The following is a 43,728-nucleotide window of genomic DNA, read 5'->3' on the forward strand; positions in this document are numbered from 1 at the left end:
CCGCAGGCTTGTGAGCTACAAAAAAGAGTAAGCTTTGATATACCGAATATACCGATAACTTAAATTAAGCAACATAACCCCGTCAGGGATAAACAAATAAGCCCTGACGGGGTTATGTTGTATAGAAATATCATTGTACTCCCATGATAGACGATGTTCCTTATCGACAGCATTGTTAATGTGATTGATAGTTTGCAATCGCAAGTGATGGAAGGAGTCAGGGAAGTTACCTTGACTGTTGCAAAGACGGTTTTAACGGCCAATGGCATAGGAATCATGGGCGGCGGCGGTACGCCCGGACCTTTGGGCTTGCCAATATGAGCGCCGCTAAAAAAATCACGCAGAGCGTCACGAAGTAATCTCCGTAACGGATGTAGAGCGTTTTTGTCTCTTTTAAGGTGAACTCCCCTGTCAGCACTGCCGGCTCGAAGATCGGGGTCTTCTTTCGGATGCGGCCCTGGGGGTCTATGATGGCGCTGATCCCGGTATTTGCCGCCCTTAGCACAAACCTGTCGGATTCCACAGCCCTGAACACATAAAACGCAAGGTGCTGATATGGGGCAGACGTGCGGTCATACCAGGCGTCGTTCGTGATATTTACAAGGACCTGGGCGCCCCTTTGCACAGTCTCTCTTGTTATGTAAGGGAATACGCCCTCATAGCAGATGAGCATGCCGATCCTGCCTTTATCTGTGCACACCGGCTCATGGTTTTCTCCTGGAAAAAACTCACCGACCTGCATGCTTAATTTTTCGCTTAGTTTTTCAAGGAAGGAAAGCCAGGACCTGAGCGGCGTGTACTCCCCGAAGGGGACGAGGTGGCCCTTGCTGTACCGTCCCTCTTCTCTGTTGTCGGGGCCGAGCACATAAGCGGAGTTATAAAGTCTGTTGTCTGCGGTCCTCGATACGGTACCGAAGAGGAGGAGGGCCCCGGTAATGGAGGGTAAACTCCCTATATATGTTTTTACATTAGGCTCCTGATCGAAGATAACAGGTATCGCGGTTTCTGGCCACACCACAATGTTGACGTCTTTATCTGTATTCACCGTGGCCTGGTAGTACGTGTTGACGGTCTTTACCTTGAACGCTTCGTCCCACTTGACGTCTTGGGCGATATTTCCCTGTATTATAGCGGCTTTCAATCCACCAGAATCTTGGGAATGGAGTTTTGCGATTCCATATGTGATTGATGAAAGCAACAAGACAAATATGACGGCAGAATATACGAGGGAAATCTTTCTTCTGCGGAGCAGAGTGAAGGCAATGGCATTCACCGCCACAATGAGGAAGGAGATGAAATAGGTACCCGTAATGGAGGCCACCTGAATAAAAGGGAGGAAGTTATATTGCGAGTGGGCCAGGAAACTCCAAGGGAATCCTGTGAGAAGAGCGCCTCTCAGGTATTCAAGCATTATCCAGATTGGAGGTGCGGTGAGATAGAAAGGGATGGAGAACTTGTTCTGAAGAAACATGATCCCGAGAGCGAAGCATGCCGTATAGGTGGCCATATAAAATACGAACAGCATTAGGATGAGAAAACTGAGATAGATATTGATGCCGCCATACTTGTGCATGGCGACGATAACCCAGTAAATCAATCCCAGGTAGCAGGCGACCCCGGTGATATAGCCCGATATCAGGCTTCGCCGAAAACTTCCTTCGTCCAGCGAATAGAACAGGGGAATGAGGGCAAAAAAGGCGAGATATGAGAGAGAAACAGGCGGCTGGATGAGGACGAGCAGGGCACCTGAGAGGAGAGGAAGGCTAAAGGGTGATCTCTTTATAGATTTCAAGCGACGTAACATACGTGAGAAGCTTTTTTTCCCTGTATCTCATTCTCCTGCTCTCGTTGCCTCCCTTTTCGTGGTCAAAACCGACTATATGAAGTAACCCATGAATAATAAGGGCGGCAACCCTTTCGTAGAAAGGGATGTGAGCCCCATCTGCCTCTTCCTGCGCCTTCTCAAGAGAGATTATAATATCGCCGATTATTTCACAAGGTAATTCCGGCATTTCCGGTTTACGTGCCTCCCCGGGACCGACTGCGGCGCCGGAGGAGCTTCCGTGACAGACCCCTCCAAGATAAGAAAAAGATATCACATTCGTTGGCCTGTCTTTTCCGAAAAATTCCCTGTTCAGTTTTTGTATTTGCCTGTTATTAATAAACAGGATGCTCACATCCTTATCCGGTAGCTTTAAATACTTGAGTAGGTTTTCCGTTATCTTTTGTATGCGCCTTTTGTCCGTTTTGAACGATCTTTGGGAATCTCTTATCAGCGCCGTCATTGGTTGTCCTTTCCGGGTATTGTATTCGATGGTGGAATATGCCTATCAGGATCGTGATGAAGCTTTTTTGAATTGCATAGAGGTCCTTCAACGTAAGTTCACACTCGTCAAGTTGCCCGTCAAGGAATATATTCTCTATGATATTTTGAATATGCGTCTCAATCCGCTTCGGCGTCGGCTCTTCAAGAGTCCTTGATGACGCCTCTACTGCATCGGCGAGCATGAGAATGCCTGCATCCCTTGTCTGGGGTTTAGGCCCCAAGTATCTGAAATCATTTTCGTTTACGAGATGAAACTTCGGGTCCTCCAATTCCTTCGCCCTGCTGAAAAAATAACTGACCACGCTGGTTCCATGGTGCTGACGTATCATTTCCGTTATTTTTCGTCCGAGTTTGTATTTGTCGGCAAGATCAACGCCTTCTTTTACGTGGGAAAGAATGATGAGGGCGCTCATGTTAGGGCTTAGCCCCTTGTGAGCGTCATCAAAACTGATCCTGTTTTCAATGAAATAATGAGGCAGTTTAAGTTTTCCTATGTCGTGGTAATACGCTGATACGCGGGTCAGGAGAGGGTGGGCTCCGATACTCTCGGCAGCGGCTTTCGCAAGGTTGCCCACAAGAATGCTGTGATGATACGTGCCCGGGGCTTCAACCATCATGGCTTCAAGGAGTGGGTGTTCAAGGTTTGCCAACTCCAGGAGTTTTATGTCCGTGGTGTAGGCGAAGAGATGTTCTATGATGGGAAGGAGACCGAGGGCGATAAAACTGCTCCCTATACCGCTCAAAAGGATAAAGACTATTTTTATGGGAATGTCGGACAGAGATTCTCCGAAAAACACGTGAAAAAGAATCATGGCGAAGCTCATGATAAAGGCAGTGTAGATCCCTGCCTTCAGGATCGTGTTCCTGTTCTCACATCTTCCAGAGAAATGGGAGGCAAGGATGTTTGCGAGCAGAGTATAGAGAAATACGGCAAAGCTTTCCTGAAAAGCAAATCCCATGGCTATACTTAAGATAAGAGAAAAAATGATGGTGGCTTCCGAAAAGAGGACGATCCTCATTATGATCCCGAACAGAAATATGGGTACAATGTAGAATATGTAAGTCGCATTGTCTTGGACGAAATATCCGAAAATGAGGACCAGCGCTTTTACGAAGGAAATAGTAAATACAGTGAGAAGGGAGCCAAAGATAAGGTCTTTTTGTGACAGTGCAAATTTCTTGATGTTTGTCCGGGCATATTCATAAATGACGGCAATGGACAGAAAGAGCAAAGCAAAGATGGACAGGAACTTCCCAATTACCACCTCCTTTTTTTCAAGCTCGTTTAGTCGTGAAAGGATACTGAGATGTAAATCGTTGACCCGTTCCCCTTCTCTGACGATGATTTCGCCTTTTTTTACCGTTATCCCGGTCCCGGGGATACGCAACTCTGAGGGAGATTTGATGTTCTCCCTCGAAATATCACCAAGATTGTACCTGGCGATCTGGAATGGATACCTGATATGTATGATTAGAGTGAGAGCTAAAGCAAAGAAGAAAAGAACAGAAATTTTTTTCCAGTCGGGATGTGAGGTAGGTTTATCTTTCTTATCCTTAAGAATTTGCATTGTTCCTACCCCTAGATTCCGACTCTCTTGTTGAATAAGCCTTGATGATTTTCTGAAGCAGAGGGTGCCTAACCACGTCTCTGCCGGTGAAATACACAAACTGAATACCCTTTATTCCCTTGAGAATACCCTGAATTTCCACAAGGCCGCTCGATTTCTTGTCCGGGAGGTCAATCTGTGTCACATCACCGGCAATCACGGTCTTTGAGGAGAATCCGAGCCTCGTAAGAAACATTTTCATCTGTTCTGACACCGTGTTCTGGGCCTCGTCAAGAATGATAAAGGCATCGTTCAGAGTTCTTCCTCTCATGAAAGCCAGGGGCGCGATCTCTATTATCCCCTTTTCGAGCAGCCTGGTGGCCCTTTCCATGTCTACCATGTCGTAGAGCGCGTCATAGAGAGGTCTAAGGTAAGGATTTACTTTATCGTGCAAAGTCCCGGGAAGGAAGCCGAGCTTTTCCCCCGCTTCAATGGCCGGTCTGGTCAGAATGATCCTGGACACCTCTTTTCTGTAATACGAGGAGAGGGCCATGGCCATGGCGAGATATGTCTTGCCGGTGCCCGCCGGGCCTATGCCGATAACCATGTCGTGCTTTTTTACAGCCTCTATATAAATCTTCTGATTGCGCGTCTTCGGGGTTATCAGCTTCTTTGAGGGGAAAATATAGATCTGGTCTTTGTATAACTCGTCAAGCATATTATTGGTATGGACGATGTGGCGTACCGCATGATCTATATCGGCCTGGTTCACGATAAAGCCTTTCTTGATGATCCCATGAAGCTGTCCGATTACCTTATTGGTGTTTTCAATTTCTTTTTTTTCGCCTATGATCGTGAGATGGTTGCCTCTGATGCTGGTCTTTACATTGAAGTATTTCTTCAGGTATTTTATATTTTCATCCTGCGGACCAAATAGATTTCGCGCAACATTTGTGTCATCAAAGGAAAGCTTTAAGAGCCCTTCCTCGTGTCTTCTGTCTTCCAAAAAAGCCGATTGACCTCCTCATCAGGGACTAATTTTCTAGAGAACATTATATCATAATAATGGCATTTGCAATAGGCTTGTCCATAAATATCTTGCTCACCGACCAGAGGCAGAGCATTGTATCTGGTCCTGGATGTATGCCCATCTTTATCAACATTTCTGAATGTTGTTCTCCAGGTAATGCATCTTTTTCTGAGAGGGTAACGAAATAGGAAGGTACGTCGATAAATCATTGCGTTGTTTCTTTTCCCTTCGTGATGGTGTCGGTATATGAGGTTGGATGAGGTGTTCCGCCCAAGACATGCTCTGTAGCATCGCGGGTCTTAAGAATGATCCTGCGAATCCGAAGAACAAGGGCGAATGGCTATCACTGCCGTTGAAACCGATGAACATGGCATGGCCCTGTTTGGGGTAAATGAGGAGATCAGCAGAAGATCCGGGTTTGACCCAAGCGCACCCCGTGTGTTGGTAACCCAAGTCATTGTGGGTAACCTCGAACCTGCAAGTCATCATGGAGGGGTTGCAACCGTGAGCAATCGGGCCATGGTCTCGGGTTTTAGCGTTTCTGTCGTGAAGAGACGGGAGGTCCAAGCCAGCATGTCATATGCAATCGATATGCCTGCCCCCGAAGCGTATTGCCCGGAGAAACTCCATGAGTTCCATAATTGATGGTTGAGTCTGGCCGTCCTGCCAAGCATTCCCGGCGTACTGAGTCTAGGAAATTTGCCCGTTAGCGTAATCGCACCTAGGCCATATTTCCAGGCGTTAATGAAGTGGTTTTTACACTTTTCCACTGTGCAGTGCGCTGCAGCTTCGGCGACGAAGAATAGGTAGTGTAGCTATTGGCGACGGAATAGATGTAGCCTATCTTGGAACCAACGCCAAAGGCGCCGTTTAGTCTATGATCCGGCTTATCGTACCCATTTCCCGTTCTGTTCCTTTCTGGGAAGGTAGATAAACTTCAAGCCAAGACCCACCGCTATCATGGCCAGGCTCAATATCTGTCCCATGGACAGAATGCCCAGAAAATAACCTAATTGCAGGTCAGGCTCCCTGAATAGCTCACAGAATATTCTGAAAACGCCGTAAAGCACAAGAAAAAGGGCGAGTACATCCCCGTCCCTTTTCTTCTTGTCTTTATATATCCAAAGGACAATGAACATTACGAGACCTTCCAAGAATGCCTCGTAGAGTTGCGAAGGGTGCCTTGGCTGTGCGCCCCCCTGGGGGAATATCATAGCCCATGGGAACTGTGAAGGTTTCCCAAAGAGCTCACCGTTGATGAAATTGCCTATCCTTCCGAACATGAGACCAACAGGGCAGGTAGGAATGATAAGGTCTCCAATGCCGAAAAAGTTGAGGCGTTTTCGCTTTATTGTAATATAGCCTGCAATGGTTGCCCCTATGAGTCCTCCGTGAAAGGACATGCCGCCATGCCAAAGTGCCAGAGCCTCAGCGGGATGCTCCAAATAAAATCCAAGATTGTAAAAAAGAACGTACCCGAGCCTCGCCCCCACGATAAGCCCGAGGATGAGACAAAAAAAGAGGTCGTCAATTGTGGTTTGAGCGATACTGATTTTTTTCTTTCTTAATTGGTAACACAATAAGAGATACGAAGAGATAAAACCGAAAGCGTACATGAGGCCGTACCACCGGAGAGCTAGCGGTCCTATCTTGACGATCACCGGATCTATGTCGGGATAGCTGATCATGGTTGTCTTCCCTCCTCATCAGTTCTTTGCCCGTACATTTGCCTTACGCCCATTAACCTTCCCATCCGCCCAACCTCCGTGCCTATTCTCAGATCTCATTTTTCCTGATCACTTCCCACAATTCAGACGCCTCTTTGAAGACCATTCCCTGACACCAGCACGCCCTTGCGGCATCCACATTTTCCGCAATATCATCAACATAGAATACGCTCCCCGAAGAAATGTCCATTTTTTCGAAAATCACGTCAAATATCCGTTTCTTTGGTTTTTTGGCGCCAACCTCGAACGATAGTATCCATTCGTCGAAGGCATGCACGATGGGGTAGGTCTTTATGATATATGAAAAATGGAGCTCATTCGTATTGCTCAGCAAGAAAAGAGGCAGCCTTTTAAATTTGAGATATTGTATTGCCTCATCCATGTCGGGATTACTCTGAAAAATTGGGTTCCAGATATTCTTAAACTCGTCAAAGCTGATTTGCAGTTCATAACGGTCCCTGATGATCACGAAGAATTCCATAGAGGAAATGAGACCTTCTTCATAGGGATTGACGAGTCCATTCTCCATATCGAACATAAAAGAGAAAAATTCTTGAGGGGAGGGAACAATCTTCCTCCGGGTTTTTTTGAGCAGCCTTATCGCGATCTGTCTGTGCTCAAAAGGGAGGATCACATTTCCCAGATCAAACACAAAGAGTTTTATCATAAATAAATACCTTTACAGGTTTCAAGGGACCGTACAGATCGAATGGATCTTCAAGATGCCGCCACCCCGTGATATGGAGGAATTTTTTCCCTTTATGATATTTCCTTAGGACGGCGATTTTGTTGCTCATGTATTGGTCTCTCATGGACATCTCTTCTGTGTATGTCCCTGTTTTTACCCCTTTATCAAAGAAGAGTCGGGCCAGCACCTTCTCTTGATCGGCCCTTCCTTCGCTCTTTTGTGTCAGAAACCTTTCCAGATTGTCGGTACTCAGGAATTTCTCCATTTCTTTGAGCTTGATATAAGAAAAAAAATCCATATCAACCAGGTGGAGCGGTACGCCGTGCTCTTGTGCATACCGGGACGCTCTGTCGAATTCGTAAGGCATCGCGACATATGTGAGTACCATAGATAACGTATTGTCATAACACGGCAGGTTATTCTTTTTCAATCTGTTATACGCCTCTTCGATTTGTCTTTTCAACGCAGGTCCCATTTCCTTTCTGAATCTCATGCTGTAATGGGAGAATTCTAGTGTAATTACCCGTGGTTCGACGGCCTCAAGCCAACGGTCGAGTAATCCGGAACCGTTCTCGTCTTTATGAATTGCGCCGAGCATAATAAGTCCGTCTGCGGGCCGGAGAACCGCCTCAGAAACAGTGTCTTTCGGGAGCAAGCAGTTGTCCTTGCTGCTACCAGGACCTTTGGTATCAAATGATCCCATAAGTCTTTTAGATATCATATCTTTTGTGGAAAATGTCAAGAAGCCGCAGGATCAGAGTTTCCTTAATCCCGGCACGATTACATACTGAACTAGAATTCCCATCCTTCACGTGGCAAGAGATTGACTTGCACTATTATGGCACGCCAGATACAGGCTCTCTGGGGCAAGCTCATGAGTCTAGGAATTTAAACCGCATCTCTTAGCTTGAAATTTTCCTCTTGATCGCGACAGAAAGGTCAGCCCTTGAAAGATATTTCTTTGGTGCCGATGCCGTAGAGTTTCATGAGACGGAACATTTCTTTCGTGGATACAGAGCGACGTTTCTGTATTTCCCTTCTCTTCGCCAATATGCGGGGAAGGCCTCTCAGACTGTCTCGCCACGCCCTGAAAAGGATTAGCATGAGCATTCCTCTGGAGTAGGTCTTCGAAAATGCGCCCGACGCTCCTCTGCCCGTGAATGCGCCGTACGTCTGAAGTATGTATCTGTAAAACGTAAAAAACTCACCATAGAGAATCAAAGGGAAGGGAAAATTCTTGACCTGAAGCCATATCCGGTTTCTTTCTACCAGATAAGCCTTGAGAGAGGAATAAGTTCCTGAAGAAGCGGAGTGAAGATGCCATGCGAGAGCGGAAGGAGCATATATACACCGCCATCCCCTGAGGCGTGCCCGCCACCCTACATCCGTATCATCCGCATAGGCGAAGAAATCCTCGTCGTAATATTCATCGCCCACCTTTATATCTTCAAGCATTTCTCTTCTGTAAAGGGCACAGCATCCGCTTGCAAAGAACACCTCCTCTTCTTTTTGGTGGAGAGAACCAGGCTCGAGTCTCCCCCGGCCTATGGAGAGCCCGTCAGGAAATACCGTGATACCGGCCGCATCAAGTGTGTCGGGAGGATCTGCAATGTAGATCTTTGAGGCGCAGGCACCGAACCCAGGATCTTTCTCAAGTGATTTTTTCATCTCGCTGATACAGGCCGGATGAAGGGTCGCATCGTTATTGAGGACCAGGATACAGGTTCCTTTCGTCTGGGTGATTCCGATGTTATTACCTGCTCCGAAACCCAGATTTTGCCCGGTCTCAAGGAGAATCACGCTTTTGTAATTTTTGCGTATCATGTCCGGAGAACCGTCGTCCGAGCCGTTGTCTACCACGATAGTCTCAAGGTTAGGGTAATCTTGGGAAAGAATACTGTCGAGGCATTTCGCGATAAATGCTCCTCCGTTCCAGTTCAGTATGAGCACGGAAACTAGCTCATCCATATTATCGGTCGATGATAGAGAATTTTACGCATGGGCAGATCAATTAGGTAAATGTAGTGCAAACGATAGCTCGAAGTCAAGACAGATATATGCCCCGTGCCTGTCCAGACGTAACACGTTCGGATACCATTGCCTTCTTATATAGAATATGTAAAAGTCGAACAGGGCTTTATTCACAAAGAAATTGGCCCGTGCGATCCATATATCAGGTAAGGTCGAATTTATGATACGCTTAAGACGGTTGGCACAGGTATAGCTATTTTCCAATACATAATGGGCTAGGTCTTCAAACGCTATACCGGGAACAACTCTCCGTCAACCATGTTAAAACGCCGCCTGCCTAGCGCCCCGATTTCTGGGTCGTGGGTTACTAGGATGAGCGTGGACGAGAGCTTCTTGTTTACGGAGAGAATGTAGTCCAGTACTTCTCGCCCTGTCTTTCGGTCGAGGTTACCGGTCGGTTCGTCGGCGAGAATGAGCTCTGGTTCGCTCACAAGGGCACGCGCGGTAGCTACCCTTTGTTGTTCGCCGCCGGATAGTTCTCCCGGTTTGTGGTGTCTTCTCGTGCTCAAACCCATGATCTCCATGAAGGTTTCGGCCTTTGCCGCGATGTCGGTCATGTTCATGCGTCTGATCATGAGAGGCATCTTGATGTTTTCGATCACGTCGAAATCCTGGAGCAGATGATAGAACTGGAAGATGAATCCGACTCTTTCGTTTCTGAACCTGCTTGCTTCGTCTTCACTGAATTGCCGGACATTGTGGCCTTTGAAGAATATCTCTCCCTCTGTTGGCTGATCAAGGGTTCCGAGGATATGGAGGAACGTGCTTTTGCCAGCGCCAGATGGACCCATAATGGTAATGAAGTCACCTTTCTCCACATCAAGGTCGACTCCTTTGATCACCTGCAACTGGACCCCGTTCTTCTTGTACGTCTTTTTCAGTCCTTTTACGCTTAGAATTGTATCACTCATAACGCAGCGTCTCCACAGGATCTATCTTTGCGGCCCTGTAAGAAGGATAGAGTGTTGCGAGGATACAAATGCATGTGGTCACGAGGGCAAGAAGAACGACGTCGAAGAGACTGATTTTCATGGGCAGTGTACTTATATAATAAATATCTTTAGGCAGTGTGATGATCTTGTAGTGCTGCTGGATTTGACAAAGAAGGTATCCGCTCATGGATCCTATGAAGGCTCCGAGGGCGCCGATGCTGATTCCTTCTACTACGAAAATCTTCATGATGCTCCTCTTCTTTGCCCCTATAGCCTTGAGGATGGCGATATCCTTTTGTTTTTCCATGACCGTCATAATGAGGGAGCTTACGATATTGAAACTGGCCACGAATATGATCAATGCAAGGATAATGAACATGGCGATTTTTTCCAGTTTCAAAGCAGAGAAAAGATTTTTGTTCATCTGGATCCAAGTTCTGGTGAAATATTCTGGACCCAAGCGCTTCATGATCTCTTTTTGCTGCTCATCTGCCTTATAGATGTCTGTAAGTTTAATCTCCACCCCCGTAGCTCCGAGACTGGCCATTTTCTCTACGTCTTGAAGGGACATTATGGCGAGAGTGTTATCAATCTCGTACATGCCGGTTTCAAATATACCGCCCACACGCGCCCTCAATGTCTCGGGTACTGCCCCCATGGGGGAGACGCCGCCAAAAGGTATCATGAGGGTGAAGCTGTCACCGTAGAACAACCCCATGTGAGCTGCAAGCTCTTTACCGATAAGTATGTTGCCGCTCCTGTCCAGGGCATCCAATCCGCCTTCTTTTATCAGGTTCTTCATAAATTTCATGTCATCGGCATTTATCCCTTTGACTGCGACGCCGGAAAGTTGCCTTCCACTCTGCACCATCGCCTGAAAGGTGGCAAAAGGAAAGGCATGCGTCACCCCAGGGGTGTTTCTGGCGGTATCCACTACTTGGTTTACGTCACGTATTTCTCCACGTGGGTCAAGGACAAGGATGTGAGGGTTGACCCCAAGGATCCGTTCTCTTATCTCATCCTGAAAACCCGTCATTACCGCGATAACGACGATGAGGGCCATTACCCCAATGGCAATGCCTGCTACGGAAATCCAAGTCGTGAAGGAAATGAACGCCTCCTTCCTCTTTGATCGCAGATATCTTAATCCAATACTCGTCTCGTATTTCATGGCCTCAAAAGCGGGAAGAGAATGACTTCCCGTATGGATTGGCTGTCCGTGAGAAGCATGGTCAGTCTGTCGATGCCTATACCTTCTCCTGAGGTGGGGGGGAGACCATGCTCAAGAGCCATGATGTAATCTTCATCCATCATGGCGCCTTCCTCTTTGTCTCTAATCTGTTCAAGAAATCTGGCCTTCTGATCTTCCGGGTCGTTCAGCTCGTTGAATCCGTTCGCAATCTCCATACCAGAGATGTAGAGTTCGAACCTCTCAGTGACCTCCGGTCTTTCCTTGCTCCTCTTCGCTAGAGGAGAGACCTCGACGGGATAATGGGTAATAAACGTGGGCTGGATCAACTGTTTCTCGCAAAGTTCCTCAAAGATTTTGGTAATAAGTTTGCCCTTCGTGTCCTTGTCTACATCTTCAAGCTCCAGGGTCTTGGCAAAAGCGATGAGGGTTTGCATATCGTCTGCCTTCCCAAGATCGAATCCTCCGATCTCTCTTACTGCATCTTCCATGGTCATTTTTCGCCACGGGGGTGAGAAATTGATCTCCTGTCCGTTGAATTCAATCTTGTGGGTTCCGAAAAGATCAAAGACGAGAGATGAGACCATGTCCTCGGTGAGGGCCATATTGTCTTCGTAGGTAGCGTATGCCTGGTAGAATTCGAGCATGGTGAATTCGGGGTTATGACGGACAGATATTCCTTCGTTCCGAAAGTTCCTGTTTACCTCGAAAACGCGCTCTAATCCCCCGACAACGAGGCGCTTGAGGTAGAGCTCCGGGGCGATTCTGAGGTAGAGGTCCATATTGAGGGCGTTATGGTGGGTGGTAAAAGGTTTTGCGGTGGCCCCGCCCAGAATAGTATGCATCATAGGGGTCTCGACTTCCACAAAGTCCCTTCCGACGAAATACTTCCTGATGAATTCGATGATCTTTGCCCTTTTTATAAAAACCTCTTTTACCTTCTCGTTTACAATGAGGTCAAGGTATCTTCTTCTATACCGTTCCTCCACGTCTTTGAGGCCGTGCCATTTTTCAGGCAGAGGGCGAAGCGATTTGGTGAGGAGTTTCACCTGGTCAGCAAGGATCGTAAGTTCATTCGTTTTTGTTTTGAACACCTTACCTGTGACACCGATGATGTCCGCTATGTCGAATTTTTTGAAAATATCGAATGATGGGTTCTTCAGGATGTCCTTTCTCACATATACTTGTATCCTGCCTTTGCGGTCCTGGATATGGAGAAAGGCGCTTTTGCCGAAATCTCTGAATGCCATAATCCTACCGGCGACGGAAACCTGCTCTTCCGTTTTTTCAAACTCTTCGTGGCTGAGTGTACCGAACCGGCTCTCCACATCTGCGGTGTTTGCATACGGACCCCGGTCCTGAGGGTAAGTCTCGATGCCAAGACCCTTCAGTTGTTTTTCTTTCTCTTTTCTGACTGCTACCAGTTCATTTATTGGTTCCATTTTTCTTTCCCTCCTGCAACTCCACTATAACATCATAAGCTAGGGTTTTCACTATTTTGCCTTCTCTTATCTCGCCAATCTTGCCGCCACCCTTTATAAAGGCCATGCCGTCAATGTCGGGAGCTTGGACTAAGAGCCTCCCTACCATATGATCTTGTTCTTCTCCTTCGATAATTACCTTCATGGTCCTGCCTGTGAGCCTGGAGAGTCGTCTTTTCGATATCTCCTGCTGAATCTCCATAATAGTTTCGTATCTTTCTTTCTTGACGGCCTTCTTTATCTGCCCCTTCATCCTGCATGCCGGAGTGCCTTCCTCTCTGGAATACATGAAAGCGCCCAGCATATCGAATTCCCATTTTTTTACGAACTCCGAGAGGCGGGCAAAATCTTGTTCGGTCTCTCCCGGAAAGCCCAGTATGAGGGTGGTTCGAAGTGTCATGTCCGGCGCTTTAGCCGTGATATACCCGAGCAGTCGTTCCATATCCGCCCTGGTGTATCCTCTTTTCATGGACATGAGGATTGAGTCCTCCGAATGCTGGATGGGCATGTCCATATAAGGGATGATCCTCTGCTCGTGTGTCATCATGTCAATGAGTTCTTCATCAATGCGCCGGGGATGCATGTAGAGGAGTCTTAAGTAATAATCACCTTTGACAGCAAGAAGTGATTTGAGGAGCGATTTCAGGTTTGTGCCGGAGTTTTTCCCGAAAGACGTAATATCCTGTCCCACGATGTTGATCTCCTTATAGCCTTCGGAAAGAAGCCAGAGGAACTCCTCTTTTACGTTTTCCACATCTCTACTCGTGAGGGGGCCGCGAATATCAGGGACGGTGCAGTAGGTGCACCTGTTGTCGCAACCTTCCTGGATCTTGAGGTATGCGGAGGGTCCGCTCGTAAGGATTTTTCTCGGGAAAGTACCGGAAAAGCCGCCCTCATTGAAGACAAGACCGGATGACCCGATGAGGTTCCCTATTTCACTATAAGAATTCCTGCCCACAAAGAGGTCAACCTCGGGAAGCAGTTCTTTCAGACTGTTTTTATACCTCTCCACAAGACAGCCCGTGACGATCAATCTTCGACCTGTTGACTCCTTTGCCACCGCCTCTTCGAGGACGGTCTCTATCGACTCCTTTGCCGCATCGCTGATAAAAGCGCAGGTATTCACCACCACAGCATCGCAGTCGTCAGACAGACTGTGGCCGTCCTTTTCAAGTCGATGAGTGATATATTCGGATTCTACAAGATTCTTGGGACATCCAAGGCTGATGATCTTGAATTTCAACTACCAGACCTCCTTTAAATAATTAAAAGGCACTTCCGTGCGCAATCCTCTGTCCGCGCTCCCCCGCATCTCGCGCCTATACCAACTCTGTGGCACAGGAAAAAGTCGTATTTAAGGGGATCTTCAGGACTCAAATCTTTAAGCGCCTTTGTAATATCCTGTGCCGCATTCCACGAGGGACTTTTTCGTTTCGTCCATTGGAGACAGCGGCCTATCTTGAAAAGGTGGGTGTCGAGGGGCACCACGAGATCTCTCTTGTTGATAAAAGTCCAGAGGCCTTGATCAATAGCGTCCTTTCTTACCATCCATCTGAGATAGAGGCTCCATCGTTTGAGAGGGCTCGCCGGGAGCCGTTTCGGAAAGAAAAAGATAAGTTCGTTGCCTTTTATGTGAAGGCGTTCCCTCAATCCCCAGAGGGTCTCCCTGATATCTCCCTCGTATCCTGCCCTCAAAAACTGGCCCATACTTCCGTACCCGTCTAATATTTTCCGCAATACGACAAGAAGCTGTGTTATTTCACCGCTATCCTGAAATCTATAATAGAGGCCGTCAAGTACCGCCAAATTACCCTTCCTTGTGAACTTCTCAGGATTCGGACCCATTATCTCAAAGAGGGTTCCCAGAAACCTCTTCATTACATCAATCCTGCCATAGGCGAACTGAGAGGCGAGAAAGCCGACGATCTCTTTATCTTCGGCCAGATCATAACGGTGGACGAACTCCACCGGGTCGGTACCGATAATCTGTGCAAGACCCTTTTTCTCTTTGTTGTATATCTCTTCGAGTTTAATTATGCTGTTCCTTGAAGATGTACTCTTGGAAAAATTATGTAAGACGGAATAGGATCAGTCTTTATCCAATGTTTTGACCAGCCTCTCTTTCCACTCATCCACCTGCTTTCTGAAAATAAGTCCCGTCTTGGCCCGTGCATCGTCCCATTCTTCCCAAGCTTCCACGTTAATGTCCAAACCGTTGCCTGCAATGCCCATGCCTTCAAGGCGGCTCTCAATTTTGCTGCGTACCACACTTTTCTTCTTTTCCATTTCAAGGACAAATTCATCCCTGATTTCATCAAGCCTGGCCACAATGCGGCCTGACAGACCATTGCCCACGAGGTGTAACAGATCTAGTGCTCGGCCATTCTCCTTGGTAATGTCGAGGTCTTCGATAAGCAGGTTCACAAGGAACTTCTGCTTGAATCTAGGTTCGGCCTCAATTTCATCCATCTCAGTCATCGCCCTGTCCATTTCCGTAATGCCTTCCAGATACCTTCGCAATAAAGCCCGAACCCTGTTCTCCAGATCTTTTTTCTGAAATTCCCTCTTTTCATGGTCGTCCATGATAAGGTTCCTGGTCCTCTCCATCGCCAGTTCAATCGCACTCTTTATCTCCGCCATACTCTTCCTTAATTATGTCGTCAAATCGAATTCGACTCGGTATGCATCTTTTATCATAGGCCTGAGGACTATATTCCACAACAAGGGCATCTTCCATTCCATAGAAGATGTGAGCGCACCGTGGGTGAATGTGCATCTTGTCACCCTTACGTACGGTGTATTCAGCCCTCTCGCCGGAGTCTATATCAATGCAAATGCCACGCATAACGCCGTCGATCACGTAGAAGGTCTCGTCTTTCAGCGCGTGGTAATGGCTGCCTCGTGTGTGTTCTTTCTTCAGCTCGAAAAAAGCGAGGTGTCTCGCCACTTCCCCGTGGATTATCTGGGCGAATTCCCCCTTACCCTCCCCATCGTTTCGCCCCATCAATCTCTCTGGCCTCGGGCAGTGTCTCAATCTGTACCTTGTCCATGTGAAGCACCTTTCTTTGAAGCTGAAATCTATACTTAATATATAATATTAGCAGATTTGGGCGGTTGTAGCAAATACGCGATGGGTTTATGAGGCGTGGGTTGTGCGGGTGTAATCCCGTTACTAAAAAAGGACGCTAGGGAATATTCCTCATCCGACCGCCATGTAAACCCTTAAATGCGGTTCAGCCAATGGTTTTATTCTTGGGGCCATAAGGTATGACACTTCAGCGTGACTTAAACGATTTTCATTTATGCTTGTTTTCGTTGACAACCAACGATCGTTCCTGAGCGCTGTGCAGGTAAGCCTTGAAAAGCCTTTGTAAAAGCAATATAATAAACTATAATAATGCTTTTCGGAGGCTTTACATGAACCAGACAAAAACATTCTTTTTGATGGTTGTCCTTACAATAATACTCGTGGCGCTGGGCAGTATTATTGGGGGTAGATCGGGGGCCCAAATCGCTTTCCTGATCGCTCTTGGCATGAACTTCGTAAGCTACTGGTTTTGCGATAAGATAGTGCTCACCATGTATAGGGCTCAACAGGTCACAGAGACTGAAGCTCCTCAGCTATTCAGAATTGTAGCCTCTCTTGCCCAGAAGGCTTCAGTTCCCATGCCGAAAGTCTATATAATTGAGAGCAACAGCCCCAACGCTTTCGCCACAGGCAGGAATCCCGAACACGGCGTGGTAGCTGTAACCAGCGGTATCATGAGGATCCTGAGCCTAAACGAACTGGAAGGTGTTCTGGCGCATGAAATGGCGCACATAAAACACAGGGACATACTTATTCAGTCCGTGGCGGCGGCTATTGCAGGCGCCATCACCATGATCGGCAACTGGGCAAGATTTGCCTCCATCTTCAGCGGCCGTGGGAGTGATGACGAGAGAGGCAATATTTTCAGCATCATCGTATTTTCTATGCTCGCCGCTTTCGCTGCCATGCTCATTCAACTTGCCATATCAAGGTCGCGGGAATATCTTGCGGATGAGGGCGGGGCTGCACTTTCCGGTAACCCGATTCACCTTGCAGATGCGCTGAGGAAGCTAAACAGCGGTGTCGCCCGGAACCCCATGAATGACGCCAATCCCTCCACCGCGCCACTCTTCATTGTTAATCCTTTCAGCGCGAAAGGCGTGCGCACGCTTTTCAGCACCCATCCCCCCATAGAAGAGAGGGTCAAGAGGCTGGAGGATATGGCCTATCGACGATAAGTTCGGCGCTGCCTTAAGAGCCATTTCCCTGCAAATCATAAAGGATGTGGATGAGGGCGCATTCTTGGACGAGGCTGTGAATACCTGTTTTTCGGCCCGCAAGGTGCCCGAAGCCATTAAGGGGCTCGTCTATCAGATTGCATCAGGTGTTGTCAGGCAAAAGATCTATCTTGACTGGGTCCTTGAGAAGCTGATCGACAGGGAGGCAAAAGGGGATACCAGACATCTTCTCTTGATCAGTCTCTACCAGATTGCATTTATGAAAAAAGCGCACTACCACGTGGTCAAAGAAGCGGTGGAGTTCGCGAAGAAGCAAAAAGGCGCGAAGGTTGCCAACTTTGTTAATGCCGTATTGAGGCGGTTCGTCAGGGAAAGAGAGCAGATGACCTATCCTGAAGACCCTGTTTGCAGACTTTCCATCTCCCATTCTTTTCCTGAATGGATAGTTGAAAGGTGGAGAAACAGGTTTGGAGGGAAGGAGACTGAAAGACTTCTGACTCTCCTTAATGAGCCGCCCTCGTTCGCGGTGAGGATCAATTTGGAAAGGATATCGAAAGAGGATGTCATTAGGGAACTCAAAGCGCAAGGAATCAAGCCATCGCCGGGGAAGTTGCTTGATTCGGCCCTTCGCGTGGACAAACTCGGCCCTGTTCTGGTGTCCCGTCTTTTTGAGGAGAAACTTGTAAGTATTCAGGATGAGACGTCCCAACTCGTGACTTCCGCGGCTGAACCGGGGAAAGACGATCTTGTACTTGATGCGTGTGCTGGTCTTGGAACGAAGACAGGGCAGCTCATGGAATCAAGTGCCGGACCGGTAATAGTGGCTATGGATAACGATATAAGGAGACTCAGGCTCATTCCGAAAAAGGCGAATGTCGTTGCGGGGGACGCCCTCAGGGTTCCATTCAGAAAAGGATTGTTCGACATCATAGTTGCCGACGCCCCATGCTCGTCTCTCGGCATCATAAGGAAGCATCCAGAGATCAAATGTCGCAGGAAAAAGGAGGATGTGATACGTTTCGGCAATTATCAGCTAGATTTATTGAAGAGTCTGTGGGATAACCTCAGGCAAGGGGGGCGTATGGTGTATAGCGTATGCTCGTTCGAACCAGAAGAGACAGTGGAAGTCTTGACGCGGTTTGGAAAAGAGAGAGAAATTATTCTCGAAAGACCTTTCTCTTTTGGTGCCAACGAAGGATATTATTTGTCCCTGCCTCAGGAAACGGGTATGGATGGATTTTTTATTGCAAGGTTTAGAAAAGCATGAAGTGGACGAGAGGTATCATTTATCTGATAACGCCTGTGGCAGTCTTCTTTCTCTCGTCATATATTACGGTAAATGTCCTTTTAAAGTCAGGAGTTACTGTGGTATGTCCAGACGTGAGAGGGCAGAAGATTGAAGAGGCAAAACATATTGTGGAAGGCAAGGGCCTTTCCCTGAGTGTCGCCAGATATGAGCCTAGAAGTGACGTTCCTTACGGATATATTACGGTTCAGAAGCCAGAGGCAAATATTACCATAAGAAAAGGCCGCGTGGTTAATGTGCTCGTGTCCGAAGGACCTCAACTTGTGGAGCTTCCTGGTATAATAAACGAGTCGCTTGAAGAGGCTGAAAAGGCGTTGAAAGAGAAGCAGCTCGAAGTGGAAAAGACTGTTTATGTGCCAAACAGGAAGGTGGGTCAGGTGATTGCCCAGGTTCCCGGTGCCGGCACGAAAATCCTGGAAGGAGCCACGGTTACTTTGTTTGTAGGGCGGGAACCTGAGACATATTATCTGATGCCGGAAATCAGGGAACCGGAGGTGGGGGCGCTCATTGAAGAGCTGGACAGTAAAAAGATCAAATACAGGTTGCTTTACGGAAAAGAGGAGCCCGCTCTTCTGGTTATAGCTCCAAAGGTGGTTGCCACGCCGCCGAAATCTATCTTTAGCGGCGACGACAATATAATCATAAACTCAAGCGGAGGATAAAATGGGCAGAATCCTTATTGCGCCTTCCATCCTCTCCTGCAAATTCTCGACACTTGGTCAGGAGATCAGAGAAGTCGAAAAAGCAGGGGCGGATCTCATTCACGTGGATGTGATGGATGGCCATTTCGTGCCGAACATCACAATTGGACCTCTTATCGTGGAGGCGGCGAAAGAAGTATCGTCGGTCCCGCTGGATGTGCATCTTATGATAGAAAATCCTGCAATGCATGTGGATAATTTCGCGGAAGCTGGGGCCGATATTATTACGATTCATGCCGAGGCGGACAACCACGTTTTCCGAACCATCGACCGTATAAAGTCTCTTGGCAAAAAGGCCGGTATATCCCTTAACCCTTCCACGCCCGAGAGTACCCTGGAGTATGTCATACATATTGTTGACATGGTCCTTATCATGACCGTCAACCCCGGCTTTGGGGGTCAGGCATATATCGCCTCAATGGAAGCCAAGATAGAAGAGACCAGGAAGATAATAGAAGCCTCCGGAAGGGATATCGACATTGAAGTGGACGGGGGTATCAAAGCCGCAAACGCCGCCAGGGTGGTTGCGGCTGGCGCCAATATACTTGTTATGGGCGTCGAGATATTTCATAGTGGAGACTACAGGAAGAAATTCCTTGAAATCAGGAATTCCATAGCCGCAGCGCAGATTTCAGCAAACGTAGCCGGGACATAGTGGAACTCAGGAAGCAGAAGATATACAAAAAGGTTTTTGATATGGCTTGCGCCGATCTCGTGCGTCTTGATATAAGAGAAAAAACTGGCGATGCCGGTGTCTGTTTTAGCGGGAAAGATCACGGGGTGGCGATTGAAGTGCCGTTTTTCGATGAGATTATTACCGTGGAAATGCCGGGTTTCTCGTTCAGAAGTTCCAAAAGCGCAACCGTGAGTCTTGTCATGAAGATTGTAATATTGCACTATCTTGTCAGGGCTTCCGGCATTCCGCTTGCGGACGATCGGATTTCCTACGAGGATATTCCGGGCACGCGGTCCTATCTCCCCGTTTTCGAGGCAAGAGTGACGAAGCCGCTCGTGTCAGCCTTCGGATACAACAAGGACGCCTTTCTTGAATCAGGGCTTGCTATGGGAGGGAAAAGGGAGGAGTTCGGCAATGCCTCGTTTACTTTTTATGCGTTCCCACGGGTACCAATTACTTTTATTCTATGGGAAGGGGACGAAGAATTTCGCCCGTCGGTGAAGACTCTCTTCAACCCGTCCATATCAGGCTATCTCTTTCTCGAAGATATCTCGGTAATATCAAGGCTTGCCGCCGCCAGGGTCATCAAGGCGGCACGAATGAAATATGCATACGAGATGACGGAATAACATTCCAGTAGTTTACGGCAGACAGTTGGCAATCGTTAACGGCACCCTTCCTTCAAGCGCTTCGGCAAAGAAAAGTTACTTAAGAAGCACATAGAAAGAGCGCGGATCGGAGAGAAAGGCAACTCAATACCAGCTATGAGGAGGCTTCAATCCTGATTCCCGAGAACACGGAAATGACGGCAATTATGGCCATAGACCGATCGCGGTGAATTTGGCCTTATTTTGTCTCAAATTTAGGCGACAAGATTGAGGCCCCGCAGCCAGAAGCAGACGCCTCCGTGTGGCAACCATTAAGATGTAGAAAAAGACGACTGAATTCACTGCGATTTACGGTTTCTGGACGAGGGGATGCGAAGCTCTTCTCTGTACTTGGCCGCAGTTCTCCGGGCAATCTTTATGTTGTGGGATTTCTTCAGGACGGAGACAATCTCATCATCGGTGAAAGGCTTTGCCTTGTTCTCGTCTTTTATGACCTCGGCGATGATATCCATGACGACGTTGGTGGAAAGCTCATTTCCTTCTTCCTTTCCGATACCCGTGGGAAAGAAAAATTTCATCTCATAGATGCCGTGGGGAGTACTAATATACTTATTTGTAGTGATTCTGCTTACCGTCGACTCGTGCATGCCTATGTCTTGTGCCACGTCTTTGAGAATTAACGGCTTGAGTGCCTTCAGGCCTTTTTCGAAGAATCCGGTCTGGAAAGAGACTATGCTTTTTGCCACAAGGTAGAGCGTCCGCTGACGCTGCTGGAGGCTTTTGATGAACCATTCCGCCTGTTTGACTTTCTGCTTTATGTACTTCCTGTCCTCGCCATTCGTACTTTTATTCGCGTAGAGCTCTATGTAATGGCTGTTCACATGGAGTTCGGGTATGTCTTCCTCATTTAAGAAAACATCAAATTCACCCTCTTGTTTTGCCACGTAAACGTCGGGTATCATATAAAAGACATGGTCATCCCCGAAGTTTCTTCCGGGCTTCGGATCATAGTTCTTGATTTTTTCTATGAGCGACTTTACGAGATCCACGGGGAACCCTGTCTTTTTGACAATATCTTTGATATTGCCTTTTTCGACCAAATCAAAGTAATTGATGAGAAAATTTTCAAGAAGCGGATCTTTTTCTGATTCCATTCTGCACTGAATCAATAGACATTCTCTGAGATTCTGTGCTCCGACACCTGGTGGATCGAGTTTCTGGATTTTAAGTAGGATTTTCTCCAACCCCTCGACTGAAAATCCAGAGGCGCTTGCTATCTCGGAGATGGGATATGCAAGATATCCATTGTCATCTATGTTCTCTAGTATCCATTCAGCAACGATCCGTTCTTCTTGGGTGACATCGGAGAGGCCTATCTGCCACCTCAGGTAATCCCTGAGGTTGGATGTCTTGCTTACCATGTTTTCGTAATCAGGATAATTTCTTTCCTCAAAGTTTGCATATTCGGAGGATATCTCTTCGGAAGCCGTATATAGTTCAAGCCACTCGGTCATGTCCTCTTTTTCTTCAATCGGTTCTTCTTCAGTCTGCTCCTGGATTGATTCCTCCGGTTCTTCTTCTTTTATTTCGAGGACAGGGTTTTCATTTATCTCAAGTTCTATCGCTTCCATTAACTCCAACTGAGATAACTGCAGGAGCTTTATGGCCTGCTGAAGCTGCTGCGTGAGTATAGGTGAAAGCCTCTGAGTCTGTCTAAGCCCCAACATTAATGTTGAATTCCTCTCCTAAATAGATTTCCCTTACTATTTTGTCTTTTGCTACTCTCTCCGGGGTTCCTTCGAGAAGCACCTTTCCATTATTCACCACGTAGGCTCTGTCACATATCGGTAAAGAATCTCTTACATTATGATCTGACAGTAATATGCCGATCTTCTTGCTGCGCAGGCCGTTGATTAATTTCTTCAGGTCTGAAACCGAGATGGGGTCGATTCCCGAGAAGGGCTCGTCGAGTAGCACGAAATGTGGGTTGGTCATGAGAGCCCGTGCTATCTCCAACCTCCTTCTTTCTCCGCCGGACAATGAGTCGGCATTATTCCTGGCCAGATGGTCCAGTTTGAATGTTTCGAGAAAGTCCTGCACTTTATGGTCCATCAACTCGCGATCTTCTTCTTGGAACTCAAGTATGGCCTTGAGATTGTCCGCGACGGTCATTTTTTTGAATATCGAAGGCTCCTGGGGCAAGTAGGTAATTCCTTTCCTGGCCCTCATAAACATGGGCAGGGAGGTGATATCTTCGCCGTCTAGGAGAATCTTTCCGCCATTTGGTTTTATGAAGCCTATCACCATGTAGAAAGTTGTTGTTTTCCCCGCGCCGTTCGGCCCGAAAAGACCCACTGTCTCCCCTGTATTTATCTGTAAATCAATGCCGTCCACTACTTTCCTTGAACCATAAGTTTTGAACAGACCTTCTGCTGAAAGCGTCGCGACCCCGTTCATCGTCTATCTATCCTCATTTTCGGTTTGTTCACTGAAAATTTTTCTGCATTCACGTTATAGATTATTGATTCTCCACCCATATCAATTTTATCTTTCGTAACCTGTGGAGCGCCTGTCATCACGACTTTTTCGTCTTTAAAATGATACACTGCCTTGTCGCTTTTCGCAATAGCGCCCTTTGATGCCAATCGTACATTCCCCACTGCGTCAACCTTTTCCACCTCATCATTTTTGTTGATGAGATGGAGTTTATCACATACAAGATCCATGTCCTTGCCTTTCATGGTAACCTCGTTTTCCAGGATATAGACGCTATCCTTCACGGAATAGAAGAACCTGTCGGAACTGAAGTTGTAACGTCCTTTGGCGCTCTCAATAAAGCCGGCCACATTCTTATGGATTCTTATTGTCTGAGCGTTCGTGTCCGCATACAATCCTATCCCTTTCAGATCCAGTTTTGTCCCTTCTATGGCCACTGGGGCTTCTGTACGGGTAAAACCTCTCTTAAAGTCAAAATCCATATACTTCGTTACGAGCTTATACTCATTTTTATAAAGGATAACCACATCTTCCATAGCCCCGTTTTCCTGATCTGTATCCATTCTCCCTTTTGAGCCGTTGAAGAATACGGTTGTATCAGGCTTGGGTTTATATTGCCCTTCTATGACCTCCATTTCGACCACGGGTTTGTCGATATATTTTCGGGCGATTTTCGCCTTGATCTCCCAATCTACAGTCCCCTTGCTTTCTCCTGAATAATGGACATCCTTGAAGACTATGGCCTTTGCCGCCTCCTCTACCTTGGGTGGAGCCACCCTGTGAGGTTTGTTGAAGAAGAAGTAAAGGGCAAGCGCCAATCCGGCGAGGATAACCGAGCAGGCAATATATACTGTCAGGTCTCTGTTCTTCATAACATTCGAGCAATTTCCGTGATACGTACCCATTGCTGTCGGCTTACGGCGAGGTACGTCTGGCATTTTAAGCCATCCGGCGGTCTATACTATTTTTACCCTCAGGAGGTCATGGATATGGATGATCCCGATGGGTTTTCTCTCCCGGTCTTTTTCGACAACGAAGAGAGATGTGATAGAAAATTCCTCCATCTTTTTCAGTGCATATGCAGCCAGGGCATCCTCTTTTATCCCTTTTGGTTTGCCGGTCATCACATCATTCGCCTTTTTAGAGAGCAGGTTGTCATATCTCTCGATTGCTCTTCTCAGGTCGCCATCCGTAATGACGCCCACGAGATCGCCGTTTCCGTTTACTACGCCGGCAACCCCGAGCCGCTTTGAGGTAATCTCAAGAATCACGTCCTTCATGAGGCTGTCCTGATGTACTCTAGGAACAGCTTCCCCAGTATGCATAAGATCTCCCACCTTAAGAAGCAATTTTTTCCCTAATGACCCGCCGGGGTGGAGAGAGGCGAAATCTTCAAGCTTGAATTCATTCTTTTGCATCAATGCTACTGCGACTGCGTCTCCTAGGGCCAGTGCTGCGGTGGTGCTAGATGTCGGCACAACATTGTACGGGCATGCCTCGTCAACCTTTACGTTCAGAATTATATTGGCACAGTTCGCGATTGTTGAATTGGCGTTTCCAGTCACCACTATCGTTTCAAGATCCATTCTCTTTATCCAAGGGAGGATCTTTACCACTTCCTCCGTCTCGCCGCTATTGCTCACGATGAGAAGCACATCTTCCCTCTGGAGCATACCCAGGTCACCGTGGAGGGAATCGCCGGGGTGTAAAAAGACCGCGGGCGTACCCACGCTCGAAAGGGTGGAAGCAATTTTTTTGCATATGAGTCCCGATTTTCCCACACCGAGGACCACAACTCGGCCTCTACACGCATGGATTGCATCTACGGCTCTGTCGAACGTCTCATCGAGAGCCTCCATTACCTGGAGTATCGCTTTCGCCTCTTTCCTTAAAACTTCCTTTCCTGTATCCAGAGGAGTGGTCATAATGCCTCCTCAATGTTCTTAAGTGTTCTTAGAATATGGGGAAGATCCGTGAGGGCAATGGAATTTTCTCCATCACAACGGGCAATTGATGGGTCCTCGTGGACCTCCATGAATATGCCGTCAACCCCGACCGCAACGGCTGCCTTCGCCAAGGGAAATATAAACTGTCTTTCTCCGCCCGAGCAACCGTCCATTGCCTGTGGTTTCTGGACGCTGTGGGTCGCATCGAAAATTACCGGATAACCAAGTCCTTTCATGATGGGAATGGCCCTGAAATCATTCACAAGCGTGTTATATCCGAAAGATGTGCCTCTCTCTGTAAGGAGAATACGTGTATTTCCAGTGGATTCCACCTTTCCTATCGTATACTTCATGTCCGAAGGAGAAATGAATTGCCCCTTCTTTATGTTGACAGGTTTACCGGTCTTGCCGCATGCGACGATAAGGTCCGTCTGTCTTGAAAGGAGAGCCGGCACTTGAAGCACATCCACCACTTCGCTCGCAGCGCTGACCTCTTCTACCGAGTGGACATCCGTGAGGACCGGAATGCCTACTTGCTCTTTCACCTCTCTAAGGATCGTAAGCCCTTCTTCAAGGCCAGGCCCTCTGAAGCTCTGAACCGAGGTTCTGTTCGCCTTATCATATGACGATTTAAAAATAAAAGGCAGATGGAGATTTTGGGTGAGTTTTGCGAGTTTCTCTGCGTGGCGCAAGGTGATATCTCTCCCCTCAATTACGCAGGGACCACCAATAAATATGAAGGGTCTTGACCCGACACGTATGTCTCCTATTCTGACTTCTTTTTCCATTTCTGTTTGTCTTGTCTCCTTTTCAGGGAGGCTTTGATAAAATCCCTGAAAAGAGGATGGGGGCTCAAGGGTTTTGACTTGAATTCAGGGTGGAATTGACACGCTAAAAACCATGGATGGCCTTTAAATTCAATGATCTCTACGAATACCCTGTCAGGCGACAGACCTGTCACGTTCATGCCACACTTTTCCAATTCCTCAAGGTAGGTCATATTGAACTCGTACCGGTGCCTGTGTCGCTCGTGAATCAAATTCTGGTTGTAAGCCTTGAAAGCGAGACTTCCCGGTTTCAGCTCGCATGGGTAAGCCCCTAGTCTCATGGTGCCCCCCATATCCGAGAACTTGTCCCTTTTCTGGGTTTTGTTTTTCCGGTCGACCCACTCCTCAATGAGGTATATGAGCGGGCATGTGGTTTCCTCGTCAAACTCCGTACTGTGGGCGTGCTTCATGCCAGCAAGGTTTCTTCCGATCTCAATCACGGCAAGTTGCATTCCGAGACAGAGGCCGAAATAAGGGATCTTGTTTACCCGAGCGTAATGGATTGCATTGATCTTGCCCTCTATCCCTCTGTCGCCGAATCCTCCTGGAACCAATATGCCGTCCACATCGTCAAAATGTGTTGTCGGTCCGTGCTCAAGCTCCTCGGAATCAATATAATGGACATTTACCTTGCAGCTATTCGCAATACCCCCATGGACCAGGGCTTCATTGAGGCTTTTGTATGAATCGATAAGCTTCACATATTTGCCCACAACGGCGATATCAACCTGCTTCTTGGGATTCTTTATGGTCTCGACTATGTTTACCCACTGGGACAGATCAGGTTTCTTAGCCCAGATATTAAGCATATTCGTGATCTTCTCGTCCAAGCCCTGCTGGTTGTATACCAGTGGCACTTCGTATACGACATCAACGTCTTTGGCGGTGATGACCGCGTCAGTATCCACATTGCAGAAAAGGGATATTTTGTCCTTAAGGCCCTGGGAGAGGAACTTCTCTGTCCTGCAAAGGAGGATGTCTGGTTGGATACCTATCGCTCTCAGTTCTTTCACGCTGTGTTGGGTCGGTTTTGTCTTCATCTCGTCCGCTGTTTTAATAAAAGGGACCAGGGTGAGATGAACGAACAGGGAGTTCTCTTTTCCCAGATCGTTCCGTAGCTGCCTTATCGCCTCGAGAAATGGGAGGCTCTCAATATCTCCCACCGTGCCACCGATCTCCACAAGGGCCACATCTATTCCCTCGTCAACATCCAGGATCCTTCTCTTTATCTCGTCCGTAATATGGGGAATAACCTGGACTGTCCCGCCAAGGTATTCGCCCTTTCTTTCCTTTACGATTACCGTTTCGTAGACCTGCCCTGTGGTGAAATTGTTCCTTTTTGAGGAGACGGAATTGGTGAACCTCTCGTAATGACCCAGATCAAGGTCTGTTTCCGTCCCGTCGTCCGTGACGAAGACCTCTCCGTGCTGAAAAGGATTCATTGTCCCTGGATCGACATTGATGTATGGATCAAGTTTGATAAGGGTTACTGTGAGCCCTTTCGCTTCCAGAAGCGCTCCGATGGATGCCGACGCGATCCCTTTGCCAAGGGAAGAAACAACACCGCCCGTGATGAATATGAATTTCTGTCTCATAGATCTCGCCCTTTCAGGAAAAAAGCAATCAATTCTTCCCCGTTTAGTACCTTATCTCCTGTCCTTTCATCGTATCCGAACCGACAGCCCGGTTGCTTGCTCTTCTTGTTGAAAATCGCAAAAGGCACTGGACATGCGTGGTGTGTCTTCAGCGAAATGGGTGTAGCATGGTCTGTCACGATGAGGAACTTCACTCCGTCGCCTGTCTCTTCAAAAATCCTGCCCACTATCTCCTGATCTATCAACTCGACAGCCTTTATTTTCTCTTTAATGTTTCCGTTATGAGAAGCCTCATCAGGCGCTTCCACATGGATATACACGATATCGTGATTCTTGAGTAGTTCAAGCGCCTTTCTCGCTTTTGCCCCATAATCGGTGTCCAGATACCCTGTGGCGCCATTTACAAGTGGCGCTTCAAACCCCACGAGTCCACTGATACCTTTTATCAGGTCTACCGCCGCCACGGTGGCTCCAGTGAGGCCATATTTCTCCTTGAACGAGGGGAGGTGGGATTTTTTCCCCTGACCCCACAGCCATATACTGTTGGCGGAGACCTTCCCCGATTTCTCTCTTGCCTTGTTCACCGGGCTTGCGGATAATATTTTTCTGGACCTTTCCATCATGTTCGTTAAAATCTCTGATCCCTCGCCTTTAGGCATATAGGCAACGATCTCCTGGGCTGTAATATCGTGTGGAGGCGTAGTATCCATATTATAGGACCCCTTCCGCCACAACATGATATGCCGATAACTCACGCCCGGGAAGAAGTTGAATTTATCCGAGCCGATCTCTTTGTTTAGCAAATCGACAAGAAGGTGTGCCTCTTCGGTGCTGATGTGGCCACTGCCGTAATCTCCCATCAGAACCTTACCCGACCTTTCTTCAAGGTGTACAAGGTTGCAGCGAAACGCCACATCCTCGTCCTCCATGGCGATACCCATGCCCACGGCCTCTATTGGCGCACGACCCGTGTAGTACAGGGATGGGTTGTATCCGAAAATGGACATGCCCGCCACATCGCTTCCGGGAAGCATGCCGTCCGGGATGGTAACCACTTTCCCACACACCCCGCCTTTGGCCATCATATCCATATAAGGTTTTCTGGCGACCATGAGTGGTGTTTTCCCTTGGAGTTCTGTGATGGGGAAATCGGCCATGCCGTCTCCGATGATTACTACATACTTCATCGGACAAACACCGGATGTTCTTTCTCGACAGCAGGGCATACAACCATACGATAACGGCCGGTGAGGACTCTCATGAGTTCCCTTCCTCAATCCCTATATGTATGCTCTCCCCTTTTATAAAAGGAAGCATGTCAATCTCAGCTCTGGCTTTCTTCAGATTTTTCTCGACCGCCTCATGGGTGAGAATAACGAGAGACACATGGCCGGATTCCTTCTTCCCTTCTTTCTGAATAACGGAGGAAATGCTGATATCGGACTCTGCCAATATACCGGAAATCCGGGAAAGCACCCCTGGCCTGTCTTCCACGGTAAATCTCATATAGCATGGAAAGGACGATTCTTCGCTTGTCCTCATGCGTCTGTCGCCGGCGCAAAGGGGCATTACCAGTCTCGGGGTCCCAGCTTTGAGCCTCTGGGCCATATCTACTATGTCGCTTACCACAGCGCTGCCGGTGGGATCACTGCCTGCTCCCCGTCCATAATAGAGGGTAGGGCCGACTTTATCGCCGATCACATAGGCCGCATTAAAAACGCCCCCTACGTTGCTCATGGGATGAGCCAAGGGGATCATTGCTGGCCCCACCCGCGCCTCAATTAATCCGTTTTCTTCTCTTCCGGTTCCCAGGAGCTTTATTCTGTAGCCGAATTCCCTCGCAAATTGTATGTCTATGGGCTCTATTTTCGAGATCCCAGCTGTCGTGATGTCCTCCATGGCCACGGGGTAATGAAACGCCAGGCGGATCAGGATACATAATTTGTGGGCCGCGTCAATGCCCTCAATATCAAGGGTTGGGTCTTTCTCCGCAAAGCCGCTGTCCTGTGCCTGTTTCAGAGCTTCTCCGAAGGATATTCCCTCATCGGTCATTTGGGTGAGGATATAATTGCAGGTGCCGTTCAGTATTCCTAGAATACGACTCAGTCTGTTCCCCACAAGACTGTTTCGGATGGCCCCTATAACCGGTATACCACCACAGACCGAAGCTTCGAAGCCGACTTCGCAACCCTCTTTTTTCGCGATGCTGAAAATCTCGGCGCCTCTCTCCGCGAGAAGAGCTTTATTGGCTGTAACTACCCATTTCTTTCTGTTCAGCGCCTCGGTAATGTAATTATGAGCAGGATCAAGCCCGCCCATAAGTTCAACGACCATGTCCACACGGTCATCTTGGATTACTTCCCTGGCGTCACGGGTGAGAAGGTCTTTCTCTAAAGGGATGCCCCTGTCTCTCCCGATGTCGATATCAGCAATCCTCACCACCTCAATATCAATTCCGGTCCTTTGTTTTATGAGGGATTTGTGCTCTCTCAGTATCTTATATGTACCAATACCTACGGTACCTAAGCCTATAATTCCGACCCCGATCATTTTTTCTCTGCTGAGTATGGAAGATTCCGTATACTTTTTACAGCTTGTTTTGGTCTGTGTTCATTCTCCATCAGGGCGAAACGGACATATCCTTTACCATACTCTCCGAAGCCCATACCTGGAGACGAGGCAACTCTTGTATTCTGAAGCAGAAGCTTCGAGAATTCTATCAACCCCATGGATTCTAATACCTCAGGTATTTTTGCCCATACAAAAAACATGGCTGCCTTCTGTTTTTCCCTTTCACTGGCCATATCAAGGTCTATAACGTCCTCGCCACATTTTTTTGCTTCTATAAGGAGACCCTTTACCATGGCTAACGTATAGGGCGGAAGACTTGATATTCTGTAAAAATCGTTCATACGAGTTGAAAAATACCATATAACCGGTCCTACAATCAATACTAAAAGAAGCTATGGAAATCATTACTGTTTCATCAATTTACGATTCCGTGATGTCTATCACAGCTTATATCTAAATTTGCGCAGGAGTTCCTTCCTTGCCTTCTTATCTTCCTCTTTTTCCACGCCTTTCGGCCGTGCTCCGTCAATCACTCCTAGGATGCCGCCTCCCTCGTCCCCTACGGCGACGATCACTTCAAGGGGATTCGCAGTGGCGCAGAATACGTGACAGACCTCATGGCATGCCTTAATGGCATTCAATACGTTTATGGGGAAGCCGTCTTTCAGAAAGATGACGAAGGTGTGGCCGCAGGATAGGGCCAGCGAAGTCTCGCAGGCGCGCTTTATAAGGGCCTCATCGTTCCCTTCGTATCTTACCAGACAGGGACCGCTTGCTTCCGAGAATGCAATTCCGAACTTCAATTGTGGCGAAGATCCCACAAGGATCTCGTACATATCTTCGGCGGTCTTTACGAAATGTGACTGCCCTATCACGACGTTCAGGTCTTCAGGGATGTCGATCTTTATCGTTTTTATCTCCATTGCAGTTAAACCTCCTCATTCAATTTAGTAATGTTCAAAAGGGTTAATCACCTTACCTCAGCTGGTTTGATTCTTTGCTAAAATGCTATTAGCGTTGTGGCGACTCGCCTCGCGCCTTGCCCCGTGCCTTCAGTCTGGAAAGGCTCTTCCTTCAGGAAATCGGGCACGTAGAGAGGCGCACTCTCCAGTTCCTGTACAAAAACATTCTCGAAGCCGTGTTCACTCAAGAGTTCGAGAATGGGATTATACTCATCCTTCGTTATAATCCGGCCAAGCATGGGGTAGATAGAGGCTTCGTGGAGTGGAAGGAACTGCGCCATGAGACTGAGATATGTATCCGGGCCGAGTTTGTCTTTTATCCACGCTACTACCTCCCTGGAACCGGAGAGACTGTTGGGGAGTACAAGGTGCCGGATGAGGAGACCTTTTGATGCTATTCCGCCATTTATTGCTAGATTCCCCACCTGCGCCTTCATTTCGAAGATAGCTTTCTTTGCCCAGGCGGGATACTCCTGCGCATCGGACAGAAGCTTCCCTATCCGGTGGCTTGCGTACTTGAAATCAGGGACATAGATATCTATAAGCCCCTTAAGGAGCTCAAGCGCCTCCACATTCTCATAGGCGTTCGTGTTGTAAAGGAAAGGTATCATGATGCCCTTCTCTTTCGCCTCTCTAATAGCGGTGGCAATAAATGGTATATACGGCGTGGGACTCACCAGATTTATATTGTGGACTCCCTGACTTTCGAGTGAGAAAAATATGTCGACGAGACCTTCTATGTCGTAGCGATTTCCTGTGCGCTGGTGGCTGATCTGATAGTTCTGGCAGTAGATGCACTTCAGATTGCACGAAGAGAAGAAGATGTTCCCTGACCCTCTGGAACCGGATATGGGAGGTTCCTCGCCGAAGTGGGGACCGCAATGGGCAATGAGGATCTCATTCCCGACCATGCAATAACCCTGTTCGTCCTGCGATCTGTTTGCCTTACACCGTCTCGGGCAGAGCTCGCACTTACTTAACCGTGAAAGCACATCATCCATGATAGTATTATACCAAAAAAGCCCGGTGAAACAAAGCGAGGCGGCTTCAAGTTGGTTTTTGTAAGGTCCGGTGACTTAAGGGTGTGTTCAAGGGGGGGGGCGGCGGCTTAAGCCGCGCTCAGTTTTGATGTCACCTGCGAGGCGGCGCCGTATTGATCCTTGATCTTTGCGTGCAGTCACGGAAAGGACCACGGGTATGTCGTCACCGTCTTCAGGACGGGCCGCCATAGTTCTGTCTGCATTGCTTACCGGCCTGACATTCTGTTTCCTTATCCTCTCCGGGCACGAACGCCGGATAATTTATATTCTAAACTTTCCATTGATTTTGAAAAGAAAACCAGCCCAAACAACTTACACGGAAATGGAAAGAGATATTCAATTTTAATCTTTACTTATGGGCCAAATTGTATTATCTTAACGCTGACTTTTAAAGTGAATGGTACCCTGGAGCCTTTAAAAGCTCTGGGGTTTTACTTAAAGCATAGACGGTAAGAAAAGAAAGGGGTAAGAAGATTGGATATAAGGGTTCAGGGCGACAATATTGAAAAAGCAATCAAAGATTTAAAACGCAAGCTCCAGATGGAAGGGCTTTTCAAGGAGATAAAGAAGAGAAGTTTTTACGAAAAACCTTCCGAAAAAGTCCGGAGAAAACAGCGTGAAGCCCAGAAGAGAAGGCTGAAATCCCTGAGATCAAAAAGACATGCGTGATGATCACCAGAGCGCCCCGCATCTGGGGGGCCTGGGCTGACCACGTGGTCCCGAACAGGGGTAAAATTTTTCTGTTTTTGGTTCAAAAAATACCTATCTGGTAGACTAACCTTCTCATGTTGCACAGCGTCTCTTCCGGTTTAGCCACACTCGAAAAAAAAATTTATCAACTTGTCGTTGCCGAAGTGGACGGCGATCGTATCAGTGAGCTGTCTTATCAAAGCCATGTCGCCGGTTTGATGGGGAAGGGTGTCTCTGGTTTTGTTTTTTCAGGGGGCACAAAAGCGAACCTGAAATCCTTCGCGGCGTCTCTCCGCGCTCTCACGGTAACACCTCTTTTCATTGCATGCAAATTGATGGATGGTACCATGGGGCGGATGAGAGGTTTTACCGAATTTCCATCGCTTATGGCGCTTGCCGCTGCAGTTGACCTCAAAAAACCGGAGAATCTTAATTTGCTTAGATGTGTGCTAAATGCCATGGCCCGCGAGGCGATGGACTGCGGCATGAATGTGGCAGCCATTCCGGCATCTCTGGCGGCAGACTGCTGCCGCGGTGTGATTTGCAAAGAGGGGTCTTCAGAGGCCGGCAATCTGGCATGGATTCGGACCGAATCTATCCGTATCTTTGAGGAAGCCGGACTTTTGGTATATGAGAATAGCTGTCTGTCTGATCGTCGTGTCTTCTGTCGGGCTGTTTTGGGTGGTTGTCAGGAGTTGCCGTGCGATCCCGCTTCTGTGGTTTTTGATGATGTGAAAGAAAGGACGCCTGCCGGATGGTTCGAAAAAGACGTGAATATCCTGATCGTCTCGGACGATCCTGACGGTGTGGTGAGGGAGCTCGCCTTTGCTGTTACGGAAGGGAGAATCGCCGAAGAATGGATAGACAGGGCCCTTGTCAGCATTGGAGCGGCAAAATCGCAGCAGTCCGAGCCCAGCGGGATCAAAGTCGATCAGGTCCTGAACGAGTGTCTGTCGCGGGAAATATCCGAGATGGCAGTCACTTTAGTTAAAGGGAAGGGCAGGTTTTTCCCGCTCAGGGAATCTGACAACATTCCCCTTATATATGCTGGCGATGAAGCATACTTTCAAGCGTCGCCTCTCAGGTCCTATGTGAAGCAGGCGTCTCATGCAGGCAGGCCCCTTCACTCAAAAGAAAGGCCGGCAATGTTCCTGCTTTTTGGGGATGCCGCATCCGAAGGACTGTCTGCCGCCGATTCAGGAAATGACGCGATGAAGTCGCTCTCACGTCTTATCCGGGCCACATCTCCCTCCGTGGTTGTTTCCTTCGGGAGCCCCCATGTACTCAGCCGGTTTAAGGATGCAGATGTCCTTATCGCAGCTTACGATTCCACCGGCTTTGCCCAGGAAGCGGTCTTCAAATGTGTTATCGGGGAGAGAAGATTCGAAGGACGACTCCCGGTTACGCTCAATATACCTGACAAAAGGGGCCGTCAGAAATGACGGCATTGAGGATTCCCTCCTTCCTGAGATTATACTGCAGTCGTAATATGGTGGTCATGGCGCTCCTTGGTTTTTCCTCGGGGCTCCCTCTTTCTCTCTCAAGCGGCACTTTACAGGCTTGGCTTACCATAGCCGGGGTAGACATCCGGACTATAGGCATCTTTTCCCTTGTGGGTATCCCCTATACGGTAAAATTCATCTGGTCGCCCCTTATGGACCGTTTCGTCCTGCCGTGGCTCGGAAGACGGCGGGGATGGATAATCTCCGCCCAGGTTGTTCTCATGGCCGGCATCACGTGGATGGCGTTTTCTTCCCCCCAATACTCACCTGCCGCCATTGCCGCCCTTGCTCTCCTGGTAGCATTTACCTCCGCATCTCAGGATATTGTGATTGACGCCTACCGGACTGACCTGCTTTCTGAACGGGAACGAGGACCGGGGTCGGCCACATTCATAGCGGGATACAGGGTAGCCATGCTCACTGCAGGCGCCATCGCCCTCATCATGTCCGACCGGATAGGGTGGCGATGCACCTATCTTATTATGGCTGGACTGCTTGTGTTGGGTATGGCGGGGACCTTGGCTGGGCCGGAGCCTGACGGAAAGATAGCGCCTCCACGGAGCTTCAAGGAGGCTGTGTGGGGGCCTTTGAAAGATTTTTTTTACCGGCCCATGGCCCTAATGATCGTACTCTTCATCATGCTATATAAATTGGGCGATGCCTATGCGGGAAGCATGACCACAACCTTTCTCCTGAGGGGCGTGGGGTTTACCGCGACCGAGGTAGGCACTATCAATAAGGTCCTTGGATTTGCCGCCACAATTCTGGGGGCCATGTACGGAGGGGCCATGCTGGTACGTATCGGCCTTTTTCGGTCTCTCATGATTTTCGGTATCCTCCAGATGGTCTCTAACCTTTCTTTCATGGCTATAGTCTGGACCGGCAAGAGTTACCCCATGTTTATTTTCGCGGTGGCCTTCGAAAATATAGCCGGTGGTATGGGCATGGCCGCTTTCATGGCATTTATCATGGCAGTATGCAACAAGCGTTACAGCGCTACCCAGTTTGCCCTTCTTTCGTCCTTTTCCGCTCTGGGAAGAGTCTTTATCTCCCCTTTTTCCGGATATGTTGTCAATTACCTCGGATGGGCCCCCTTCTTTTTTATTACCACCGTGACTGCCCTTCCTGGCCTGCTTGTGCTCTGGCGGCTGAAAGGTGAGGTTGGCCGTCTGGGAAAGGAACAATGGTAGGGCTGGGGTATGGGCAATTGGCCAGGAGCTGTTTGCGCTTCATAGCTTCTGTCCATAGGCGGCGCACATGAAATCATGACATAAGGATAGATAATGTTGTAATTCAGCCCATGTCCTCATGAAATGTACTCGTGAGGGGAGGGCGCCCAAAATAGGCTCGGTGTGGCGGTCTATAGGTGCCCGTGCGCGGATGAGTCAAAGACCTGGCACCGCCATTTCTGTACGCGCTGCGCGACTCTAGCCCGTACGCGGAGGGGTGGTTCAAAATGGAAAAAGCTTTCAAAATAGATATCAATATATGTGGGTATTTATCGTGAGTATTTTTGCGCGCTGTCCCACCCCTAAGGTGTATTGCGGAAACATGGCATCCGTGGTCAATCCAAAAGTAAAGGTAACATGCAAATTTGCCCTCCAAGACTAACCCGGTGGACAGCCTGCCAATGGGCATTAAGGGGGAGTTCATGGTAGTGGAGGAGTGTAGCTGTGGGATGAAATCCATGCCGTCCGGCATAAATCGACGAGTTCTCTGAGGCGGGGCAGCATAGATGCGTTTGATGCGGCGCGGCGAAGGTTCATAATTCCTGCCGGAATGTGCGCAAAAAACGGCGCGAGCCCTTTTTTTATACCTAAAAATCCGTATGCGCCCAAGGCCTGCATAAGCCGTTCCGCAGATGCGTCCCAAAAAAGATCAGTAAAGCTGGTCCGGTCTATGTTCCATTCCGATAATTCGTAATAAAAATCGAGAAGCTCCTCAATCTCTTCCTCCAGCAGGGAGACGTAAGGGTCTAAGAGCAGTGACCCGAGATCATAGAAGGGACTTCCGAACCTCATTCCCTGATAATCAATGAGATAGGGTTCTCCGTCTCGGATCATCACGTTCTGTGATTGAAAATCCCGGTGCACGAGACAGTGTGTCGTTGCAGAGAGCCGTCCTGCAAGGGCGGAAAGTTCCATTTCCAGTTCATCGGCAAATGTTTGCTCAAGCTCAATCCCGCACGCGCCGGTCACAAAATTTTCTTTGAAATAGTCCCGCTCCCATTGGTAGAGGCGGGGATTGAATTCATCCATGAGCCTCACACGGCCGATGGGAAACGCTTTTTCAGGGAACGAATGGAGCCTGTATACCACGGCAAGGGTCTTCTTATAAAGGGTTTCTCTTGTCTCCCACGGGTCGTGGCGAAAGGACCAAAGGTCGGCCTGTCCCATGTCCTCCATGAGCATGAGGTGGTTTTCCGGATCGTGACGGATCAGGCGGGGAACAGGAAGCCCTATATCGCGGAGGAATTCGGTGATGGCCGCATAGTATGAATTCTCCATTCGTGCGGGGTCGTACCGGATCAGTATATAGGTTGAAGTTTCCGCTTTCAGCCTAAAGAAGCTGCGGTCAGATCCCCTGGCGGTAAGCAGGGTTAATTCCATGGCGGCGGACCCTGCTTCTCCCAGAGTCTCCTCCGCGAATTTGATTAAATGGTCACGGACTGTCATATGTCATCTTTAGCCTTCAGGCTTTCATATTGAGCGATGGAGCCGATGTCGTGCCATTCTCCCTCGTCGATAATGATCCCCATGACCGAGCCAGGCTCTTTAACGATCCTCTTTACGAGTATCGGGATGATTGACCCTGCTTTGCGTGCTTCGATATGCTGGAGTAGCGACGTCTCCACTGCATAGATCCCGCTGAATTGGCAGCTTTGATCTCCTGCGTGCCCGATGGTGTGGCGAAGGTCACACACCTCTTTGCGGGAATTGATATTCACATTTAGGAGGGGACCGCTGCTTCTCAGCGCCAGCGTGGCCTCCGGCCTTCTCGCTTCGTGCGCGTCCATGAGTCTCCGGACAGGCATCCCGCTTATTACATCGCCATTATAGCAGAGGATGGCCTCGTCGTTATCTATGAGGTCCTCTATATTCTTGAGGCCGCCTGCTGTGTCGAGAAGAATGGCCTCGTGACGGAAAATAATAGGAAAACCGCGCCATTTTTTGTCGGGAAACTTCTCAAGGTACACATTGGGACAATGATGGGTATTGATGATGAAGCGGTCCACGCCGGCTTCAAGGAGATGGTCCATGGCGTAAGTAATTGCCGGGCGGCCACCCACCGGGAGAAGCGGTTTCGGGCAGTGCTCGGTGAGCGGCCTCAGGCGGATCCCCAACCCGGCGCCAAGGATGAAAGCGGTTTTGAGTCTCCGCTTTCTCATGACACCACGTCCCTGGTAATATGAATATCCGTGTTCAATATATCTTCCGTATCTCTGCCCCCGGGAAATAGTGGCGGAGAATTTCTGCCGCGGAGAACCCTTTTACCGCCATCGCGGCGGCTCCGATCTGACACAGGCCCACGCCGTGTCCCCAACCTGCCCCCTGAAAGACGAAACCGGTGATTTCTCCCGAAGGATTCCGCCCGGCAGTCACGATAAACGCGCTGCTGTAAAGATGACTTTTCGAGAGCCAGCGTCTTATCTCCAGTTCTTTTCCCACCACGATGCTTCGCTTGGAGCCGGATATCATGAGACGGAATATCCGCCCTGAAGGTCCGCGGTCAAGAGGCCTTATCTCCTTAAGGGTTCCAAAGTCGATTCCCGATTTTTCCTTAAGTATCTGCTCAAGCTCCGTGCGGGAATAGGCGACTGTCCACCGGAAAAACCCTTTTGTCTCACGGTCGAAATCGGGGAGTATTTTCATGAGAAGCCCGGCGTCTTTGACATTGCAGTAAGCCTTCTGCTCTGAAAGTATCCAGTGTCTCGCTTCTTCTTCCGTACGAAGCGGAGGATGGTGAACCGCTGCATCGGAGATGCCTGCAAGGTAAGGGACGGTCTTTATGTCCCATGCTGTTCCGAATTCTTCCGTGATCCCTCCGCACGCCTTGGAATATCTGGCATCACAAATACCGCCGTCGTGGATCAGTACTGTTCCCGAAGTTTCATGTACAGATTGCGTGGCATCTCCGGAAACGATTTTTGTTACCCCTTGATACCTCTGGCAATGATCATCGGCGCAGACATCGAAAAGGTCATGGTCCTCCTGCTCGTACCATCGGATTATCTCTTCCGGTCTTTCAATTTTCCTGGCCGGCGCCATAGTCGTTTCCTTTGCGGCATCTTTTCGGTTGAGCGCCGTCATGAGCCAGCTTCTGGAGATTATGGCGTGAGCTTTCAGGAACTCAGATGGCGCCGCCCCATTCATCTCTGATGAAATTACGCTTTCCAGGTAATTCTCAAGACTTGTCTCGTTTATAGCCGTGATTTTTCCGTCGGAGCGGGGTTTTAGAATCAGGCCGCCACGAAATACTTGGTTTTCCGTCCTCTCCCAGTGAAAACGACTGCCTATTGTGACATTAAAGAGGGTGAAAGTTGCTTCATTGCGGTCAACGAGAGCTAAGGATGGTGCACGGATTACCTCCCTGCCCTGTTCGCCCAGGAGGACAATCTGTCCGGAATCAGAATAGGCCTTAAACGCCCCGGAGACGATACAGGACCCGCCGCCGTACTTAAAACAACCGTTCAGGCTGCCTGTCACGCTATCCTGACGATCCATGATGCCCACGGAAATTATCGGTCCATGAATCCCTGAAGCACGGGATTCCAGAGAAAGATAATTCAAAGTCCTGTCTTCCAATATCGCCTCGATTTGCCCCCGTCTATTTTTCTCCGTATGACCCTATAAATATTACTTTTGCGAGGTACTTGTCAATCTTATGTCCTGCTTTTCTTTTGTATGCCGCTAACATTCCGAATAAGTTACCATCTTTAATGTGCGGTAGTGGCAGAGCCACAAGACGGACCGTCCGGAGGAGACCTGTAATAGTTGATATTTCCATACCCCCTGCTTGATTGCATTTAGAACGGGGTTTTTTGGGATGTCCGGTAATTGACCGGGCGGTGTGTGGGCGCGGGAACTTGATCTTTATCTGTCCCTTATCAGTTGAAAACAAAGGATATTCTATGGTAGTTTTTTGTCAGGATAGATATGCTCAAAGAATGGGAGCTTCTGGAATCAAAGATAGATCGTGACTACGGGTTGTTCAGAATCAAGGCCGAACAGTCCCGGTCCCCAAGAACGGATAATAAAGGTTCTTTTTACGTAATAGATACGAATGACTGGGTTAACGTGATCCCTGTTACGGATAATGGGGAGATCGTCATGATCCGTCAGTGGCGGCACGGTTCAAAGAAGATTACCCTTGAAATACCAGGCGGTCTTGTGGATGAATCCGACCCAGAGGACGCTGCACGCCGTGAACTTCTTGAGGAGACGGGCTATCGCGGGGAGCGGGTTACGTACCTTGGATCGACAAACCCCAACCCGGCTGTTTTCAATAACCTTTGCCATACTTACCTCATAGAAGGTGTGAGGAAAGTTTCGGAGATGAACCTTGATCCTGACGAGGATATTGAAGTAGAGCTTGTACCCGTATCAAAAATCCCCTCTCTTCTGAAAGACGGAACTATCAATCATGCCCTCGTGATTGTAGCCTTTCACTTTTTCCAGACAAGATGAACTTGGTATATATTTAGCGGGAGATAATTAGGGTATAAGCGATTTATTATTGCATTATATTTCCCCCCCCTTGGAATTTCTGGATGTCCGCAGGGTTTTTCTGTATACCTTTGGAGAAGAATTGTAGCTGTCATACGATTGGATGCCATACTCAAAGAATGTACACGGGGCCAGATGTTTTAAGGGACAAATCCACACCTAAGGACAGGTTGGACACCCACATGGGAGCCAGCGTTACACCTGCTCCAACCGCCTGAGATGGCGGCCAAGACCTCGAAGTTGCAACCAGCTAGGAAGAGTTGCCCGCGCTCTATCACTCCTGTTGAGCGAAGCGCCTTGATCATGTCCTTGCTGGCGATGAGGTTAGCGCACCCTAGGTGACCAAAGCCACGCTTGCGTGCTAAAGAAAAGGCATAAGGAACGGCATTCATGACGCGGCGTATTTTCTATTTTTGTTCTTGATAAAACAGTTTCTTAAGCTCTCTCATCAGGGCGATATTCTCCAGGTGCCCGGTCTGTTTTGCCGATATTTTCCCGATTATCGGACGGTTGAGGAGGTATGTGTCGCCAATGACATCCAGTATCTTATGTCTTACAAATTCATCCTCGAACCTTAACTTCGTATTCACCACTCCATCGTCGCTTAAGATTATCACATTCGCCATAACGTTGTCGATTCTGCCCCCCTGGCCTATTTTAGCCAGGCGTCCGAAATCCTTTATAAAACCGAACGTTCGTGCAGGAGCGATATCCCTCACAAAATCGGCCGTGTCTCCTGTGAAATGGTACCTTTGTGTCCCGATGGGTTTCCCCTGTTCCAAGGTATAATCGATTTCGAATACATCGGACGGTTCAATGGACAGATATTGGGAATTACTCAGATTCGGTAGCACGATTTTTTCACGTATGGCGACAGGGTCCAGTCCTTCCCGCTGCTCCAAAACGCCCGCCTCCTCTATCTTCTTGCATATCTCAATGGCGGATCCGTCAAAAATAGGAATCTCTTCGCTCACCTTTACGAGGAGGTTGGTAATCCCGTACATGTGGAGCGTGGCAAGGAGGTGCTCAATTGTCTTTATAATGCAAGTTTTTCCTTTGACCGATGAGGAGAATCCCACGGAATAGACATAGTCAATATATCCGTGTATGCGCTCGCCGTCGGGTATGTGCTCAAAGACTATGCCTGAATTCTCGGGCATGGGAAGGAGTATCATGCCTGTCTTTACGCCTGAGAAGAGGCCTGTGCCATATACGACGATGCTCTTTCCGATTGTTTTCTGGGCACGTATATTCTGGCCTTTCGATATCTTGAGCCCCACATCGTTCGACGGACTTTCCGGTTTGTACTCTCCTGCCAGACTCCGCAGGATCACTTCAAGGACCTTGTCAATGGAGAGAGGTTTTTCGAGGAAGTCATAAGCGCCAAGCTTTACCGCCTCGACTGCGGTAGATATTGTGCCGTGCCCGGACATGACGATTACTTTGGCGTCTTTGTCCTTCTCTCTTATCAGTTTCAGCGCCTCAAGGCCGTCCATCCCGGGCATCCAGATGTCGAGGAATATGACTTCTGGTTTTTCCTTTTCGAACACGGAAAGCCCTTCTGTGCCGTCGACGGCCTTCAATACCTGAAAACCTTCATCAGACAGGATGGAAGAGAGGCTTTCGCGTACATTTTTTTCATCGTCAATGATCAGGACCTTAGGCATGGCCATTAGTTTACCCGAAATTCTCCTGTTTTACAATTCTCTTTACAATCTATGCCTCCCTGTACTTCCCGATTCCATTCGTCCGTGCTTGCTATTTTGATTATTTTTTTACTGCCTTTGTGCGCTGTTGTTGCAAAATAACGGGCATATATGCTACGCTACGATTCATCATTAGAAACGGGGCGTGGCGCAGCATGGTTTAGCGCGCTTGCCTTGGGAGCAAGAGGTCGCTGGTTCAAATCCAGTCGCCCCGACCATAATCCCAGGTATAGCCACTGGAAGGACTCCAGTGGCTTGAAAACTAAGGCATTAAGTTCAATATTACGGTATATGCCGTTATCAAACCCATTATGGCCGTGAACAGCTATCCTGCGAAGAAGAACTAGGGAAAAGCCGCTTCATGGCGCTCAAACAGCGGTGTAGCCCGGAAGTATCCACATGGCAGACCGTCTCCCGAACATATTTGACAGTGCACGGGCATTCATTGCATAGCCGGAAGTATCCACATGGCAGACCGGCTTGGAGGCAATCTGCCATAGGCTATATAGTCTTTGTAAACCTTAAAGGAGCAGGCAAAAAAGTCGCCGCAGAAAAGAATAATGAGAGACCTGGTCCTAAATGGAGGATATTGATATGGGTAGAATAGCGCTTATTTCAATGTTTTTGTTCACCGTGTTGCCATTAGGTCTATACGGAGCCGAAGGTCCATACGGAGCAGGCACGGATTGTTGCATGTGCGAGACCAGAGACGACGGCTTGACCACTGAGTGCAGCTCGTTTGAATGCAGACCGCTGCCCGTGGTTTATGCCAGCCTGGCGGGCGCTGATAAATTTCGGAGCGTCGCCATGGTTTTGGCGCAGATAAAGTATTCAGACAGTCTTATAAATTCTGTTCACAGGAATCCGCTGGTCCTTAAGGCCGCCGTATTGTTTCCTGCCGCCGCTGACGCAATGCTCTTACCCGAAGGATTTGAATATCGTATTCGCGAGTCTCCTTCTCAATCCTCCATGGGAACGGGTTCCCGCATATGAGATCAGGAGACTTCGAAAAGGCCTCTATAATAATGAGTTCGGGTCACGCCTTTACCACACAGGAAAGCGCTCTGTATCTTTTTGAGGGGGAAGGCACCACAAAATAGACAGCGACGATTCCGGATGCAGACACATCAAAGATATCAAGACCACGGATTCCGCCATAACGGTAAATTATGTAAAGACCCCTGGTTCCTCCCGCCCCAAAGAGGTAACTGCAACGCTGACCAGGTAGGAAAAAGGATGGAGTATTCTCTTTTTTCTTGACTCAATACACTCAGTCTGTTACATTTGCCACGGAAACTTATGTCTTATGGCAGGCTAACCGGTAAAAAGCTTATTTCCTTCGCGTATTACAGGTAATTGAGCTGAAAAAAACCGTTGAGTGAATATGATTAAAACTGGTGACGAGTAGATATTAGTATCGAAAGACCAGCCGTGCCCATAAGGATGGCGGGCCACGAATCTCTTGACATATGAGAGGATTTGGTTTATAATCTATTGTTGTTTTTGCGGAAAATTTGTACTGTAATTATAATTTCGCTGGTGTAGCTCAATCGGCAGAGCAGCTGATTTGTAATCAGCAGGTTGCGGGTTCGAGTCCCATCACCAGCTCATGGAGAGGTTCCCGAGCGGCCAAAGGGGGCAGACTGTAAATCTGTTGTCTCAGACTTCGGAGGTTCGATCCCTCCCCTCTCCACCATAATGTGTATCAAAGAGCCTTAAGGTGAAAGGTCAGAAAACGGCTTCACCGCAGGCTATATATGTTTATTGTAGCTATGTGTCGCAGAAGAAAGTCCCCGGCAGGACAGCGTGAGTTTATGTGATTCGCCGGGGGTCGAAGATGGAATTAAAGAAGGCGGGAGTAGCTCAGTTGGTTAGAGCATCAGCCTTCCAAGCTGAGGGTCGCGGGTTCGAGTCCCGTTTCCCGCTCCAAAAAACAGGGTGGGTTGAAGCTTGATCCGCTCATTTGCCCGCGTAGCTCAGTGGTAGAGCACCTCCTTGGTAAGGAGGTGGTCACCGGTTCAATCCCGGTCGTGGGCTCCAAAAAAACAGTAACGGAGGTTCTATATGGCTAAGAAAAAGTTTGAAAGAACGAAACCCCATGTAAACATAGGAACCATTGGACACATAGATCATGGAAAGACCACCCTGACGTCAGCGGT

General features: G+C 48.4%; 43 protein-coding genes and 5 tRNA genes. 17 read left to right on the forward strand and 31 right to left on the reverse strand.

Annotated features, from left to right (window positions below; all coding sequences use genetic code 11):
• Positions 1-274 precede the first annotated feature (274 nt).
• Genes lnt through LBQ00_07530 form a run of 4 tightly spaced genes read right to left on the reverse strand, consistent with a single transcriptional unit; the run spans position 275 to position 4,879 of the window.
• Positions 275-1,792, reverse strand: a complete 1,518-nt coding sequence (gene lnt, locus LBQ00_07515; protein MDR2018700.1) for an apolipoprotein N-acyltransferase — start codon at positions 1,790-1,792, stop codon at positions 275-277.
• On the reverse strand, positions 1,764-2,285 hold the full coding sequence (gene ybeY / locus LBQ00_07520; GenBank protein MDR2018701.1) for an rRNA maturation RNase YbeY: 522 nt from the start codon (positions 2,283-2,285) through the stop codon (positions 1,764-1,766). The genes lnt and ybeY overlap by 29 nt, the downstream gene beginning before the upstream one ends.
• Positions 2,182-3,894, reverse strand: a complete 1,713-nt coding sequence (locus LBQ00_07525) for an HDIG domain-containing protein (protein ID MDR2018702.1) — start codon at positions 3,892-3,894, stop codon at positions 2,182-2,184. Before LBQ00_07525 ends, ybeY begins: the two co-directional genes overlap by 104 nt.
• Positions 3,881-4,879 carry a PhoH family protein gene (locus LBQ00_07530; GenBank protein ID MDR2018703.1) on the reverse strand — a complete coding sequence of 333 codons (999 nt, stop codon included), beginning with the start codon at positions 4,877-4,879 and terminating at the stop codon, positions 3,881-3,883. The genes LBQ00_07525 and LBQ00_07530 overlap by 14 nt, the downstream gene beginning before the upstream one ends.
• Before the next feature lie 360 nt (positions 4,880-5,239).
• On the opposite strand from LBQ00_07530, the gene LBQ00_07535 reads away from it, so the two are divergent.
• Positions 5,240-5,548: a hypothetical protein gene (locus LBQ00_07535; GenBank protein MDR2018704.1), complete on the forward strand. Its 309-nt coding sequence runs from the start codon at positions 5,240-5,242 to the stop codon at positions 5,546-5,548.
• 242 nt (positions 5,549-5,790) lie between these two features.
• On the opposite strand, the gene lgt is transcribed toward LBQ00_07535, so the two are convergent.
• The 11 genes from lgt to LBQ00_07590 form a co-directional block, all read right to left on the reverse strand.
• Complete coding sequence (gene lgt / locus LBQ00_07540) at positions 5,791-6,591, reverse strand: prolipoprotein diacylglyceryl transferase (protein ID MDR2018705.1); 801 nt, start codon at positions 6,589-6,591, stop codon at positions 5,791-5,793.
• Between the two features lie 88 nt (positions 6,592-6,679).
• A complete protein-coding gene (locus tag LBQ00_07545) occupies positions 6,680-7,297 on the reverse strand; it encodes an HAD hydrolase-like protein (protein ID MDR2018706.1) in 618 nt (205 codons plus the stop codon).
• The gene (locus tag LBQ00_07550; protein ID MDR2018707.1) at positions 7,275-8,039 is read right to left on the reverse strand and encodes a hypothetical protein; all 765 of its coding nucleotides are present in this window, start codon (positions 8,037-8,039) and stop codon (positions 7,275-7,277) included. Before LBQ00_07550 ends, LBQ00_07545 begins: the two co-directional genes overlap by 23 nt.
• 218 nt (positions 8,040-8,257) lie before the next feature.
• Positions 8,258-9,286, reverse strand: coding sequence for a glycosyltransferase family 2 protein (locus LBQ00_07555; GenBank protein MDR2018708.1), 1,029 nt, complete (start codon positions 9,284-9,286; stop codon positions 8,258-8,260).
• A 293-nt stretch (positions 9,287-9,579) separates the two neighbouring features.
• Positions 9,580-10,260, reverse strand: a complete 681-nt coding sequence (locus tag LBQ00_07560; GenBank protein ID MDR2018709.1) for an ABC transporter ATP-binding protein — start codon at positions 10,258-10,260, stop codon at positions 9,580-9,582.
• Positions 10,253-11,452: a lipoprotein-releasing ABC transporter permease subunit gene (locus tag LBQ00_07565; GenBank protein ID MDR2018710.1), complete on the reverse strand. Its 1,200-nt coding sequence runs from the start codon at positions 11,450-11,452 to the stop codon at positions 10,253-10,255. The genes LBQ00_07560 and LBQ00_07565 overlap by 8 nt, the downstream gene beginning before the upstream one ends.
• A complete protein-coding gene (gene lysS / locus LBQ00_07570) occupies positions 11,449-12,912 on the reverse strand; it encodes a lysine--tRNA ligase (protein MDR2018711.1) in 1,464 nt (487 codons plus the stop codon). Before lysS ends, LBQ00_07565 begins: the two co-directional genes overlap by 4 nt.
• Positions 12,896-14,194, reverse strand: coding sequence for a 30S ribosomal protein S12 methylthiotransferase RimO (gene rimO / locus LBQ00_07575; GenBank protein ID MDR2018712.1), 1,299 nt, complete (start codon positions 14,192-14,194; stop codon positions 12,896-12,898). Before rimO ends, lysS begins: the two co-directional genes overlap by 17 nt.
• A gap of 14 nt (positions 14,195-14,208) precedes the next feature.
• Positions 14,209-14,919 carry a TIGR02757 family protein gene (locus tag LBQ00_07580; GenBank protein ID MDR2018713.1) on the reverse strand — a complete coding sequence of 237 codons (711 nt, stop codon included), beginning with the start codon at positions 14,917-14,919 and terminating at the stop codon, positions 14,209-14,211.
• 120 nt (positions 14,920-15,039) lie between these two features.
• The gene (locus tag LBQ00_07585) at positions 15,040-15,591 is read right to left on the reverse strand and encodes a hypothetical protein (GenBank protein ID MDR2018714.1); all 552 of its coding nucleotides are present in this window, start codon (positions 15,589-15,591) and stop codon (positions 15,040-15,042) included.
• Positions 15,566-15,955 (reverse strand): cupin domain-containing protein, encoded by a 390-nt coding sequence (locus tag LBQ00_07590; protein MDR2018715.1) that lies wholly within the window; start codon positions 15,953-15,955, stop codon positions 15,566-15,568. The genes LBQ00_07585 and LBQ00_07590 overlap by 26 nt, the downstream gene beginning before the upstream one ends.
• A gap of 413 nt (positions 15,956-16,368) precedes the next feature.
• Here LBQ00_07590 and htpX point away from each other — a divergent pair, with 413 nt between their 5' ends.
• The 5 genes from htpX to LBQ00_07615 are packed head-to-tail and all read left to right on the forward strand — an operon-like array spanning position 16,369 to position 20,529.
• Complete coding sequence (gene htpX, locus LBQ00_07595; protein ID MDR2018716.1) at positions 16,369-17,217, forward strand: zinc metalloprotease HtpX; 849 nt, start codon at positions 16,369-16,371, stop codon at positions 17,215-17,217.
• A gap of 28 nt (positions 17,218-17,245) precedes the next feature.
• Complete coding sequence (locus LBQ00_07600; GenBank protein MDR2018717.1) at positions 17,246-18,484, forward strand: hypothetical protein; 1,239 nt, start codon at positions 17,246-17,248, stop codon at positions 18,482-18,484.
• Positions 18,481-19,185, forward strand: a complete 705-nt coding sequence (locus LBQ00_07605) for a PASTA domain-containing protein (protein ID MDR2018718.1) — start codon at positions 18,481-18,483, stop codon at positions 19,183-19,185. The genes LBQ00_07600 and LBQ00_07605 overlap by 4 nt, the downstream gene beginning before the upstream one ends.
• 1 nt (position 19,186) lies before the next feature.
• Positions 19,187-19,879, forward strand: a complete 693-nt coding sequence (gene rpe / locus LBQ00_07610) for a ribulose-phosphate 3-epimerase (GenBank protein ID MDR2018719.1) — start codon at positions 19,187-19,189, stop codon at positions 19,877-19,879.
• A complete protein-coding gene (locus tag LBQ00_07615; GenBank protein MDR2018720.1) occupies positions 19,879-20,529 on the forward strand; it encodes a DUF3786 domain-containing protein in 651 nt (216 codons plus the stop codon). Before rpe ends, LBQ00_07615 begins: the two co-directional genes overlap by 1 nt.
• Before the next feature lie 317 nt (positions 20,530-20,846).
• On the opposite strand, the gene rpoN is transcribed toward LBQ00_07615, so the two are convergent.
• The 11 genes from rpoN to LBQ00_07670 all read right to left on the reverse strand — a co-directional run bounded on the left by rpoN (position 20,847) and on the right by LBQ00_07670 (position 31,816).
• Entirely contained in the window at positions 20,847-22,235 is a 1,389-nt protein-coding gene (gene rpoN / locus LBQ00_07620) for an RNA polymerase factor sigma-54 (protein MDR2018721.1), read from the reverse strand.
• Positions 22,222-22,965: an LPS export ABC transporter ATP-binding protein gene (lptB, locus tag LBQ00_07625; protein ID MDR2018722.1), complete on the reverse strand. Its 744-nt coding sequence runs from the start codon at positions 22,963-22,965 to the stop codon at positions 22,222-22,224. Before lptB ends, rpoN begins: the two co-directional genes overlap by 14 nt.
• The gene (gene lptC, locus LBQ00_07630; protein ID MDR2018723.1) at positions 22,962-23,942 is read right to left on the reverse strand and encodes an LPS export ABC transporter periplasmic protein LptC; all 981 of its coding nucleotides are present in this window, start codon (positions 23,940-23,942) and stop codon (positions 22,962-22,964) included. Before lptC ends, lptB begins: the two co-directional genes overlap by 4 nt.
• An 18-nt stretch (positions 23,943-23,960) precedes the next feature.
• Positions 23,961-24,929, reverse strand: coding sequence for a KpsF/GutQ family sugar-phosphate isomerase (locus LBQ00_07635; protein MDR2018724.1), 969 nt, complete (start codon positions 24,927-24,929; stop codon positions 23,961-23,963).
• On the reverse strand, positions 24,926-25,738 hold the full coding sequence (gene kdsA / locus LBQ00_07640; GenBank protein MDR2018725.1) for a 3-deoxy-8-phosphooctulonate synthase: 813 nt from the start codon (positions 25,736-25,738) through the stop codon (positions 24,926-24,928). The genes LBQ00_07635 and kdsA overlap by 4 nt, the downstream gene beginning before the upstream one ends.
• Positions 25,717-27,372 carry a CTP synthase gene (locus tag LBQ00_07645; protein ID MDR2018726.1) on the reverse strand — a complete coding sequence of 552 codons (1,656 nt, stop codon included), beginning with the start codon at positions 27,370-27,372 and terminating at the stop codon, positions 25,717-25,719. Before LBQ00_07645 ends, kdsA begins: the two co-directional genes overlap by 22 nt.
• Positions 27,369-28,559 (reverse strand): cofactor-independent phosphoglycerate mutase, encoded by a 1,191-nt coding sequence (locus LBQ00_07650; GenBank protein MDR2018727.1) that lies wholly within the window; start codon positions 28,557-28,559, stop codon positions 27,369-27,371. The genes LBQ00_07645 and LBQ00_07650 overlap by 4 nt, the downstream gene beginning before the upstream one ends.
• 70 nt (positions 28,560-28,629) lie before the next feature.
• Complete coding sequence (locus tag LBQ00_07655; protein MDR2018728.1) at positions 28,630-29,922, reverse strand: homoserine dehydrogenase; 1,293 nt, start codon at positions 29,920-29,922, stop codon at positions 28,630-28,632.
• A complete protein-coding gene (locus LBQ00_07660; protein ID MDR2018729.1) occupies positions 29,919-30,284 on the reverse strand; it encodes a hypothetical protein in 366 nt (121 codons plus the stop codon). Before LBQ00_07660 ends, LBQ00_07655 begins: the two co-directional genes overlap by 4 nt.
• Before the next feature lie 99 nt (positions 30,285-30,383).
• A complete protein-coding gene (locus LBQ00_07665; GenBank protein MDR2018730.1) occupies positions 30,384-30,866 on the reverse strand; it encodes an adenosine-specific kinase in 483 nt (160 codons plus the stop codon).
• Positions 30,867-30,943: 77 nt separating this feature from the next.
• Positions 30,944-31,816: a radical SAM protein gene (locus LBQ00_07670; protein MDR2018731.1), complete on the reverse strand. Its 873-nt coding sequence runs from the start codon at positions 31,814-31,816 to the stop codon at positions 30,944-30,946.
• 603 nt (positions 31,817-32,419) lie between these two features.
• On the opposite strand from LBQ00_07670, the gene rpsU reads away from it, so the two are divergent.
• The 3 genes from rpsU (at position 32,420) to LBQ00_07685 (ending at position 35,327) form a co-directional block, all read left to right on the forward strand.
• Positions 32,420-32,614 carry a 30S ribosomal protein S21 gene (rpsU, locus tag LBQ00_07675; GenBank protein ID MDR2018732.1) on the forward strand — a complete coding sequence of 65 codons (195 nt, stop codon included), beginning with the start codon at positions 32,420-32,422 and terminating at the stop codon, positions 32,612-32,614.
• 116 nt (positions 32,615-32,730) lie between these two features.
• Positions 32,731-34,077: a hypothetical protein gene (locus LBQ00_07680; GenBank protein ID MDR2018733.1), complete on the forward strand. Its 1,347-nt coding sequence runs from the start codon at positions 32,731-32,733 to the stop codon at positions 34,075-34,077.
• Positions 34,074-35,327, forward strand: a complete 1,254-nt coding sequence (locus LBQ00_07685; GenBank protein ID MDR2018734.1) for an MFS transporter — start codon at positions 34,074-34,076, stop codon at positions 35,325-35,327. Before LBQ00_07680 ends, LBQ00_07685 begins: the two co-directional genes overlap by 4 nt.
• Before the next feature lie 459 nt (positions 35,328-35,786).
• Here the strand turns inward: LBQ00_07685 and LBQ00_07690 are convergent, their stop codons facing one another.
• Genes LBQ00_07690 through LBQ00_07705 form a run of 4 tightly spaced genes read right to left on the reverse strand, consistent with a single transcriptional unit; the run spans position 35,787 to position 39,144 of the window.
• Positions 35,787-36,812 (reverse strand): phosphotransferase, encoded by a 1,026-nt coding sequence (locus LBQ00_07690; protein ID MDR2018735.1) that lies wholly within the window; start codon positions 36,810-36,812, stop codon positions 35,787-35,789.
• Positions 36,809-37,525: an NTP transferase domain-containing protein gene (locus LBQ00_07695; protein ID MDR2018736.1), complete on the reverse strand. Its 717-nt coding sequence runs from the start codon at positions 37,523-37,525 to the stop codon at positions 36,809-36,811. The genes LBQ00_07690 and LBQ00_07695 overlap by 4 nt, the downstream gene beginning before the upstream one ends.
• Before the next feature lie 34 nt (positions 37,526-37,559).
• Positions 37,560-38,942 (reverse strand): SpoIID/LytB domain-containing protein, encoded by a 1,383-nt coding sequence (locus LBQ00_07700; GenBank protein MDR2018737.1) that lies wholly within the window; start codon positions 38,940-38,942, stop codon positions 37,560-37,562.
• A 22-nt stretch (positions 38,943-38,964) separates the two neighbouring features.
• The gene (locus LBQ00_07705; GenBank protein MDR2018738.1) at positions 38,965-39,144 is read right to left on the reverse strand and encodes a hypothetical protein; all 180 of its coding nucleotides are present in this window, start codon (positions 39,142-39,144) and stop codon (positions 38,965-38,967) included.
• 149 nt (positions 39,145-39,293) lie between these two features.
• On the opposite strand from LBQ00_07705, the gene LBQ00_07710 reads away from it, so the two are divergent.
• Positions 39,294-39,824 (forward strand): NUDIX hydrolase, encoded by a 531-nt coding sequence (locus LBQ00_07710; protein MDR2018739.1) that lies wholly within the window; start codon positions 39,294-39,296, stop codon positions 39,822-39,824.
• A gap of 446 nt (positions 39,825-40,270) precedes the next feature.
• On the opposite strand, the gene lpxC is transcribed toward LBQ00_07710, so the two are convergent.
• Positions 40,271-41,536, reverse strand: a complete 1,266-nt coding sequence (gene lpxC / locus LBQ00_07715; protein ID MDR2018740.1) for a UDP-3-O-acyl-N-acetylglucosamine deacetylase — start codon at positions 41,534-41,536, stop codon at positions 40,271-40,273.
• Between the two features lie 172 nt (positions 41,537-41,708).
• Here lpxC and LBQ00_07720 point away from each other — a divergent pair.
• The 7 genes from LBQ00_07720 to LBQ00_07750 all read left to right on the forward strand — a co-directional run.
• Positions 41,709-41,787 (forward strand) — tRNA-Pro (locus LBQ00_07720).
• 376 nt (positions 41,788-42,163) lie between these two features.
• Positions 42,164-42,562, forward strand: a complete 399-nt coding sequence (locus LBQ00_07725; GenBank protein ID MDR2018741.1) for a hypothetical protein — start codon at positions 42,164-42,166, stop codon at positions 42,560-42,562.
• A 542-nt stretch (positions 42,563-43,104) separates the two neighbouring features.
• Positions 43,105-43,177: transfer RNA gene (locus LBQ00_07730), tRNA-Thr, on the forward strand.
• A gap of 3 nt (positions 43,178-43,180) precedes the next feature.
• A tRNA-Tyr gene (locus LBQ00_07735) sits at positions 43,181-43,265 on the forward strand.
• Between the two features lie 156 nt (positions 43,266-43,421).
• Positions 43,422-43,498, forward strand: a tRNA-Gly gene (locus LBQ00_07740).
• Positions 43,499-43,534: 36 nt separating this feature from the next.
• Positions 43,535-43,609 (forward strand) — tRNA-Thr (locus LBQ00_07745).
• 24 nt (positions 43,610-43,633) lie between these two features.
• A partial coding sequence (locus tag LBQ00_07750; protein MDR2018742.1) for a hypothetical protein occupies positions 43,634-43,728 on the forward strand: 95 nt, incomplete at its 3' end.

Source organism: Syntrophobacterales bacterium, assembly GCA_031274925.1.
In the GTDB taxonomy this organism is placed as follows: Bacteria; Desulfobacterota; Syntrophorhabdia; order Syntrophorhabdales; family Syntrophorhabdaceae; genus PNOM01.

Coding starts and splice junctions, on each gene's coding strand:
- LBQ00_07660 (MDR2018729.1), bottom strand. CDS start 30,284: ATGAACGATTTTTACAGAATATCAAGTCTTCCGCCCTATACGTTAGCC.
- LBQ00_07635 (MDR2018724.1), bottom strand. CDS start 24,929: ATGACCACTCCTCTGGATACAGGAAAGGAAGTTTTAAGGAAAGAGGCG.
- LBQ00_07685 (MDR2018734.1), top strand. CDS start 34,074: ATGACGGCATTGAGGATTCCCTCCTTCCTGAGATTATACTGCAGTCGT.
- LBQ00_07725 (MDR2018741.1), top strand. CDS start 42,164: ATGGGTAGAATAGCGCTTATTTCAATGTTTTTGTTCACCGTGTTGCCA.
- LBQ00_07560 (MDR2018709.1), bottom strand. CDS start 10,260: ATGAGTGATACAATTCTAAGCGTAAAAGGACTGAAAAAGACGTACAAG.
- LBQ00_07565 (MDR2018710.1), bottom strand. CDS start 11,452: ATGAAATACGAGACGAGTATTGGATTAAGATATCTGCGATCAAAGAGG.
- LBQ00_07605 (MDR2018718.1), top strand. CDS start 18,481: ATGAAGTGGACGAGAGGTATCATTTATCTGATAACGCCTGTGGCAGTC.
- LBQ00_07670 (MDR2018731.1), bottom strand. CDS start 31,816: ATGGTCGGGAATGAGATCCTCATTGCCCATTGCGGTCCCCACTTCGGC.
- rpoN (MDR2018721.1), bottom strand. CDS start 22,235: ATGTTGGGGCTTAGACAGACTCAGAGGCTTTCACCTATACTCACGCAG.
- LBQ00_07585 (MDR2018714.1), bottom strand. CDS start 15,591: ATGGCGGAGATAAAGAGTGCGATTGAACTGGCGATGGAGAGGACCAGG.
- LBQ00_07710 (MDR2018739.1), top strand. CDS start 39,294: ATGCTCAAAGAATGGGAGCTTCTGGAATCAAAGATAGATCGTGACTAC.
- LBQ00_07690 (MDR2018735.1), bottom strand. CDS start 36,812: ATGACAGTCCGTGACCATTTAATCAAATTCGCGGAGGAGACTCTGGGA.
- lpxC (MDR2018740.1), bottom strand. CDS start 41,536: ATGGCCATGCCTAAGGTCCTGATCATTGACGATGAAAAAAATGTACGC.
- htpX (MDR2018716.1), top strand. CDS start 16,369: ATGAACCAGACAAAAACATTCTTTTTGATGGTTGTCCTTACAATAATA.
- LBQ00_07655 (MDR2018728.1), bottom strand. CDS start 29,922: ATGATCGGGGTCGGAATTATAGGCTTAGGTACCGTAGGTATTGGTACA.
- LBQ00_07555 (MDR2018708.1), bottom strand. CDS start 9,286: ATGGATGAGCTAGTTTCCGTGCTCATACTGAACTGGAACGGAGGAGCA.
- LBQ00_07590 (MDR2018715.1), bottom strand. CDS start 15,955: ATGGGGCGAAACGATGGGGAGGGTAAGGGGGAATTCGCCCAGATAATC.
- ybeY (MDR2018701.1), bottom strand. CDS start 2,285: ATGACGGCGCTGATAAGAGATTCCCAAAGATCGTTCAAAACGGACAAA.
- LBQ00_07705 (MDR2018738.1), bottom strand. CDS start 39,144: ATGGAAATATCAACTATTACAGGTCTCCTCCGGACGGTCCGTCTTGTG.
- LBQ00_07645 (MDR2018726.1), bottom strand. CDS start 27,372: ATGAGACAGAAATTCATATTCATCACGGGCGGTGTTGTTTCTTCCCTT.
- LBQ00_07665 (MDR2018730.1), bottom strand. CDS start 30,866: ATGGAGATAAAAACGATAAAGATCGACATCCCTGAAGACCTGAACGTC.
- LBQ00_07545 (MDR2018706.1), bottom strand. CDS start 7,297: ATGATAAAACTCTTTGTGTTTGATCTGGGAAATGTGATCCTCCCTTTT.
- lysS (MDR2018711.1), bottom strand. CDS start 12,912: ATGGAACCAATAAATGAACTGGTAGCAGTCAGAAAAGAGAAAGAAAAA.
- LBQ00_07525 (MDR2018702.1), bottom strand. CDS start 3,894: ATGCAAATTCTTAAGGATAAGAAAGATAAACCTACCTCACATCCCGAC.
- rpe (MDR2018719.1), top strand. CDS start 19,187: ATGGGCAGAATCCTTATTGCGCCTTCCATCCTCTCCTGCAAATTCTCG.
- lptC (MDR2018723.1), bottom strand. CDS start 23,942: ATGCCAGACGTACCTCGCCGTAAGCCGACAGCAATGGGTACGTATCAC.
- lptB (MDR2018722.1), bottom strand. CDS start 22,965: ATGAACGGGGTCGCGACGCTTTCAGCAGAAGGTCTGTTCAAAACTTAT.
- LBQ00_07550 (MDR2018707.1), bottom strand. CDS start 8,039: ATGATATCTAAAAGACTTATGGGATCATTTGATACCAAAGGTCCTGGT.
- LBQ00_07680 (MDR2018733.1), top strand. CDS start 32,731: ATGTTGCACAGCGTCTCTTCCGGTTTAGCCACACTCGAAAAAAAAATT.
- kdsA (MDR2018725.1), bottom strand. CDS start 25,738: ATGGAAAAAGAAGTCAGAATAGGAGACATACGTGTCGGGTCAAGACCC.
- lgt (MDR2018705.1), bottom strand. CDS start 6,591: ATGATCAGCTATCCCGACATAGATCCGGTGATCGTCAAGATAGGACCG.
- LBQ00_07650 (MDR2018727.1), bottom strand. CDS start 28,559: ATGAAGTATGTAGTAATCATCGGAGACGGCATGGCCGATTTCCCCATC.
- LBQ00_07695 (MDR2018736.1), bottom strand. CDS start 37,525: ATGAGAAAGCGGAGACTCAAAACCGCTTTCATCCTTGGCGCCGGGTTG.
- LBQ00_07535 (MDR2018704.1), top strand. CDS start 5,240: ATGGCTATCACTGCCGTTGAAACCGATGAACATGGCATGGCCCTGTTT.